The 57,150-nt window shown below is 66.0% G+C and carries 55 protein-coding genes, 4 tRNA genes and 1 pseudogene (2 of these 60 running past the window's edge); 41 read left to right on the forward strand and 19 right to left on the reverse strand.

Annotated elements, in window-relative coordinates; translation table 11 throughout:
* Positions 1-530, forward strand: the 3' portion of a protein-coding gene (locus NS1_RS26765; protein WP_056814356.1) for a polyprenyl synthetase family protein. Its footprint begins 493 nt before the window's first position; only the last 530 of its 1,023 coding nucleotides appear in the window; the start codon falls outside the window, past its left edge; its stop codon occupies positions 528-530.
* Positions 531-591: 61 nt separating this feature from the next.
* Entirely contained in the window at positions 592-1,458 is an 867-nt protein-coding gene (htpX, locus tag NS1_RS26770; protein WP_062988856.1) for a zinc metalloprotease HtpX, read from the forward strand.
* Between the two features lie 119 nt (positions 1,459-1,577).
* On the opposite strand, the gene NS1_RS26775 is transcribed toward htpX, so the two are convergent.
* On the reverse strand, positions 1,578-2,069 hold the full coding sequence (locus NS1_RS26775; protein WP_056814350.1) for a YajQ family cyclic di-GMP-binding protein: 492 nt from the start codon (positions 2,067-2,069) through the stop codon (positions 1,578-1,580).
* A gap of 175 nt (positions 2,070-2,244) precedes the next feature.
* On the opposite strand from NS1_RS26775, the gene NS1_RS26780 reads away from it, so the two are divergent.
* From NS1_RS26780 to rplA, 10 genes are all read left to right on the forward strand, one after another.
* Positions 2,245-2,327: transfer RNA gene (locus tag NS1_RS26780), tRNA-Tyr, on the forward strand.
* A gap of 240 nt (positions 2,328-2,567) precedes the next feature.
* Positions 2,568-2,640, forward strand: a tRNA-Thr gene (locus NS1_RS26785).
* 59 nt (positions 2,641-2,699) lie between these two features.
* Positions 2,700-2,775 (forward strand) — tRNA-Met (locus tag NS1_RS26790).
* A gap of 36 nt (positions 2,776-2,811) precedes the next feature.
* Positions 2,812-2,982 (forward strand): 50S ribosomal protein L33, encoded by a 171-nt coding sequence (gene rpmG / locus NS1_RS26795; RefSeq protein WP_056814348.1) that lies wholly within the window; start codon positions 2,812-2,814, stop codon positions 2,980-2,982.
* Between the two features lie 163 nt (positions 2,983-3,145).
* On the forward strand, positions 3,146-4,216 hold the full coding sequence (locus NS1_RS26800; RefSeq protein ID WP_062988968.1) for a fused (3R)-hydroxyacyl-ACP dehydratase subunits HadA/HadB: 1,071 nt from the start codon (positions 3,146-3,148) through the stop codon (positions 4,214-4,216).
* A 194-nt stretch (positions 4,217-4,410) separates the two neighbouring features.
* Positions 4,411-4,483, forward strand: a tRNA-Trp gene (locus NS1_RS26805).
* A 31-nt stretch (positions 4,484-4,514) separates the two neighbouring features.
* On the forward strand, positions 4,515-4,883 hold the full coding sequence (gene secE, locus NS1_RS26810) for a preprotein translocase subunit SecE (RefSeq protein WP_062988858.1): 369 nt from the start codon (positions 4,515-4,517) through the stop codon (positions 4,881-4,883).
* A gap of 112 nt (positions 4,884-4,995) precedes the next feature.
* Positions 4,996-5,817 (forward strand): transcription termination/antitermination protein NusG, encoded by an 822-nt coding sequence (nusG, locus tag NS1_RS26815; protein WP_062988970.1) that lies wholly within the window; start codon positions 4,996-4,998, stop codon positions 5,815-5,817.
* Between the two features lie 216 nt (positions 5,818-6,033).
* Complete coding sequence (gene rplK / locus NS1_RS26820; protein ID WP_019049397.1) at positions 6,034-6,468, forward strand: 50S ribosomal protein L11; 435 nt, start codon at positions 6,034-6,036, stop codon at positions 6,466-6,468.
* Positions 6,469-6,622: 154 nt separating this feature from the next.
* The gene (gene rplA / locus NS1_RS26825) at positions 6,623-7,336 is read left to right on the forward strand and encodes a 50S ribosomal protein L1 (RefSeq protein WP_056814341.1); all 714 of its coding nucleotides are present in this window, start codon (positions 6,623-6,625) and stop codon (positions 7,334-7,336) included.
* A 75-nt stretch (positions 7,337-7,411) separates the two neighbouring features.
* On the opposite strand, the gene NS1_RS26830 is transcribed toward rplA, so the two are convergent.
* On the reverse strand, positions 7,412-9,022 hold the full coding sequence (locus tag NS1_RS26830; protein WP_062988860.1) for an MFS transporter: 1,611 nt from the start codon (positions 9,020-9,022) through the stop codon (positions 7,412-7,414).
* Positions 9,023-9,438: 416 nt separating this feature from the next.
* Between NS1_RS26830 and rplJ the strand changes: the two genes are divergently transcribed.
* The 5 genes from rplJ (at position 9,439) to NS1_RS26855 (ending at position 19,881) form a co-directional block, all read left to right on the forward strand.
* Positions 9,439-10,002 carry a 50S ribosomal protein L10 gene (gene rplJ / locus NS1_RS26835; protein WP_062988862.1) on the forward strand — a complete coding sequence of 188 codons (564 nt, stop codon included), beginning with the start codon at positions 9,439-9,441 and terminating at the stop codon, positions 10,000-10,002.
* 62 nt (positions 10,003-10,064) lie between these two features.
* Entirely contained in the window at positions 10,065-10,451 is a 387-nt protein-coding gene (gene rplL / locus NS1_RS26840) for a 50S ribosomal protein L7/L12 (RefSeq protein WP_056814330.1), read from the forward strand.
* A 234-nt stretch (positions 10,452-10,685) separates the two neighbouring features.
* Positions 10,686-11,765 (forward strand): ABC transporter ATP-binding protein, encoded by a 1,080-nt coding sequence (locus tag NS1_RS26845; protein WP_062988864.1) that lies wholly within the window; start codon positions 10,686-10,688, stop codon positions 11,763-11,765.
* A 556-nt stretch (positions 11,766-12,321) separates the two neighbouring features.
* Positions 12,322-15,822: a DNA-directed RNA polymerase subunit beta gene (rpoB, locus tag NS1_RS26850; RefSeq protein ID WP_056814323.1), complete on the forward strand. Its 3,501-nt coding sequence runs from the start codon at positions 12,322-12,324 to the stop codon at positions 15,820-15,822.
* 105 nt (positions 15,823-15,927) lie between these two features.
* Positions 15,928-19,881 carry a DNA-directed RNA polymerase subunit beta' gene (locus NS1_RS26855; RefSeq protein ID WP_056814320.1) on the forward strand — a complete coding sequence of 1,318 codons (3,954 nt, stop codon included), beginning with the start codon at positions 15,928-15,930 and terminating at the stop codon, positions 19,879-19,881.
* A 294-nt stretch (positions 19,882-20,175) separates the two neighbouring features.
* Here NS1_RS26855 and NS1_RS26860 read toward each other — a convergent pair whose 3' ends face one another.
* Entirely contained in the window at positions 20,176-21,009 is an 834-nt protein-coding gene (locus NS1_RS26860) for a formate/nitrite transporter family protein (RefSeq protein ID WP_062988866.1), read from the reverse strand.
* 160 nt (positions 21,010-21,169) lie between these two features.
* Between NS1_RS26860 and cynS the strand changes: the two genes are divergently transcribed.
* Positions 21,170-21,619: a cyanase gene (cynS, locus tag NS1_RS26865; protein ID WP_062988868.1), complete on the forward strand. Its 450-nt coding sequence runs from the start codon at positions 21,170-21,172 to the stop codon at positions 21,617-21,619.
* 18 nt (positions 21,620-21,637) lie between these two features.
* Here cynS and NS1_RS26870 read toward each other — a convergent pair whose 3' ends face one another.
* On the reverse strand, positions 21,638-22,639 hold the full coding sequence (locus NS1_RS26870) for an EamA family transporter (RefSeq protein ID WP_062988870.1): 1,002 nt from the start codon (positions 22,637-22,639) through the stop codon (positions 21,638-21,640).
* Between the two features lie 38 nt (positions 22,640-22,677).
* On the opposite strand from NS1_RS26870, the gene NS1_RS26875 reads away from it, so the two are divergent.
* Positions 22,678-23,208, forward strand: a complete 531-nt coding sequence (locus tag NS1_RS26875; RefSeq protein ID WP_062988872.1) for a CGNR zinc finger domain-containing protein — start codon at positions 22,678-22,680, stop codon at positions 23,206-23,208.
* 16 nt (positions 23,209-23,224) lie between these two features.
* Here NS1_RS26875 and NS1_RS39320 read toward each other — a convergent pair whose 3' ends face one another.
* Together NS1_RS39320 and NS1_RS26885 are read right to left on the reverse strand one after the other, a co-directional pair.
* Positions 23,225-23,914, reverse strand: a complete 690-nt coding sequence (locus NS1_RS39320) for a hypothetical protein (protein ID WP_157125393.1) — start codon at positions 23,912-23,914, stop codon at positions 23,225-23,227.
* Between the two features lie 80 nt (positions 23,915-23,994).
* A complete protein-coding gene (locus tag NS1_RS26885; RefSeq protein ID WP_062988876.1) occupies positions 23,995-25,005 on the reverse strand; it encodes an aldo/keto reductase in 1,011 nt (336 codons plus the stop codon).
* Between the two features lie 100 nt (positions 25,006-25,105).
* Between NS1_RS26885 and NS1_RS26890 the strand changes: the two genes are divergently transcribed.
* Positions 25,106-25,948 carry a helix-turn-helix transcriptional regulator gene (locus tag NS1_RS26890; protein WP_062988878.1) on the forward strand — a complete coding sequence of 281 codons (843 nt, stop codon included), beginning with the start codon at positions 25,106-25,108 and terminating at the stop codon, positions 25,946-25,948.
* Between the two features lie 3 nt (positions 25,949-25,951).
* On the opposite strand, the gene NS1_RS41870 is transcribed toward NS1_RS26890, so the two are convergent.
* The gene (locus tag NS1_RS41870; protein WP_255284702.1) at positions 25,952-26,080 is read right to left on the reverse strand and encodes a hypothetical protein; all 129 of its coding nucleotides are present in this window, start codon (positions 26,078-26,080) and stop codon (positions 25,952-25,954) included.
* A gap of 51 nt (positions 26,081-26,131) precedes the next feature.
* A pseudogene (locus NS1_RS26895) lies at positions 26,132-27,387 on the reverse strand (FAD-dependent oxidoreductase).
* Between the two features lie 125 nt (positions 27,388-27,512).
* On the opposite strand from NS1_RS26895, the gene NS1_RS26900 reads away from it, so the two are divergent.
* Together NS1_RS26900 and NS1_RS26905 are read left to right on the forward strand one after the other, a co-directional pair.
* The gene (locus NS1_RS26900; protein ID WP_062988880.1) at positions 27,513-27,845 is read left to right on the forward strand and encodes an ArsR/SmtB family transcription factor; all 333 of its coding nucleotides are present in this window, start codon (positions 27,513-27,515) and stop codon (positions 27,843-27,845) included.
* Positions 27,842-28,330, forward strand: a complete 489-nt coding sequence (locus NS1_RS26905) for an SRPBCC family protein (RefSeq protein ID WP_062988881.1) — start codon at positions 27,842-27,844, stop codon at positions 28,328-28,330. Before NS1_RS26900 ends, NS1_RS26905 begins: the two co-directional genes overlap by 4 nt.
* A 122-nt stretch (positions 28,331-28,452) precedes the next feature.
* On the opposite strand, the gene NS1_RS26910 is transcribed toward NS1_RS26905, so the two are convergent.
* The 5 genes from NS1_RS26910 to NS1_RS26930 all read right to left on the reverse strand — a co-directional run bounded on the left by NS1_RS26910 (position 28,453) and on the right by NS1_RS26930 (position 31,700).
* On the reverse strand, positions 28,453-29,442 hold the full coding sequence (locus NS1_RS26910) for a pirin family protein (protein WP_062988883.1): 990 nt from the start codon (positions 29,440-29,442) through the stop codon (positions 28,453-28,455).
* A complete protein-coding gene (locus tag NS1_RS26915) occupies positions 29,439-29,756 on the reverse strand; it encodes a GNAT family N-acetyltransferase (protein ID WP_062988885.1) in 318 nt (105 codons plus the stop codon). Before NS1_RS26915 ends, NS1_RS26910 begins: the two co-directional genes overlap by 4 nt.
* 10 nt (positions 29,757-29,766) lie before the next feature.
* Positions 29,767-30,783, reverse strand: coding sequence for an aldo/keto reductase (locus NS1_RS26920; protein ID WP_062988888.1), 1,017 nt, complete (start codon positions 30,781-30,783; stop codon positions 29,767-29,769).
* On the reverse strand, positions 30,780-31,244 hold the full coding sequence (locus tag NS1_RS26925; RefSeq protein ID WP_062988890.1) for a MerR family transcriptional regulator: 465 nt from the start codon (positions 31,242-31,244) through the stop codon (positions 30,780-30,782). The genes NS1_RS26920 and NS1_RS26925 overlap by 4 nt, the downstream gene beginning before the upstream one ends.
* Positions 31,245-31,331: 87 nt before the next feature.
* On the reverse strand, positions 31,332-31,700 hold the full coding sequence (locus tag NS1_RS26930) for a VOC family protein (protein ID WP_062988891.1): 369 nt from the start codon (positions 31,698-31,700) through the stop codon (positions 31,332-31,334).
* A gap of 105 nt (positions 31,701-31,805) precedes the next feature.
* Between NS1_RS26930 and NS1_RS26935 the strand changes: the two genes are divergently transcribed.
* A complete protein-coding gene (locus NS1_RS26935; protein ID WP_062988972.1) occupies positions 31,806-32,009 on the forward strand; it encodes a hypothetical protein in 204 nt (67 codons plus the stop codon).
* 16 nt (positions 32,010-32,025) lie between these two features.
* Here NS1_RS26935 and NS1_RS26940 read toward each other — a convergent pair whose 3' ends face one another.
* Positions 32,026-32,517 (reverse strand): SixA phosphatase family protein, encoded by a 492-nt coding sequence (locus NS1_RS26940; RefSeq protein ID WP_056814265.1) that lies wholly within the window; start codon positions 32,515-32,517, stop codon positions 32,026-32,028.
* A 155-nt stretch (positions 32,518-32,672) separates the two neighbouring features.
* On the opposite strand from NS1_RS26940, the gene NS1_RS26945 reads away from it, so the two are divergent.
* Positions 32,673-34,340, forward strand: a complete 1,668-nt coding sequence (locus NS1_RS26945) for an FAD-dependent oxidoreductase (RefSeq protein ID WP_062988893.1) — start codon at positions 32,673-32,675, stop codon at positions 34,338-34,340.
* Positions 34,341-34,523: 183 nt separating this feature from the next.
* Here the strand turns inward: NS1_RS26945 and NS1_RS26950 are convergent, their stop codons facing one another.
* Positions 34,524-35,294 (reverse strand): acyl-[acyl-carrier-protein] thioesterase, encoded by a 771-nt coding sequence (locus NS1_RS26950; RefSeq protein WP_056814260.1) that lies wholly within the window; start codon positions 35,292-35,294, stop codon positions 34,524-34,526.
* A gap of 187 nt (positions 35,295-35,481) precedes the next feature.
* Between NS1_RS26950 and NS1_RS26955 the strand changes: the two genes are divergently transcribed.
* From NS1_RS26955 to NS1_RS26995, 9 genes are all read left to right on the forward strand, one after another.
* Positions 35,482-37,374, forward strand: a complete 1,893-nt coding sequence (locus tag NS1_RS26955; RefSeq protein WP_084504463.1) for a serine/threonine protein kinase — start codon at positions 35,482-35,484, stop codon at positions 37,372-37,374.
* 54 nt (positions 37,375-37,428) lie between these two features.
* Positions 37,429-38,403 carry an NADPH:quinone oxidoreductase family protein gene (locus NS1_RS26960; RefSeq protein ID WP_062988897.1) on the forward strand — a complete coding sequence of 325 codons (975 nt, stop codon included), beginning with the start codon at positions 37,429-37,431 and terminating at the stop codon, positions 38,401-38,403.
* 66 nt (positions 38,404-38,469) lie between these two features.
* Entirely contained in the window at positions 38,470-39,582 is a 1,113-nt protein-coding gene (locus NS1_RS26965) for a winged helix DNA-binding domain-containing protein (protein WP_062988899.1), read from the forward strand.
* Positions 39,583-39,709: 127 nt separating this feature from the next.
* Positions 39,710-41,023: an amidohydrolase family protein gene (locus NS1_RS26970; RefSeq protein ID WP_062988901.1), complete on the forward strand. Its 1,314-nt coding sequence runs from the start codon at positions 39,710-39,712 to the stop codon at positions 41,021-41,023.
* Between the two features lie 112 nt (positions 41,024-41,135).
* Positions 41,136-41,921, forward strand: coding sequence for an ABC transporter ATP-binding protein (locus NS1_RS26975; protein ID WP_062988974.1), 786 nt, complete (start codon positions 41,136-41,138; stop codon positions 41,919-41,921).
* Positions 41,921-42,763: an ABC transporter permease gene (locus NS1_RS26980; RefSeq protein WP_062988903.1), complete on the forward strand. Its 843-nt coding sequence runs from the start codon at positions 41,921-41,923 to the stop codon at positions 42,761-42,763. Before NS1_RS26975 ends, NS1_RS26980 begins: the two co-directional genes overlap by 1 nt.
* Before the next feature lie 15 nt (positions 42,764-42,778).
* Positions 42,779-43,948 carry a substrate-binding domain-containing protein gene (locus tag NS1_RS26985; protein ID WP_062988905.1) on the forward strand — a complete coding sequence of 390 codons (1,170 nt, stop codon included), beginning with the start codon at positions 42,779-42,781 and terminating at the stop codon, positions 43,946-43,948.
* A 12-nt stretch (positions 43,949-43,960) separates the two neighbouring features.
* Positions 43,961-44,953, forward strand: a complete 993-nt coding sequence (locus NS1_RS26990; protein WP_062988908.1) for an isopenicillin N synthase family dioxygenase — start codon at positions 43,961-43,963, stop codon at positions 44,951-44,953.
* A gap of 29 nt (positions 44,954-44,982) precedes the next feature.
* Complete coding sequence (locus tag NS1_RS26995) at positions 44,983-45,621, forward strand: GntR family transcriptional regulator (protein ID WP_062988910.1); 639 nt, start codon at positions 44,983-44,985, stop codon at positions 45,619-45,621.
* Positions 45,622-45,639: 18 nt separating this feature from the next.
* On the opposite strand, the gene NS1_RS27000 is transcribed toward NS1_RS26995, so the two are convergent.
* Positions 45,640-46,155: an Lrp/AsnC family transcriptional regulator gene (locus tag NS1_RS27000; RefSeq protein ID WP_062988912.1), complete on the reverse strand. Its 516-nt coding sequence runs from the start codon at positions 46,153-46,155 to the stop codon at positions 45,640-45,642.
* Between the two features lie 133 nt (positions 46,156-46,288).
* Between NS1_RS27000 and hppD the strand changes: the two genes are divergently transcribed.
* The 7 genes from hppD (at position 46,289) to tuf (ending at position 53,113) form a co-directional block, all read left to right on the forward strand.
* On the forward strand, positions 46,289-47,431 hold the full coding sequence (gene hppD, locus NS1_RS27005) for a 4-hydroxyphenylpyruvate dioxygenase (RefSeq protein ID WP_062988914.1): 1,143 nt from the start codon (positions 46,289-46,291) through the stop codon (positions 47,429-47,431).
* 31 nt (positions 47,432-47,462) lie between these two features.
* Positions 47,463-47,990 (forward strand): DUF3558 domain-containing protein, encoded by a 528-nt coding sequence (locus NS1_RS27010; protein ID WP_062988916.1) that lies wholly within the window; start codon positions 47,463-47,465, stop codon positions 47,988-47,990.
* Positions 47,987-48,532, forward strand: coding sequence for a DUF3558 domain-containing protein (locus tag NS1_RS27015; protein ID WP_062988918.1), 546 nt, complete (start codon positions 47,987-47,989; stop codon positions 48,530-48,532). The genes NS1_RS27010 and NS1_RS27015 overlap by 4 nt, the downstream gene beginning before the upstream one ends.
* Positions 48,533-48,803: 271 nt before the next feature.
* On the forward strand, positions 48,804-49,178 hold the full coding sequence (rpsL, locus tag NS1_RS27020; protein ID WP_056814220.1) for a 30S ribosomal protein S12: 375 nt from the start codon (positions 48,804-48,806) through the stop codon (positions 49,176-49,178).
* Position 49,179: 1 nt separating this feature from the next.
* Positions 49,180-49,650: a 30S ribosomal protein S7 gene (gene rpsG, locus NS1_RS27025; protein ID WP_056814216.1), complete on the forward strand. Its 471-nt coding sequence runs from the start codon at positions 49,180-49,182 to the stop codon at positions 49,648-49,650.
* Between the two features lie 33 nt (positions 49,651-49,683).
* Complete coding sequence (gene fusA / locus NS1_RS27030; RefSeq protein WP_056814212.1) at positions 49,684-51,786, forward strand: elongation factor G; 2,103 nt, start codon at positions 49,684-49,686, stop codon at positions 51,784-51,786.
* Positions 51,787-51,922: 136 nt separating this feature from the next.
* Positions 51,923-53,113, forward strand: coding sequence for an elongation factor Tu (gene tuf / locus NS1_RS27035; RefSeq protein ID WP_056814209.1), 1,191 nt, complete (start codon positions 51,923-51,925; stop codon positions 53,111-53,113).
* Between the two features lie 84 nt (positions 53,114-53,197).
* Here tuf and NS1_RS27040 read toward each other — a convergent pair whose 3' ends face one another.
* Positions 53,198-53,554 carry a nitroreductase/quinone reductase family protein gene (locus NS1_RS27040; RefSeq protein WP_062988920.1) on the reverse strand — a complete coding sequence of 119 codons (357 nt, stop codon included), beginning with the start codon at positions 53,552-53,554 and terminating at the stop codon, positions 53,198-53,200.
* Positions 53,555-53,661: 107 nt separating this feature from the next.
* Positions 53,662-54,093, reverse strand: a complete 432-nt coding sequence (locus tag NS1_RS27045) for a PPOX class F420-dependent oxidoreductase (protein ID WP_062988922.1) — start codon at positions 54,091-54,093, stop codon at positions 53,662-53,664.
* A gap of 270 nt (positions 54,094-54,363) precedes the next feature.
* Here NS1_RS27045 and fusA (NS1_RS27050) point away from each other — a divergent pair, with 270 nt between their 5' ends.
* Positions 54,364-56,442 carry an elongation factor G gene (gene fusA / locus NS1_RS27050; RefSeq protein ID WP_062988924.1) on the forward strand — a complete coding sequence of 693 codons (2,079 nt, stop codon included), beginning with the start codon at positions 54,364-54,366 and terminating at the stop codon, positions 56,440-56,442.
* 54 nt (positions 56,443-56,496) lie between these two features.
* Here the strand turns inward: fusA (NS1_RS27050) and NS1_RS27055 are convergent, their stop codons facing one another.
* Positions 56,497-57,150 carry the 3' portion of a helix-turn-helix transcriptional regulator gene (locus NS1_RS27055; RefSeq protein ID WP_255284703.1) on the reverse strand. 222 nt of this gene lie beyond the right edge of the window, so only the last 654 of its 876 coding nucleotides appear in the window; its start codon lies off the right edge, out of view — the gene reads right to left on this strand; the stop codon is at positions 56,497-56,499.

The raw sequence follows: 57,150 nt of genomic DNA on the forward strand, positions 1-57,150 counted from the left end.
GGGAAACCATGGGCGCCAAGCAGACCCAGGATCCGGTCGAGCACTACCTGCGCGTGGTGTGGGAGAAGACCGGCTCGCTCATCGCCGCCGCCGGCCGCTTCGGAGGCACTTTCTCCGGTGCGGGTCTGGAACATGTCGAACGCCTGGCCCGCCTCGGCGACGCCGTCGGCACCGCCTTCCAGATCTCCGACGACATCATCGACATCTCGTCCTCGGCCGAGCAGTCGGGCAAGACGCCGGGCACCGACCTGCGCGAAGGCGTACACACCCTGCCGGTGCTCTACGCCCTGCGCGAGATCAGCGCCGACGGCGACCGCCTGCGCACGCTGCTGGCCCGCCCGCTGGAAACCGATGCCGAGGTCGACGAGGCACTGGAACTGCTGCGCCGCTCACCCGGCATGGCGCTGGCCAAGGAAAAGCTCGCTGAATACGCCGACCTCGCCGACACCGAACTCGCGGCCTTGCCGGCAGGCCCCGCCAACGACGCCCTCACCCGGCTGGTCCGCTACACCATCGAACGCGTGGGCTGAGACGGAAGGTCGAGGCGTCTTCTCCTCGGAACTTTCGGCTCTCGATTCGCGTTGCTCATTCATGCCCAATGGGATCAAAACCTTCGGTTTGATGGTTGGGATGTCGGCGCTGATCGTCGCCATCGGGGCGATGTTCCGCAGCCCGACGATCCTCGTCATCTCGATCGTGCTGGCCGTCGGCATGAACGCCTACGCCTACTTCAACAGCGACAAGCTGGCGTTGAAGGCGATGCACGCGCAACCGGTGAGCGAACTCGAGGCGCCGGTCATGTACCGCATCGTGCGCGAACTCGCCACGACCGCGCGCCAGCCGATGCCCCGGCTCTACATCAGCCCGACCAGCGCCCCCAACGCGTTCGCGACCGGCCGCAACCCGCGGCACGCCGCGGTCTGCTGTACCAGCGGCATTCTGCAACTGCTCGATGAACGGGAACTGCGGGCGGTGCTCGGGCACGAGCTGTCCCACGTCTACAACCGCGACATCCTGATCTCGTCGGTGGCGGGCGCGATGGCCTCGGTTATCACCGGCTTGGCGAACATGGCGTTCTTCGCGAGCTCGTTCGGCAGCAGAGACGGAAACGGCCCGAACATCGTCGGGGTGCTGCTGGTCTCGTTGCTCGGCCCGATCGCGGCGGGCCTGATCAAGATGGCGGTCTCACGATCGCGGGAATACCAGGCCGATCAGTCCGGGGCCGAACTCACCGGCGACCCACTGGCCCTGGCCTCGGCCCTGCGCAAGATCGAACGCGGCGTGCAGGCGGCCCCGCTGCCGCCGGACCCGAAGATCACCAGCGAATCGCACCTGATGATCGCCAACCCGTTCCGCGCGGGCGACCGCGTCGCCCGCTGGTACTCCACCCACCCCCCGATGGACGAACGAATCAAGCGCCTCGAAGACCTGGCCAGGGGCGATACCCATCAGCACTGACCGCCACGGTTCGCGGCCCGCCTCGCGGTCGAGGGCCGAGACGGAACGCCGCAGGCGCAGTATCGGTCCTCGACCGTGAGGCACACGGGGGCCGCGAACCCGCGGCACCAGCCGCTGAATTATCTGTAGTTGACGAACTGCAGGGCGATGCCGAAATCCTCGCCCTTGAGCAGCGAGATCACTTCCTGCAGATCATCACGCTTCTTGCTGCTTACTCGCAGCTCCTCGCCCTGGATCTGCGCCTTCACGCCCTTGGGGCCCTCGTCGCGGATCTTCTTCGAGATCTTCTTGGCCTTCTCGGTGTCGATACCCTGCACCAGCGTGCCGGTGATCTTGAACACCTTGCCCGAGGGCTGCGCCTCGCCGGCGTCGAACGCCTTGAGCGAGATATCGCGACGGATCAGCTTCTCCTTGAAGACGTCGAGCGCCGCCTGCACCCGCTCCTCGGCATTGGCGGTCAGCACAATGGCTTCCTCGCCCGACCACGCGATGGACGCATCGGTGCCTTTGAAGTCATAGCGCGAGTTCAGCTCCTTCTCCGCCTGATGCAGAGCGTTGTCGACCTCCTGGCGATCGACCTTGCTCACGACGTCGAATGACGAATCAGCCACACTGCGCTCCTGTCCTGTGAAGGTCCGGCGAACTCCGGCCGGGGTTCTACCGGCCACCGAGACAGTTGTACCCGCATAGGCGGCCAACCGGTGCTCGCAGGGGGTCTGTGCAGGCGTTTTGATAGTCCGGGTGGGTACGTTGTAAGCTGCTCAGCGCACCGGAAACGGCGCACACGGCAGATTGCCCGAGCGGCCAATGGGAGCGGACTGTAAATCCGTCGGCTTATGCCTACGTAGGTTCGAATCCTACATCTGCCACCTCGAACCCCGTCGATCATGAAGATCGGCGGGGTTCTTTGGTTCGAGGGGGTCGCCCGGCACACAACCGAGGTAGCCTCGTGAGGAACCACGTGCCAGACCGGTTTCGATGCCGTGAAAACGGGCCTTGAGCTGCCGATTTGGTGGTGTCGGGTGCGAGTGTGTAATCTCGTTCAGGACGCCGGAGCACGGGGTCACGCTGATCGGCTTGCCGATACAGACTCTGTGCCACGTTGTCATGCCCCCTTAGCTCAGTCGGTAGAGCGTTTCCATGGTAAGGAAAAGGTCAACGGTTCGATTCCGTTAGGGGGCTCGCCGGATTGCCGGTGGTGAGCGGCTAACCGCGGCATCATCGGGATATTAGTCCGCCGTGGCGGTGTAGCTCAGTTGGTAGAGCAAACGACTCATAATCGTTGTGTCGCCGGTTCAAGTCCGGCCATCGCTACCAATTTCAACTCAGCCCAGACCGGAAAGAAGGCAAATCGTGGCCGCGAAGTCCACCGATGTCCGGCCAAAGATCACCTTGGCCTGCGACGAGTGCAAGCACCGCAACTACATCACCAAGAAGAACCGGCGTAACGACCCGGATCGCCTCGAGCTCAAGAAGTTCTGCCCGAACTGCGGAACCCACCGGGCGCACCGCGAGTCGCGCTAGTTTTCAACAGCATCTGCCGAAGGCCGGACGAGAGTCCGGCCTTTGTGCTTTTCCCGGTAAGTTCATGCGAAGTTCGGGGCCGATACACTACTCGGACAGGTCACGTTTTGCACCGGTCGACTTCGGTGCTGTCTTACAGGTGAGTAAGGTCCACGTTGTGACAGTGAACACCGGAACTCACGAAGCGGTCCCTGCCGCAGCCGCCGAATTCGATCCCGCCGCCCACGCGGCGTCGATGGTCGGCCACCACTATCGCGTCGACGACTACTACGAGGTCGGCCGCGAGAAGGTGCGCGAATACGCCCGTGCGGTGCAGGACTACCACCCGGTGCACTGGGAAGAGGACATCGCGCGCGAGTACGGCCACCAGGGCCTGGTCGCCCCGCTCACCTTCATCTCGCTGGTCGGCATCCTCGCCCAGCGCAAACTGTTCGAACAGATCGTGACCGGGTACGACCTGAGTCAGATCATGCAGACCGACCAGATCCTGGAGTTTCACCGCCCGATCAGGGTCGGCGACCAGTTGACCTGCGATGTGTATCTGCATTCTTTCCGCCAGGCTTTCGGCGGCGACATCATCGTGACCAAGAACATCGTCACCGCCCAGGACGACGAGTTGGTGCTCACCACCTACACCACCCTGATCGGCCGCAGCGGTGGTGACATCGACCCACGGATGTCGGACGCGGTGCGCAATGTGCTCATGCACGGCCTCGGCGAGGAGGAGCCCACCCACCACGCACCGTCCGAGCTTTCCGTCGGCAGCGCCGTCGACCCGGTCACCAAGCAGCCGGAGCCGACGGTCAGCGTGCACGCCCTGTCCTTCGACAGCGTGTCGGTCGGCGACGAACTGCCCGCGCGCGTGGCGCGACTCACCCGTGGCGACCTCGTCAACTACGCGGGCGTGTCCGGCGACGCCAACCCGATCCACTGGAGCGACGAGGTCGTGAAGCTGGTCGGCCTGGACAATGTGGTCGCGCACGGCATGCTCACGATGGGCCTCGGCGGCGGTTTCGTCACCTCGTGGCTGGGCGATCCCGGTGCGGTGAAGGAATACAACGTCCGCTTCACCAGCCCGGTCTATGTCGGTTCCGACGTCCCGGCCGAGGTCGAATACACCGGCAAGGTGAAATCGGTCGACCCGCAGACCCGCACCGCCGTGGTCGCCATCACGGCGAAATCGGCGGGCAAAAAGATCTTCGGTCGCGCCACGGCAACCGTTCAGCTGTCCTGACCTGGTCGAGTGTCCCGGATTGGCGATAACCGCGCGCGGTGACGTATAGTCGGGTCTCTGGGGTCATGAGGTGCTGCGCGCTGATCTTCCCGAGGGGTTAACCCCTCATGGAAGCGGCGCGCGTGTTGTGTGACACTGGAGACAACCGAATATCGAATGTGGTTGGGCACTACAGCTCAGGCTGGTCCAACCGAAGGGGCGTAGCTCAATTGGCAGAGCAGCGGTCTCCAAAACCGCAGGTTGCAGGTTCAAGTCCTGTCGCCCCTGCCCTGAATGCCAGCGACGAGAGAGGATCGACGTGAGCGACGAGCGGGATACTCGCGAAGACGGCGAGGACACCGCCGCTGCCACTCGACCGAGTGGCAAGCGGTCTGCTCGTCGTGTGCGCGCGTCGGATGCTCCGGCAGACAACGGCTCGGTGGCCACGCTCGATCGGCCGTCGGCATCGCGGAAGGCAGACAAGTCTGCCGGCACGGGCAACCCGTTCAAGCGGCTGCTCAAGTTCCTGCGAGAGGTCATCGCGGAACTGCGCAAGGTGATCTGGCCCAACCGGAAGCAGATGGTCACCTATACGACCGTCGTTCTGGTGTTCGTGGTCTTCATGGTCGCGTTCATCGCCGGGATCGACGTAGCGTTCGTCAAGGGTGTCGACTGGCTGTTCGGCTGATCGCCGACACCCACGCCGGTAGCCGATCGCGGGCCGGAACGGCGGAGTGTGCCTCCGCGCGCCCGACCCGGCCCAGAGGATGTACGTGACGACACAGGAAGCGAGTGCCTCAGTGAGCACCCCGGAGAACGACACCAACGACGAGTTCCCGGTTGACGACACTGTCGTGGCGGAAAACGCCACCGACGAGGTCGAGGCCGCCGAGCTCGCCGACACCGACGAAGCCGCTGCCGAAGAGGCTGTCGTCGACGAAACCGTGATCGAAGAAGTCGCCACCGAGGACGACCCCGAGGCCGACCCGATCGAGTCGATGAAGACCAAGCTGCGCCGCGTGCCCGGCGACTGGTACGTCGTGCACTCCTACGCGGGCTACGAGAACAAGGTCAAGACCAATCTCGAGACCCGTGTGCAGAACCTCGGCCTCGAGGACTACATCTTCCAGGTCGAGGTGCCGACCGAAGAGGTCACCGAGATCAAGAACGGCCAGAAGAAGAACGTCAACCGTAAGGTGCTGCCGGGCTACATCCTGGTCCGGATGGAACTGAACAACGAGTCGTGGGGCGCGGTTCGCAACACCCCCGGCGTCACCGGCTTCGTCGGCATGACCGGCGGTGGCCCCGGCGCCAAGCCGACCCCGCTGACCATCAACGAGGTCGTGAAGTTCCTGGTCCCAGCCGGTGCGCAGGCGCAGAAGAAGGCCGCCGCGGCCGCCGCCGGTGGTTCGGATGCCGGTAGCTCGGCTTCGGGCAAGCCCACCATCGAGGTCGACTTCGAGGTCGGCGAGTCGGTCACCGTCATGGACGGCCCGTTCGCGACCCTGCCCGCGTCGATCTCCGAGGTCAACGCCGAGCAGCAGAAGCTCAAGGTGCTCGTGTCGATCTTCGGTCGCGAGACCCCGGTCGAGCTGAACTTCACCCAGGTCTCCAAGATCTGAGTTTCACCGCTTTCGCGAAACGGCACCGCTCACCGGCGGTGCCGTTTCACGTTTGTGCTGGTCGCCACCCGATTGCTAGGTCATGACCTATGTCAAGTAGAGTGTGATGGTTCGTGTTCTGACTTCCCCGCAGTACCTGTCGGGGCCTAGTCGTGCGCGGATACGAGGCTTACGGCAACCGTAAGGAACCGAACCCCAGAAAGCCAAGGAAGAAAGATGCCCCCCAAGAAGAAGAAGCTCGCCGGGATCATCAAGCTGCAGATCCAGGCCGGCGCAGCCAACCCGGCACCGCCGGTCGGCCCCGCGCTCGGTCAGCACGGCGTCAACATCATGGAGTTCTGCAAGGCGTACAACGCCGCGACCGAGTCGCAGCGTGGCAACGTCATTCCGGTCGAGATCTCGGTGTACGAGGACCGGACGTTCGACTTCAAGCTGAAGACCCCGCCTGCCGCTCGTCTGCTGCTCAAGGCCGCCGGTGTGCAGAAGGGCTCCGCTGAGCCGCACAAGACCAAGGTCGCCAAGGTCACCATGGACCAGGTCCGGGAGATCGCCAAGACCAAGGCCGAGGATCTCAACGCCACTGATCTCGATCAGGCCGCGAAGATCATCGCCGGTACCGCGCGTTCGATGGGTATCACCGTCGAAGGCTGAGCGTCAGCGCCGGAGGCGGCAGCGCAGCGTAACCACGCAGGCGTAGCGAAGCCTTCGATCAGGCACTGCAGGCTGAGCGAATCTCGCTCCATGTGGGAGGGCCGGCCAGGCCCGACAACCACATCTGAACTCGAAACTCTAAGGACAGAAAATCATGGCAAAACGAAGCAAGGCGTACCTCGCCGCTGCTGAGAAGGTCGATCGCGACAACCTGTACTCCCCGCTGGCCGCCACGCGCCTGGCGAAGGAGACCGCGACCACCAAGACCGACGCGACCGTCGAGGTCGCCGTCCGTCTCGGCGTGGATCCCCGCAAGGCCGACCAGATGGTCCGTGGCACCGTCAACCTGCCGCACGGCACCGGTAAGACGGCTCGCGTCATCGTGTTCGCCGCGGGCGAGAAGGCTTCCGAGGCCGAGGCCGCGGGCGCCGACGCCGTGGGCGCCGAGGACCTGATCGAGCGGATCCAGGGCGGCTGGCTCGACTTCGACGCCGCGATCGCCACCCCGGATCAGATGGCCAAGGTCGGCCGCATCGCGCGTGTCCTCGGCCCGCGTGGTCTGATGCCGAACCCGAAGACGGGCACCGTCACCAACGATGTGACCAAGGCCGTCAACGAGATCAAGGGCGGCAAGATCAACTTCCGCGTCGACAAGCAGGCCAATCTGCACTTCGTCATCGGCAAGGCGTCCTTCGACGACGCCAAGCTGGTGGAGAACTACGGCGCCGCGCTGGACGAGATCCTGCGTGTGAAGCCGTCGACCGCCAAGGGTCGCTACGTCAAGAAGATCACGGTTTCGACGAACACCGGACCGGGCATCCCGGTGGACCCGAACCGCACCCGCAACCTCCTCGACGAGGATGCGTGAGCTTCGGCTGACCGCTAGCTCCTAGAGCAACCGCGAGGGTGGGAACGCACTGCGTTCCCACCCTCGCGGCGTTTGTCAGGACTGTTCGGGAGTCTTGTCCCGCCAGCCGAGCAGCACCGACTCACCGCTCTGCGGCTTCCACGGCAGGAAGACGGCCACGATCACCGCGCACACCAGCACCGCGCCGGTAGCGACCAGCGAGGCAGTATGCGCGCCCTGCAGCGTCGCGGTCTTCATGGCGACGATCAAGTTCTCGCGTTGTGTCTCGAAGAACGGCGCGAGCTCGCGCTTACGCAGTTCCAGCACGCTGAGTGGACTGGCCTTGACCAGGCTCTTCTCGTTGTCGTTCATGATGCCCATCGGGATCGCGTCGATGCGGGCGCCGATCCGGCTGGTGTAGTACGAGGCCACGATCGACCCGAGCACCGCGACGCCGAGGGTGCCGCCGATCTCGCGGGTCGTGTCGTTGACGGCCGAGCCCGCGCCCGCCTCGTCCAGTGGCAACGAGGACATGATCGACTCGGTGGCCGGTCCCTGCACGATGCCGAGGCCCAACGCCATCAGCACCATCGAGGGCAGCACGCCGATCAGGTAACTGCTGTCGACGGTCACCTGTCCGCCCAGGTAGAGACCCGCGCCGATGAGCAGCAGGCCGAGCACCAGTACCGCGGTGGTGCCGACCCGTTGCGCGAGCAGCGTCGCGACCGGTGCGCCGATCGCGACCGAGACGGCGAACGGCAGTGAGGCGATACCGAATTCGAGTGGGGTGTATTCGCGCACGCCCTGGAAATACTGGGTGATCAGGAACAGGAATCCGAACATCGAGAAGTAGCCGATCGCGATGGCCAAGGCGGGCAACGAGAATCGGCGATTGCGGAACAGTCGCATATCGAGAATCGGTGCGGCGGTGCGCAATTCCCACGTGACGAAGCCGGCGAGCATGGTGGCGCCGAGGGTGGCGGTGCCGAGCGTGGTGAGGGAGAGCCAGCCGTTGTGCGGTGCCTCGATGATCGCCCACACCACCAGCGTGATGCCCGCGATCGAGAGACCGATGCCGACCAGGTCGATCTTGCCGACCTGCGCCGCGCGCGATTCCGGCACCCAGATCAGGGTCGCGATCAGGGCGATCAGTGCCACCGGCACATTGATCCAGAACACCGAGTGCCAGCTGAAGTGTTCGAGTAGCCAGCCGCCGGAGATGGGCCCGATCGCGATGGCGAAGCCCGCCATGGCTGTCCAGGCGGCGATGGCGAGTGCGCGTTCGCGCCGGTCGGTGAAGATGTTGATGATCAGGGCGAGGGTGGCGGGGAAGACGGCCGCGGCGAAGATGCCCATCGCGGCGCGGGCGGCGATGACCTGGGTCATCGAATCGGCGAGTGCGCCGCCGACCGACATCACCGCGATGCCGACGAGGCCGACGATCATGATGCGACGGCGCCCGTAGCGGTCGCCGAGGTTGCCCGCGGCGAGTAGTAGTCCGGCGAAGGTCAGGGTGTAGGCGTCGACGATCCATTGCAGGCCGGAGACGCCGGTGGCGAGTTGGACGCCGATAGACGGCAGCGCCACGTTGACGATGGTGTTGTCGAGTACTACCAGCAGTTCTGCCAGGCAGATGACGACTAGCGCGATGAATCGCTGCGGGCGTCGGCCCAGCAGCACTGGTGGAGCGACTATGGAGGTTGCCATAGCATTGGAGTGAACCAGGTTACTGTCACCGCGCGTAACACCTTTACCCTGGGATTCCGGCCACATTCGACTGTCGAATGTGAGCTGGGACACATGAATTCGGCCCGATTCGAGCGTTTCCGACCCGTTTTGGCAGATGGAGGTAGGTGCAGGTACAGTGGTCAACGGTCATGCGGGATGTGCATACATCCTCGAAGGCCACACCCATTCGTTCTACCGAAGACCGTTGGTCGTTGACACCGAATTTCACGGTGTCGATCGAAGGTCCGGCGACATTGCCGGCGACCCACGCAGGGAGAGCTGAGGCCGAAGTTATTTTGCGCCCCGGTACGCCTTGCGTCCGGGGCGTTCGTTTTGTCGCCGGCCCCTGATTCGGTAGTGCACCAACGAAACCGACATCAGAGAGGAGGCGAAGTATGGCGAAACCTGAAAAGGTCACCGCTGTCGCGGAGATCGCGGAGCAGTTCAAGAACTCCACGGCCACTGTTGTCACGGAATACCGTGGCCTGTCGGTCGGCAAGCTCACCGAGCTGCGTCGTGCGCTCGGCGCCGACGCCACGTACTCCGTCGCCAAGAACACCCTGGTCAAGATCGCTGCCGGCGAAGCCGGTGTGGCGGGTCTCGACGAGCTGTTCGTCGGCCCGACCGCTATCACCTTCATCCAGGGTGAGCCGGTCGATGCCGCCAAGGCGCTCAAGCAGTTCGCCAAGGACAACAAGTCCCTGGTCATCAAGGGCGGATACATGGACGGCCGCGCGCTGTCCGTGTCCGAGGTCGAGCGCATCGCTGACCTCGATTCGCGTGAGGTGCTGCTGGCCAAGCTGGCCGGTGCGTTCAAGGCCAAGCCTTCGCAGGCTGCCGCCCTGTTCGCCGCTCCCGCTTCGCAGGTCGCCCGGCTCGCCCAGGCGCTGCTCGAGAAGCGCACGAGTGCCGAAGGCGCTCCTGCTGCCGAAGAAGCACCCGCGGCTGACGCCGAATAAGACATCTATTACCCGCCTCGGGGTGCGTATGCGCTACGAGGTACACCACGAAAGGAACCACCATGGCAAAGCTGAGCACCGAAGAACTGATTGGCGCCTTCAAGGAGCTGACCCTGCTCGAGCTCGCTGAGTTCGTCAAGGTCTTCGAAGAGACCTTCGACGTCACCGCCGCTGCCCCCGTCGCGGTCGCCGCCGCCGGTGGCGCTGCTGCGCCGGCCGACGCCGCCGAAGAGCAGGACGAGTTCGACGTCATCCTCGAGGGTGCCGGCGACAAGAAGATCCAGGTCATCAAGGTGGTCCGTGAGATCGTCTCGGGCCTGGGCCTGAAGGAAGCCAAGGACCTGGTCGAGGGCGCCCCGAAGCCGATCCTGGAGAAGGTCGCCAAGGATGCCGCCGAGGCCGCCAAGGCGAAGCTCGAAGAGGCCGGCGCCAAGGTTTCCGTCAAGTAATTCGGAACCAGTGCTGTTGTTGTGAACGGGCGGTCCTTTCCGGGCCGCCCGTTTGCTATTTGTCCGGACATGCGAAAGTGATCCGGGTCGTAGGAACCGCGCCAGGTTACTCTTCAGTCATGTAGGGGTGTGCCCCGTCTCACTGATGGGTTACAGTGACCGGACCCACAGAGTCGTAGCGCACCGCCGTGATGTGAGCGCGCGGGAACGCCGGTGGGGTGCTCGCAGGGATCAATGGAGGTAGCAGTGGGCGTCGAGGTCAGGACCGAGGGTGTAACAAAATCCTTCGGTTCACAGCGAATTTGGCAGGACGTGTCGATCACGCTCCCTTCGGGTGAGGTCAGTGCGTTGCTCGGCCCTTCGGGTACGGGTAAGTCGGTGTTCCTGAAGTCGCTCATCGGTCTGCTACGACCCGAGCGCGGGTCCATCTTCATCGATGGCACCGACATCATGACCTGCTCCAACAAGGAGCTCTACGAGATCCGCAAACTGTTCGGCGTCCTTTTCCAGGACGGCGCGCTGTTCGGCTCGATGAATTTGTACGACAACATCGCGTTCCCGCTTCGTGAGCACACGAAGAAGTCGGAATCCGACATCCGCCGTGTCGTCATGGAGAAGCTCGAGCTGACCGGTCTGCTCGGCGCCGAGGGCAAGCTCCCCGGCGAGATCTCCGGCGGTATGCGCAAGCGCGCCGGTCTGGCCCGCGCGCTGGTCCTCGACCCGCAGATCATCCTCGTCGACGAGCCCGACTCGGGTCTGGACCCGGTGCGTACCTCGTACCTGGCGCAGCTGCTGCTCAACATCAACGCGCAGATCGACGCCACGATCCTGATCGTGACCCACAACATCAACCTGGCCCGTACCGTGCCGGACAACATCGGCATGCTCTTCCGCCGCAACCTGGTGATGTTCGGCCCCCGCGAGGTGCTGCTCACCAGCGAGGAGCCGGTGGTCAAGCAGTTCCTCAACGGCCGCATGATCGGTCCGATCGGTATGTCGGAGGAGAAGGACGAGGCGCAGATGGCGCGCGAGCAGGCGCTCGTCGACGCCGGTCACCACCACGGTGGCGCCGAGGAGATCGACGGCATCATCCCGCAGATGAAGGCCGAGCCCGGTATGCCCGCCCGCCAGGCCGTGTTCCGTCGGCAGGCACGCGTACGCGAGATCATCCACACCCTGCCGCACGCGGCACAGGTGGCGATCCGCGAGTCGCTGGATTCCTCCGACGACACTCAGGTGATGGCGGCCTACGGCGGCAACGACCAGCCCACCGAGACGTTCAAGGCCGTTCCGCACGGCCAGATCAACAGCTGAGCGACTTTCACGTCCTGAATGAGCCCCGGCCCACGGCCGGGGCTCATTTGCGTTACGGGCCGGAAAACAGCCGCTGACCGGCCGCCCCGCCGGTTGGCGCACACGGCGTGTCGCGGGTAAAATAGCCGCGGTTCGAGGCCGGGGAAGTCCAGCGGCCCAGGCGATCTCACTTCGCGAACAGACCGTCCCGCGGCACTTGACGAGGCGCGCGGGAACCGTCACCCTATCTACAGCAGTACAAGCTGTTAAGGGGCACCAGCGGCCAGCTGATAGTTGGCCCGGCGCCGAGGGAACCCGACGCGGCCAGCGTTCCGGGGCTTCGGCGCGTTATCCGTGCGAGCGGTCACACGGATGGTATGTTGACACTCCCTTGTCTAGGGGTGTAAGTTTGGACGTTGCGCTGGCTGCCTCCTGTCCACACCTTGATTCGCACTCGAAAGTTCCACCCTTCCGGTGTTACTTCCGCTGCTGCTTGTTCTGGTTTCGTTCGGGCTGTAACCAGCGGAATTCGTAGCAGACAAGCGACGGTCGCGGACCACCACGCGACGCGCGTGAGGTGCTGGAAGGACGCATCTTGGCAGTCTCCACCCAGACCAAGGCTGGTATCCCCGGAGCCCCGTTGAGGGTTTCGTTCGCGAAGATCCGAGAGCCCTTGGAGGTGCCCGGACTTCTCGACCTACAAACGGACTCGTTCGCCTGGTTGGTCGGTACTCCCGACTGGCGCGAGAAGGCAGCCGCTCGCGGCGACGTCGGTCTCGCAGGCGGCCTCGAGGAGGTGCTCGAAGAGCTCTCTCCGATCGAGGACTTCTCCGGGTCCATGTCCCTGTCGTTCTCTGATCCGCGCTTCGAAGAGGTCAAGGCCTCCATCGACGAGTGCAAAGAGAAGGACATGACCTACGCGGCGCCGTTGTTCGTCACCGCGGAGTTCATCAACAACAACACCGGCGAGATCAAGAGCCAGACGGTGTTCATGGGCGATTTCCCCATGATGACCGACAAGGGCACCTTCATCATCAACGGCACCGAGCGTGTCGTCGTCTCGCAGCTGGTCCGTTCCCCGGGCGTCTACTTCGATCACAACATCGACAAGACCACCGAGAAGGACCTGCACAGCGTGCGCGTGATTCCGTCGCGCGGCGCGTGGCTGGAGTTCGACGTCGACAAGCGCGACACCGTCGGTGTCCGTATCGACCGCAAGCGTCGTCAGCCGGTTACCGTGCTGCTCAAGGCGCTGGGTTGGACGACCGAGGAGATCGTCGAGCGTTTCGGCTTCTCCGAGATCATGATGTCCACCCTGGAGAAGGACAGCACGCCCGGCCAGGACGAGGCGCTGCTCGACATCTACCGCAAGCTGCGTCCGGGCGAGCCGCCGACCAAGGAGTCCGCGCAGACTCTGCTGGAGAACCTGTTCTTCAAGGAGAAGCGCTACGACCTGGCCCGCGTCGGTCGTTACAAGATCAACAAGAAGCTCGGCATCCACGTGCACGAGCCGGTGACCTCCTCGGTTCTCACCAAGGAAGACATCGTCGACACCATCGAGTACCTGGTGCGTCTGCACGCCGGTGACCGCACGATGACCGCCCCCGGCGGTGAAGAGGTCCCCGTCGAGATCGACGACATCGACCACTTCGGTAACCGTCGTCTGCGCACCGTCGGTGAGCTCATCCAGAACCAGATCCGCGTGGGCCTGTCCCGCATGGAGCGTGTCGTTCGTGAGCGGATGACGACTCAGGACGTCGAGGCGATCACGCCGCAGACCCTGATCAACATCCGTCCGGTCGTCGCGGCGATCAAGGAGTTCTTCGGAACTTCGCAGCTGTCGCAGTTCATGGACCAGAACAACCCGCTGTCGGGCCTGACCCACAAGCGCCGCCTGTCGGCGCTCGGCCCCGGTGGTCTGTCCCGTGAGCGTGCCGGTCTGGAAGTTCGTGACGTCCACCCGTCGCACTACGGCCGCATGTGCCCGATCGAGACCCCGGAAGGCCCGAACATCGGCCTGATCGGTTCGCTGTCGGTGTACGCGCGGGTCAACCCGTTCGGCTTCATCGAGACGCCGTACCAGAAGGTTGTCGACGGCAAGGTCACCGACGAGGTCAAGTACCTGACCGCCGACGAGGAAGACCGCTACGTTCGCGCGCAGGCCAACTCCCCGGTCGACGCCGAAGGTCGCTTCCTCGAGGAGAAGGTCCTCGTCCGACGTGCGGGCGAAGAGGTCGAGTTCGTGACGCCGGCTCAGGTCGACTTCATGGACATCTCGCCGCGCCAGATGGTGTCGGTCGCGACGGCCATGATCCCGTTCCTCGAGCACGACGATGCCAACCGTGCCCTCATGGGCGCGAACATGCAGCGTCAGGCCGTGCCGCTGATCCGTTCCGAGTCCCCGATCGTGGGTACCGGCATGGAGCTGCGCGCAGCCGTCGACGCCGGTGACGTCGTCGTGAACGAGAAGCCCGGCGTGGTCGAAGAGGTCTCGGCCGATTACGTCACCGTGATGGCCGACGACGGCAGCCGCAAGTCCTACCGGATGCGCAAGTTCAACCGGTCGAACCAGGGCACCTGCTCGAACCAGCGTCCGATCGTGGACGAGGGCGATCGGGTGGAGAAGGGGCAGGTCCTCGCGGACGGCCCCTGCACCGAGAACGGTGAGATGGCGCTGGGCAAGAACTTGCTCGTCGCGATCATGCCGTGGGAAGGCCACAACTACGAGGACGCGATCATCCTGTCGCAGCGCCTCGTGGAAGAGGACGTTCTCACCTCGATCCACATCGAAGAGCACGAGATCGATGCCCGCGACACCAAGCTCGGTGCCGAGGAGATCACTCGGGATATCCCGAACGTCTCCGACGAGGTCCTCGCCGACCTCGACGAGCGCGGCATCATCCGCATCGGTGCCGAGGTTCGCGACGGCGACATCCTGGTCGGCAAGGTCACGCCCAAGGGCGAGACCGAGCTCACCCCGGAAGAGCGTCTGCTGCGTGCCATCTTCGGTGAGAAGGCCCGCGAAGTGCGCGACACCTCGCTGAAGGTGCCCCACGGTGAGTCCGGCAAGGTCATCGGCATTCGCGTGTTCTCACGCGAGGACGACGACGATCTGCCTCCCGGTGTCAACGAGCTGGTCCGCGTCTACGTGGCCCAGAAGCGCAAGATCCAGGACGGCGACAAGCTCGCCGGTCGCCACGGCAACAAGGGCGTCATCGGCAAGATCCTCCCCATCGAGGACATGCCGTTCATGCCCGACGGCACGCCGGTCGACATCATCCTGAACACCCACGGTGTGCCCCGTCGTATGAACATCGGCCAGATCCTGGAAACCCATCTCGGGTGGATCGGTAAGGCCGGCTGGAATATCGACGTGGCCACGGACGGTACTCGTCCCGATTGGGCGGCCACGCTGCCCGAGGAGATGCTGGCCGCGCCTGCCGACTCGAACATCGCCACGCCCGTCTTCGACGGTGCCAAGGATGACGAGCTGACCGGTCTGCTCGCGTCGACGCTGCCCAACCGTGACGGCGAGCGCATGGTCGACGAGAACGGCAAGTCGACCCTGTTCGACGGTCGCTCCGGCGAGCCGTTCCCGTACCCGGTCGCAGTCGGCTACATGTACATCCTGAAGCTGCACCACCTGGTCGACGACAAGATCCACGCCCGTTCGACCGGTCCGTACTCGATGATCACGCAGCAGCCGCTGGGTGGTAAGGCGCAGTTCGGTGGTCAGCGATTCGGTGAGATGGAGTGCTGGGCCATGCAGGCCTACGGCGCGGCGTACACGCTGCAGGAACTCCTGACCATCAAGTCCGACGACGTGGTCGGTCGCGTGAAGGTCTACGAGGCCATCGTCAAGGGCGAGAACATTCCGGAGCCGGGCATTCCGGAGTCGTTCAAGGTGCTCCTCAAGGAACTCCAGTCGCTGTGCCTCAACGTCGAGGTGCTGTCTTCGGACGGCGCCGCGATCGAGATGGGTGGCGGCGAGGACGAGGATCTGGAGCGCGCTGCGGCGAACCTGGGCATCAACCTGTCCAGGAACGAAGCGGCAACCATCGACGATCTGGCGAACTAGGTGGTTAGCGGTGCGGTCGCTGTGGAAGCGACCGCACCGCGCACCGCGCTCGACAACTAGTGAACTTTTGCTCGAATTCGACCCGAATAGGGGAAAGGAAGTTACGTGCTAGACGTCAACTTCTTCGATGAACTCCGGATCGGCCTTGCCTCCGCCGATGACATCCGCCAGTGGTCTTTCGGCGAGGTGAAGAAGCCGGAGACCATCAACTACCGCACGCTCAAGCCGGAGAAGGACGGGCTCTTCTGCGAGAAGATCTTCGGTCCCACCCGGGACTGGGAGTGCTACTGCGGCAAGTACAAGCGTGTCCGCTTCAAGGGCATCATCTGTGAGCGCTGTGGCGTCGAGGTAACTCGCGCCAAGGTGCGTCGTGAGCGGATGGGCCACATCGAGCTGGCTGCTCCCGTTACTCATATCTGGTACTTCAAGGGCGTTCCGTCGCGCTTGGGTTACCTGCTCGACCTGGCGCCGAAGGATCTCGAGAAGATCATCTACTTCGCCGCCTACGTCATCGTCGGTGTCGACGAGGAGCTGCGTCACAACGAGCTCTCCACGCTCGAAGCCGAGATGGAGGTCGAGAAGAAGTCGGTCGCCGATCAGCGCGACGCCGACCTGGAGGCTCGTGCGCAGAAGCTCGAGGCCGACTTGGCCGAGCTGGAAGCCGAGGGTGCCAAGTCCGACGTGCGTCGCAAGGTCAAGGACGGCGGCGAGCGCGAGATGCGTCAGCTGCGCGACCGCTCGCAGCGTGAGCTGGATCGTCTCGACGAGATCTGGACCACCTTCACCAAGCTGTCGGTTCAGCAGCTCATCGTCGACGAGGTGCTCTACCGCGAGCTCGTCGACCGCTACGGCGAGTACTTCACCGGCGCCATGGGTGCGGAGTCCATCCAGAAGCTGATGGAGAACTTCGACATCAACGCCGAGGCCGAGAAGCTGCGCGAGACCATTCGCTCGGGCAAGGGCCAGAAGAAGCTGCGTGCGCTCAAGCGTCTGAAGGTCGTCGCGGCCTTCCAGACCAACGGCAACTCGCCCATGGGCATGGTGCTCGACGCTGTCCCGGTGATCCCGCCGGAGCTGCGTCCGATGGTTCAGCTCGACGGTGGCCGTTTCGCCACCTCCGACCTGAACGACCTGTACCGCCGCGTGATCAACCGCAACAACCGCCTCAAGCGACTGATCGATCTGGGTGCGCCCGAGATCATCGTCAACAACGAGAAGCGGATGCTGCAGGAGTCGGTCGACGCACTGTTCGACAACGGCCGTCGTGGCCGTCCGGTCACCGGACCGGGTAACCGCCCGCTGAAGTCGCTGAGCGATCTGCTCAAGGGCAAGCAGGGTCGTTTCCGTCAGAACCTGCTCGGCAAGCGCGTCGACTACTCGGGCCGTTCGGTCATCGTCGTCGGTCCTCAGCTGAAGCTGCACCAGTGTGGTCTGCCGAAGCTGATGGCGCTCGAGCTGTTCAAGCCGTTCGTCATGAAGCGTCTGGTCGATCTCAACCACGCGCAGAACATCAAGTCCGCCAAGCGGATGGTCGAGCGTCAGCGTGCCCAGGTGTGGGATGTCCTCGAAGAGGTCATCGCCGAGCACCCGGTGATGCTGAACCGCGCGCCCACCCTGCACCGCCTCGGCATCCAGGCCTTCGAGCCCCAGCTGGTCGAAGGCAAGGCCATCCAGCTGCACCCGCTCGTCTGTGAGGCGTTCAACGCCGACTTCGACGGTGACCAGATGGCCGTGCACCTTCCGCTGTCCGCGGAGGCGCAGGCCGAGGCACGCATCCTGATGCTGTCGTCGAACAACATCCTGTCCCCGGCGTCGGGTCGCCCACTGGCGATGCCGCGTCTGGACATGGTGACGGGCCTGTTCTACCTGACCCGTCTCGACGAGGACGGTGCGGGCACCTACCGTGCCGCGGCCACCGACGAGCCGGAGTACGGCGTGTACTCCTCGCCCGCCGAGGCCCAGATGGCCGTCGATCGTGGCGAGCTGACCGTGCGGTCCACCATCAAGGTGCGGCTGACCGAGCAGCGCCCGCCACGCGATGTCGAGACCGAGCTGTTCCCGGACGGCTGGAAGCGCGGCGAGGCCTGGCTGGCCGAGACCACGCTGGGTCGCGTGATCTTCAACGATCTGCTTCCGGCGGACTACGCGTTCATCAACGAGCCGATGCCGAAGAAGCGTCAGGCCACGATCATCAACGATCTGGCCGAGCGCTACCCGATGATCGTCGTCGCGCAGACCGTCGACAAGCTCAAGGACGCCGGCTTCTACTGGGCCACGCGTTCGGGTGTCACCGTCTCCATGTCGGACGTGCTCGTTCCGCCGGAGAAGCCCGAGATCATGGAACGCTATGAGGCCATGGCGGACCTGATCGAGAAGAAGTACCAGCGTGGTGCGCTCGATCACGCCGAGCGCAACAACGCTCTGGTCAAGATCTGGCAGGAAGCCACCGAGGAAGTGGGCGCCGCGCTGCGGACCCACTACCCGCCGGACAACCCGATCATCACGATCGTCGACTCCGGCGCCACGGGTAACTTCACCCAGACTCGTACCCTCGCGGGTATGAAGGGCCTGGTGACGAACCCGAAGGGTGAGTTCATCCCGCGCCCGATCAAGTCCTCGTTCCGTGAGGGCCTGACCGTGCTCGAGTACTTCATCAACACCCACGGTGCTCGTAAGGGTCTGGCCGACACGGCGCTTCGTACCGCCGACTCGGGTTACCTGACCCGTCGTCTGGTCGACGTGTCGCAGGACGTCATCGTCCGCGAAGAGGACTGTGGCACCGAGCGCGGCATCCTGGTGCCGATCGCGGAGAAGCTGGCCGACGGCACGATCATCCGTGACGCGCACGTCGAGACCTCGACCTTCGCTCGGACCCTGGCGTCCGACGCGGTCGATGCCAAGGGCAACGTCATCGTGGCGAAGGGCGCCGACCTCGGCGACCCCGCGCTGGAGGCGCTGCTCGAGGCCGGTATCACCGAGGTGAAGGTCCGCTCCGTGCTGACCTGCACCACCGGCACCGGCGTCTGCGCCACCTGCTACGGCCGTTCGATGGCCACCGGCAAGCTGGTCGATATCGGCGAGGCCGTCGGCATCGTCGCGGCCCAGTCCATCGGTGAGCCCGGTACCCAGCTGACCATGCGTACCTTCCACCAGGGTGGCGTCGCGGGCGACGACATCACCGGTGGTCTGCCGCGTGTTCAGGAGCTCTTCGAGGCCCGTGTCCCCAAGGGCAAGGCGCCGATCGCGGAGGTCTCGGGCCGGGTGCGTCTCGAGGACGACGACCGCTTCTACAAGATCACGATCATCCCTGATGACGGGTCCGAGGAAGTTGTCTACGACAAGCTCTCGAAGCGTCAGCGTCTGCGGGTATTCAAGCACGACGACGGCTCCGAGCGTCTGCTGGCCGACGGTGACCACGTGGAGGTGGGTCAGCAGCTGCTCGAGGGCGCTGCCGATCCGCACGAGGTGCTGCGCGTGATGGGTCCCCGTCAGGTGCAGGTCCACCTGGTCCACGAGGTCCAGGAGGTCTACCGCTCGCAGGGTGTGTCGATCCACGACAAGCACATCGAGGTCATCGTTCGCCAGATGCTGCGTCGTGTGACGATCATCGATTCGGGTGCGACCGAGTTCCTGCCCGGCTCGCTCACCGAGCGCGCCGAGTTCGAGAACTCGAACCGTCGTGTGGTGGCCGAAGGCCGCGAGCCGGCCTCGGGCCGTCCCGTGCTGATGGGTATCACCAAGGCGTCGCTGGCCACCGATTCGTGGCTGTCGGCGGCTTCCTTCCAGGAGACCACCCGAGTGCTGACGGATGCGGCCATCAACTGCCGCTCCGACAAGCTGATCGGCCTGAAGGAGAACGTGATCATCGGTAAGCTCATCCCGGCCGGTACCGGTATCAACCGTTACCGCAACATCCAGGTGCAGCCGACCGAAGAAGCCCGTGCCGCGGCGTACGCGGTGCCGTCCTACGACGACACCTACTACTCCCCGGACAGCTTCGGCTCCTCCACCGGCGCAGCGGTGCCGCTGGACGACTACGGTTTCAGCGACTACCGCTAGCCCGTAGGTAGGCAATAGATTTCGGCCCCCGCCCATCAGGGCGGGGGCCGTTTTCCTGTGTGGTTCCCTCGCAGTCTGCGTACAGTCGCCGTGTGAAGTATCAGATCCACGTCGGCCCCCTTCACCCAACCGTGGCTTGATCTACAGCGTCCCTATCCGGCCCACGACGCGCATGTCACCTGGGCGGCCGATACGGCCCTGCTGACGATCGAGATGCCCGGCACCGCACTCACGATCGAGGCCGCGGAATACATCGACACTCGATAGCTCTGCGGGCAGGAATCGCACAGGCGGTCAGACCTCTGCTTCGGCAGTTTCGGGTCGAGGCCGGGAGGGAGCGGTTCGGGCGTGGGTGGCGTAGAGGGTGAGCCCGACGAACGTGAGCCCGCCTACGAGATTGCCTACGACGGTGGGGATTTCGTTCCAGATCAGGTAGTCGCCGATCGAGAAGTCGCCGCCGAGGAGCAGGCCGGAGGGGAACAGGAACATGTTCACGATGGAGTGTTCGAAGCCCATGTAGAAGAACAGCATGATTGGCATCCACATCGCGATCACCTTGCCCGACACCGAGGTCGACATCATCGCGGCGACCACGCCGGTGGAGACCATCCAGTTGCACAGCACAGCGCGGATGAACAAGGTGAGCATGCCCGCGGCGCCGTGTTCGGCGTAGCCGAGGGTTCTGGATTCGCCGATCTCGCCGAGCTTTTCGCCGACAACGCTGGGGTCGACGGAGAAGCCCATGGTGAGGATGATCGCCATCATCACTGCCACGGTGAACGCGCCGGCGAAGTTGCCGACGAACACCAGCCCCCAGTTTCGCAACATCGAGCCCACGGTGACGCCGCGCCGTTTGTCGATCAACGCCAGCGGTACCAGCGTGAAAACGCCGGTGAGCAAATCGAATCCGAGCAGGTAGAGCATGCAGAACCCGACCGGGAAGAGCACGGCTCCGAGCAGTGGTTCGCCGGTGTTCACGGTGATCGTCACCGCGAAGGCGGCGGCGAGGGCGAGGATCGCGCCCGCCATGTAGGCGCGGATCACGGTGTCGCGGGTGGACATGAACGCTTTGGCTTCGCCGGCGTCGATCATCTTCTCGACGAAGTCCGCCGGTTTGAGATAGGACATGAAAAACCCCTTCGTAGTGGTTCTGGCGCAGGAGTTTTCGCTGTCGACATTGCCTCGTGATCACTCGAGGTTGCGCCCGCGTAAATAGTGGTATTCCACTATGGCGAGTGAGCGGCTCCGAATGGCAGGCTAGCGGCGACCCACCGACCTAGGAGCCCGTATGGAACCGATCCTGAGCAAGTCCGCCGCCGCCGACCTCGTCGTCGCCGCCCGTATTCGCAAAGGCCTCACGTGGGCTGGCATCGCGGAATCGATCGGCGCGCCGCTGGTCTGGACGACAGCGGCGCTGCTCGGCCAGCATCCGATGACCGAGGAGCAGGCCGCCGCCGTCTGCGCCCTGCTCGACCTGGACGACACCGTCGCCGAAAGCCTGCGCCTACAGCCCTCCCGTGGCGCCGACCCGGCACAACTGGCCGACCCCACCGTCTACCGCCTCGTCGAGGCCGTCTCGGTCTACGGCCCCGCCCTCAAAGAACTCATCCACGAGGAATTCGGCGACGGCATCATGAGCGCCATCAACTTCAACATCGACATAGCCCGCCGCCCCCACCCCGACGGCGACCGCGTCGTCATCACCCTGGACGGCAAATTCCTCGACTATCGCTGGTGAGCCACACCCTGTCGTCGGTCAGGATCCTGGCTCGGACCGAGCAGCTGGGATCTCCGTCGGGGTGTCTGCCGGTGTCTCGGGGTCGCCGAGGGCGGAGGCTGTCGGTTCGCCGAGGCGGACGGCGACGACTCCGATGAGGATCAATGCGCCGCCGAGTAATTGGATGGGGCGGGGGGCTTCGCCCAGGAGGGCCCAGGCGAAGATCAGGGCGGCGAGGACCTCGGTGAGGGCTACGAAGGAGGCCAGGCGGGAGCCCAGGCGGCGGGTGGCGGCGATGCCGGTGACGTAGGCGATGGCGGCGGTGACTATGCCGATGAGGAGGATCGGGATCCACCAGGGGGTAGTGAAGTCGGCGAAGACGACCTGGTGGGTGGTGGCGTGCAGGGGGACGATGCCGATGGTGCCCGCCAGGATCAGGATGAGGCCGCCGATCAGGAGACCGCCGCAGGCCAGGACGGTGCCGGGGAGGTCGCCGCCCTGGGCGGAGAGGACGAAATAGGCCGCGGCGCCGACCATCGCGGTCAGCGCCCAGGCGATGCCGATCGGGTCGGTCGACAGGCCGGAGGCCACATCGAGGACGAGCAGTAATCCGGTGATGCCGAGAACCGCGCCGGCGATCGTGGCCGCGCCGGGCTGTTGCCGGTGGCGCACCCACAACCAGCCCACCACCGCGATCGGTGCGGTGTATTCGATCAGCAGTGCGGCACCGACTTCCATGTGCGCGACAGCGTTGAAGTAGGCGAGCTGAGTGCCAGCCACGGCGACCAGCCCGTACGCGCCGATGAGACTCGCGTTGGCGCGCAGTAGCTTCCAGTTTCCGCGCAGGTGGGGCACTGCGAGCGGCAAGAGAACCACTCCGGCCAGCAGAACGCGCGCGGCGACAACGGCGGCGGCACTCCACCCCGCGTTCATCAACCCGCGCGCGAGCGGACCGGACAGCCCGAACGAGGTGGCCGACGCCAGCGCGAACAGCAGCCCGGATCGCATCCGGATCGCACTGTCATGAGTCAAAGTTGCCATGACTAATGACGGTAAGCAGCCTGCGGTAATATGTCAATGTGGTTTTTGCTCATGACACCGAGGCGGCCCTGCTGGCGGCGGTCGAACTGGTCAATTCCGCCGAAGATCCCGACACCTTGACTGAGACGGCCCAGCTCGCCGAGTTCTTCGACCGACACGTCTACACAGGCGTGCACACCGGCGACCTTGCCGAACTGGCCGCCGTCCGGGCCCTGCGCGCGCCGCTACGGGCGATGCTCACCAGCGACCGCGATGCCGCCGTCACGCTCGTGAACGAGACCCTCGCCGAGCATCGCGCCGTGCCACAGTTGGTCCGCCACGGCGACGTCGACTACCACGTGCACGCGGTCCCGCCGCAAGCCCCGCTCCCGGTCCGCATCGCCGTCGAAACCGCGATGGCGATGATCGACCTGATCCGCGCGGACGACCTGAGCCGCCTCTCGATCTGCGCCGACGCGGACTGCGCTGGGCTGGTGCTCGACCTGTCCCGCAATCGTTCCCGCCGCTATTGCAGTACGGCATGCGGTAATCGCAACGCCGTCGCGGCCTATCGCGCGCGTCAACGCTGAGGGTCGGCTGGTCGTTTCAGCCCAGCGTGCGCACCTTCGGGCACTTCTTACCCGCCAGATGGCACTTGTCCTCGAATCCGGCGGGCAGCCAGGTCCCGGTCTTCAGCAGCGGATGATGCGGAAAATGCCGTAGGGCGGCCGTGACGAAAAGCAATGCTGCCCAAGTGGTTTGGACCTGTATCTGCTGTAACTTACCGTCCCGGTCGGGGAATCGGCAGCCGACGCGATCCGGTGCGGTGAGGTCGATGGACTCGAGCGCCGACCAGTACAGCGAGAACGACCGCTCGGGGTTGGTCAGGTGCAGCCGCCGGTCCGAGATCATCACCGACCCTGCCCGTTCCGCCACCCAGCGCGGTTGCGCGGCGGCCGCTGCCTGCGTGCGCCGGGTCCGGTTCACGACGGCATTACCCAGCTGCGCGGCCACGACAACCGGGTTCGGGCCGACGACGGTGCTGCGGCTGCGAGGCAAGCTGCCGTCGCCTGTCGCCCGCCACGTGTACCAGTTGACCGGCCCCTCGGCCAGACCGACCTCACCGGGCTCGATCCGCACCCGCGTCGCGGTGTGCGGGATCAGCGCCACCTCCCCGCGTGCCAGTAGATCGGCCACCCCGCACGTGTACAGCAGGTAGTCGTCGAACCACGTCCACCCGGCCTGTTCGGCCAGGGCGCGTTCGATATCGGCCAGCGGGTCGAACACCACTCTCATCACCACCCACCCGTGCGGACTTACTGCCGTCAACGGTAGCGGAGACCGGCGGCAACGCGCGTCGGGTGATCCGGCGAAAGTCAGCGTTCGCTGTCCAGCATCGCCATCTGCTCGGCCGCGTACCGCTCGCCTGCGACAGCCTCGGCGGGAGCCGCTGCTTCGATCACAGCCGACTCGTCGGGCGTAAGCGAGATCGCAAGCGCCCCGACCGTCTCGTCGAGTCGCGTCCGGGTTCGCGCACCGATCACCGGCACGATGTCCGTGCCACGGCTCAGCGCCCAGGCGATCGCCAGCTGGGCGACCGAAACCTGTTTCGTGGCAGCGATATCGGCCAACGCCTCCACCAAGCGCAAGTTCCGAGTGAGGTTTTCGCCCTGGAAACGGGGGCTGTGGGCGCGGAAGTCGCCTGCCGACGAGGGACCGCCAGTGCGGAAAGTATCGCTGAGAAGCCCTCGCGAGAGCACGCCGTAGGCCGTGATGTCGGTGCCGAGTTGTCTTGCGACCGGGAGAATTTCCTTCTCGATGCCGCGGGAGATGAGCGAGTACTCGATCTGCAGATCGGTGATCGGATGCACGGCAGCGGCCCGTCGCAACGTATCGGCGCCGATCTCGGAGAGTCCGATATGGCGCACGTATCCCGCCTCGACGAGTTCGCCGATGGCGCCGACGGTGTCCTCGATCGGCACCTCGGGATCCAGGCGCGCGGGCCGGTAGATGTCGATGTGGTCGACACCGAGTCGAGTCAGTGTGTAGGTGAGGAAGTTGCGCAGTGCGGCCGGACGCCCATCGAAGCCGCCCCAGGTTCCGCCCGGCCCGCGCAGCGCTCCGAACTTCACGCTGAGCACCACGTCCTCGCGGGCGCGTTCGGCGATGGCCTTGCCGATCAGCATTTCGTTGTGGCCGGCGCCGTAGAAGTCGCCGGTGTCGATGAGATTGATGCCCGCGTCGACAGCGGCGTGGACGGTCGCGATCGATTCACGGTCGTCGGAAGCGCCGTACATCCCGGACATGCCCATGGCGCCGAGGCCGATGCGGCTGACGCGGGGGCCGGTGTCGCCGAGGACGACGGTGGGGATCTGTGAGTTCGTCATACTTCGAGCCTGCGCCGCGAGCGCCGGTCGCGGCAGAGATCGTTCATCGGGGGATCGGCAGTCCCTGGCTGGGCGTCGGCGCGAAGCGCACCATGGAGGAATGGACCGATCCGAGCTGGCCGATTTCCTGCGCCGCCACCGGGAACTGCTCACTCCCGCCGACGTGGGCCTGCCGCCCGGCGTGCGCCGACGCACCCCCGGCCTGCGCCGCGACGAGGTGGCCCTGCTCACCGGCATGTCGACCGACTACTACACCCGCCTCGAGCAGGCGCGCGGTCCGCGCCCGTCCACCCAGGTCCTCGCCGCCCTGGCCCGTGCGCTGCGTCTGAGTGCCGACGAGCGTGACCACCTGTTCCATCTGTGCGGCCACCAATCCCCGGACCGCGGGCTACGCGACAAGCACGTCGGCCCCGGCCTGCTGCACATGCTGGACAAACTCGACGACATCCCCGCGGTCGTGATCACCGACCTCGGCGAGGTCCTCGTCCAGAACCGCATGCACAGCCTGCTGGCCGGCGACCACAGCACCCGCCGCGGCCTCGATCGCTTCTATTCCTGGCGCTGGTTCACCGACCCATCGGCCAGAACGCTTTTCCCCGAATCGGATTGGTCCCGCATGAGCCGCAGCCATGTGGCCGATCTCCGCGCCACCGCGGCGCGCCGAGCCGATGACGCCGAAGTCGTCGACTTCATCAGCCGATTGCGCGCCAGCAGCGCGGAATTCGAACAGCTGTGGAACGAACACGAAGTGGCCGTACGGATCTCCGACACCAAGCAGTTCCTGCATCCGGAGATCGGTCTGATCGACACGATCTGCGAAACCCTGCTCACCCCGAACGCGGCCCAGCGACTGCTCGTCTATCTGCCTCGCCCAGGCACCGACGCGGCGGAGAAGATGGCGCTGCTGCGCGTGATCGGCACCCAACTCCTCAGTCCGACATAGTAATCAGGGTGCCCCGGTGGCATAAGCCAGCGCGGTGTCGATCACGGCCCCGATGACGGCACCTTCGATGATCTTCGGTCGCAGGCGTTGGGTTTCGGCGAAGAAGCGTTCCAGCGCGCTGATGTCGCGCACCGGTGCGGTGGATTCGCTGATCGGCGTGAGCGACTGGAGCGAGAGGGCGGATCAGCGCGTCGCGTTCGACGGCGTGACGCCGGACTGTGGACGTCGCGCGAACTCCGGTGCATGCTCGGGGCGCAGGCCGATGCCGCCGAGATAGGCGGTGAGTCCGGCCAGCGCGGGCACGGCGTCGACGACGCGCAGTGGCAGGGGCGCGGTGTGCAGGGTTCCCCGCAGCGCGGGCGCGATGAGCATGTCGTGCTCGCCACGCTGGGACCGCTGGGTGAAGCTGGCTGGCAGCATCCGCCTGCGCTGCACCTTTCCAGATCGGCGGTCCGCACGGTGCCGTCGAGCAGTGGCTGCGCCAGGATGCGCGCGGCAGCCACGGCGTCCTGCACCGCGAGGTTGACTCCGACCCCGCCGACCGGTGACATCGTGTGCGCGGCATCGCCGATGCACAGCAGGCCGGGCACATACCACCGGTCGAGCATGCCCACCGTGACCTCCAGCAGCTTGACGTCGTCCCAGGTCCGGATCGCCGCCGTGGCCTCGGTGGACCAGCCGAAGAGTTCGGTGACGCGATCGCGGAGCCATCGCACGTCGTGGGTGGCGCGAAGCTCTGCGTCGCAGCCCTTCTCGATGATGTAGCCGGTCTGGTAGTAGTCGCCGCGGTCGATGGCCACCGCGGAATTGCCGCTGGTGAAGCGGGCCTGCACGGCCCCGCCGTCGATGTCGTCGCGCGCTTTGGGGATGCGGAAGAACCACATGTCCATCGGCACGTCCTCCATCCGCTGGCGCAGGCCCGCGGCCTCGCGCGCGACGGAATCGCGTCCGTCGCAAGCGATCACGAGATCGGCGCGCAAGGCATGTTCGACGCCGTCGGCATCGAGGTAGCGCACGCCGGCCACCTGGTCCGCCTCGTGGATCAGCCCGATCGCGGTCGAGCGCATACGCAACGTGAAGGACGGTTCCTCGGCGGCGGCGCTGGTGAGCAGGTCGAGGAAGTCCCATTGCGGCACCATGGCGATGTGCCGGTACCGGCCGGGAATCCGGGTGAGATCGGCGGCGACCACCATGCGGTCGCCCGCGTACATGCACATCCGAGTGAGCTCGGAGCGAGGCAACCTGGCGAACTCGGCGCCGAGCCCCAGTTCGTCGATCAGCCGCACCGTCGACGGGTGCACTGTGTCGCCACGGAAATCCCGGAGGAAGTCGGCATGTTTTTCCAGCACGGTGACTTCGACACCGGCTCTTGCGAGTAGCAGACCGGCCATGGTGCCCGCGGGGCCGCCGCCGACGACGCAACACGTGGTCGTGTCCATGAGTGTTCCCCCTCGATGATTCCCGCCAGGGTTCTACGACAAAGCGTAGTAGTAAATCCGCTGGGCCGTCCAGGGTTTTTCGAAAGGGGTTGACCGGATGGGGGCGGCGCGCAATACTGAACTAGATGGTTCACTATGACTTCCTGGACGCCTCGTTCGGGGCGCTCGCGGACCCCACACGGCGGGGCATCCTCGAGCAACTCGGGCGTGGGCCCGCGAGTATCAGCGAGTTGGCCGAGCGGTTCGAGATGACCTTGACCGGCATCAAGAAGCACATCGGGCTGCTCGAGGAGGCGGGCATGGTGGTCACCGAGAAGCGTGGACGGGTGCGGTACTGCCGGATCTCCGAGCACGTCTTCGATCGTGAGGTGGCCTGGATGCAGGGTTATCGGCAGATGCTCGAAGCCCGGATGGACCGTCTCGGTGAATTCCTGCAACGAACGGAGCCAGAGCAATGAGCACAACCACCAACTCCACCGCCAACGCCGTCATCACCTCGACCTCGGACCGCGAAGTCCACATCGAACGCGATTTCGACGCGCCGCTGGACCGGGTGTGGGACGCCTACAGCCGCATCGAGCAGCTCTCGCGCTGGTGGGGTCGCGGCCACGTGGTCGACGTCGAGCGCTGGGAGTTCCGCAAGGGCGGGCACTGGCGTTTCGTCGAACACGACGGTGACGCGTCGCACGGGTTCGAAGGCCGCTTCCGTGAGATCACCCCGAAGGAACGCATTGTGCAGTCCTTCGAATGGGACGGCATGCCCGCCCACATCTCCATCGACGACACCACTTTCGTCGACCTCGGCGACGGCCGCACCAGGGTCGTCACCGACAGCGTCTTCCATACGGCCGAGGAATGCGCGGGCATGCTGGCCTCTGGTATGGAGGGCGGTCTCAACGACAGCTACCGCGCCCTCGACGCCCTACTCGCCGACGGTCGCTGATCGCGTGCACCCGGTGCGGCGTCGGGAGAGCCGCATCGGGTGCACGCGCGGACTGATCCGGTTCTGCCGATTCGGCTCGCGCGCAGGCTGATTCGGGGCTGCGATTCGACCTCGGTGTCGAGTCAGCGGTGATTGCAGCCGGTCGCTCTTTTGCGTGGCTTCAAGCGCAACGGCGGTAGCGGAGGGGCAGGTATGCGCTCGTCGGGGATGTGACCGACGACCGTGGGAAAGCGGCTGATGTCGCGGGCTTCCCACGCCTCGCGGGCATCGACGATCTCGTCGTGACTGCGGGCGACGAAGTTCCACCACATCACCAGCTCCTCGGCGAAGGGTTCGCCGCCGATCAGCGCGAAATGCGCACCGTCGGTACTGGACAGCCGCAATTCGTCGCGGTCGGTACCCAGGTACAACAGCGGTCCAGGGGCGAGATCGGTGCCGTCGACGGTCACTGTGCCCGCGATCACCAGCACCGCGTGCTCGAACGCGCGCTCCAGCGGCAGCCGCACCTCGGCGCCGGGATCGAGCAGGATGTCGGCCCCGACGATCGGTGTGTACGCCTTCGCCGGTGAGATGACTCCACCCAGCGCGCCGATCAGCACGGTGGCGCGCAGGCCCGGTGCCGCGTAGATCGGCAGTTCACGATGCTGCTCGAAATGCGGATCGACGCCCGTCGCGGTGCCGGGCAACGCGATCCACAGCTGGAGGCCGTTGGCCGACTCGGCGCCGGGCACACCGAACTCCGAGTGCGCGATGCCGCGACCGGAAGTCATCAGGTTCAGCTGACCCGGTTCGATCACCACGTCGGAGCCGACCGAATCGCGATGCCGGATGCGGCCGTCGAGCGGCCAGGTCACCGTCTGCAAGCCGATGTGCGGGTGCGGCAGGATGTCGGGGGAGGCGCCGGCCTCGGTCGCCGACGCCGAACCGAACCGGTCGAGGAAACACCACGCGCCCACGGTCGGCAGATCCCGTTGCGGCAGTGTGCGTTCCACGTACACCCCGCGTACGCCGCCGAGCGGCACCTCCCTGGCTGGGTACGACTCGGTGATCGAACCCGGCCGAGGCGAGGGCTCACACAGCGCCTCGTCCGGGTCGATCTCCAAGTCGCTCATTGCGCGATGCCCTTGCCCACCACATGCGCGTCGTACTCGGGGTGCTTGTCCAGCCAGCCGCGAATGAACGAGCAGTGCGCGGTGACGGTACGTCCGCGCGCGATCACATCCTCGACGGCCTGGCGGGCGAGGACCCCGCCGAGCCCTTTGCCCGCGAACGCGTCGTCGATCTCGGTGTGGATGAAGTCGGTGTCGTTGTCGCGCTCGATGTACTCGGTGAAACCGGCGAGTTCATCGTCGAAGAACACGTCGTAGCGGTTCTTCTCGACATTGCGCACGACACGGCGCTGCGGATCGGCGGTGGCATCGGTCATGGTGGCGATCCTATTCGCGACCGGCCGAGGTGAACGACATATCCGCGTACCGGCTGCCCGCCACCTGCCCGGCGATCGGTTCCAGCGTCGCCAGTTCGTCCGAGGACAGACGCACCGACGCCGCGGCGACGTTATCGGCCAGCCTGGTCCGCTTGCGGGTACCGGGGATCGGCACCACCGACAGATTGTGCACCCCCGCCCTGGCATGCACCCACGCGAGCGCGGCTTGGGCCTGGGTGATGTCGTGCGCCGCGGCGATCGCGGCCAACGGCGCGAGCAATTCGGCGTTGTGCTGGGCATTGTCGCCAGTGAAGCGAGGCTGGAATCGACGGAAGTCCTTGTCGCTCAGATCTTTCGCCGAGGTGAACGCACCGGTGAGGAAACCGCGACCCAGCGGCGAGTACGGCACGAACGCCACCCCGAGTTCGGCCGCGGCGGGCACCGCGGTGTGCTCCACGTCGCGCGAGAACAGCGACCACTCCGACTGCAGCGCCGCGATCGGGTGCACCGCGTGCGCGGCGCGCAACTCGTCGCCGGTCACCTCGGACAGCCCGAGCGCCCGCACCTTGCCCGCCGCGACGAGTTCGGCCATCGTCGCGACGGTCTCCTCGATCGGCACCGCGGGATCACGCCGGTGCATGTAGTACAGGTCGATGGTGTCGACGCCGAGCCTGCGCAGGCTGGCATCGACCGACGCGCGGATGTAGGCGGGGGAGTTGTCGAACCCGCGGAAGGACGGGTCGTCGGCCTTGCGCACGATGCCGAACTTCGTGGCGATCAGCAGGTTCTCGCGGTTGGCCCGGACGAAATCGGCCAGGAATTCCTCGTTGTGGCCGGAGCCGTACACATCGGCGGTGTCGAACAGGGTGACCCCGAGTTCGAGCGCGTGGTCGAGAGTGGCCCGCGATTCGGCCGCGTCGGTGTCGCCGTAGAACTCGCTGATGCCCATGCAGCCGAGGCCCTGGGTGCCGATCAGCGGTCCGTCGGCGCCGAGAGTGGTGGTCGGCAGTGTCGCGGTGGTGCTCATGTGTCGCTTCCTTCGCTCGTGTGCACGGTGATCGTGGCGGGACGCGACACATCGGATCGGCCTTCGTAGACGCCGATCTTGTAGTCGAGAACGGCCACGGTCTGCTGCAGCTCCGCGATCTTGTCGAGCACATCGGATCTGGTCTGCCGGAACATCTCCAGCCGATCGGGGTAGGTCTGTTCACCCGCCCGGACCAGTTCGGCGTAGCGGATCATGTCGGCCACCGGCATGCCGGTGAGCCGCAGCCGCCCGATCAGCGCCAGCCACTCCAGGTCGCGGTCGCTGAACCGGCGGTTGCCGGTGTGATCGCGACCGATGTAGCCCATCAGCCCGATCCGCTCGTACCAGCGCAGCGTGTCGCGGCTCAGGCCCGATCGTTGCGCCACCTGGCCGATCGAATACCTCGGGCGCCCGTGCTCGTCGTCGCCGCTGTCGTCGCGAAGCGCCGCGTCCTGATCCATCGTGCTCGTCCCTTCCCGTGGAACTTCCTAGAAGCTATCCACCTGGAGTGCGCTCCAAGCAAGACTTATTCTCACGGGCGGACGAATTCAGCTGTAGGTCGGCAGCTCCTGGATAGCCCATTTGTTGCCGTCGGGGTCGGCGAAGAAGGTGAACCGGCCCCAGCCCATGTCCTCGACGGGGGTGGCCGCCACGCCTGCTTCGATCAGCTGTTCATAGGCCTTGTCGGCGCTGGCCACGACCATCTGCATGCCCTCGACGCTGCCCGGCGCGGCACTGGTGAGACCGCGCCCGATACAGATCGAACAGCCCGATCCCGGCGGAGTGAGCTGCACGAAACGGATCTCCGGAGTCGGGGTGTGGTCGTGATCGGCGTTGAAGCCGATGCTGGTGTAGAAATCCTTGGCCCGGTCGACATCGGTGACCGGAATCGCAACGAGTTCGATTTTCCAATCCATGTGGTCAAGCATCGTTGCGAGGTCGGACAGAAACAAGATGTGGATCACATGTGGGTGCGTGCGAGCCTGTGTACCGGGGTCCGGCGGAAACGTAGTGTGGATCACATGGCTGGTAAGGACATCGACCGCGTCAGGGCCCGCTCGGCTTGGGAAACGGTCAAGGAGAGCCCGGTGATCACCGCTATCGCGGTGGCGCCGGTGGTACTCGTGCTAGGCGTGGTCTGGGCGCTGACGAACGGATTCGTCGCGTTCGTGCTCCTCGCGCTGCTGGGGGTGGGCATCGTCGTCGGCGGCAAGTTGCTCAAATGAGCCGCACCGAATGATCTCAGCGCGGGACGTGGAACGTCGTGAGCTCGCCCGTGCCGGGGCCGAGTTGTGCCCACGGCAGGTCGAATTCGAGCACCGCCAGGGCCGAGGTGGGGAATTTACGGCTGAGTTCGGTCGCCTGATCGGATTCACGGTTGCTCGCCAGTTCCCACGCGGTCCACGGAATCCCGGGCACATGGCCGACGATGAGCAGTGTCGAGATCGTGTCGTCGGTGAGCCCGATCAGCTCCATGAGAGCGTGCGGGTTCGCGTCGTAGATGTCGTCGGTGTATTCGACCGGCGCCGTGATGCCGGTGGCGGCCAGCGTCTGTCTGGTGCGCTCAGCCGTCGAGCAGCGCACGGCGTCGATGGGCGGCTGGGCGGCGCGCAGCCAGTCACCGGCCAGGGCCGCTTCGCGTTCGCCACGCGGCGCGAGCGGGCGCGCGTGGTCGTCGACATTGTCGGGATAGGCCGATTTTCCGTGCCGCATCAGGATCAGGGTCGCCGCCATGAGACCACCGTAATGCCGGGCAGCGGGGAGGTGGCAGTCACACTCGAGGCACACTGAAAGCTGCGTCACCATCGATGGGTTCGTGGTTCACCCGCCACGGGCCCTGATCGGGGGCGTCTCGAGCCACCGACCACACATTTCGAGGATCTGCACCTATGGCCTACGTCATCACGCAGCGTTGTTGCAACGACGCCAGCTGCGTCACCGAATGCCCGGTCGACTGCATCCGCCCGACTCCGGATCAACCGGAGTTCGCCACGGCGGAGATGCTGTACATCGACCCGGACACCTGCATCGACTGCGGTGCCTGCGTCGACGCGTGCCCGGTGGACGCGATCTTCTCCGAGGACGACCTGCTCGCCTCGCTGGCCAGGTATCGCGATATCAACGCCGCCTACTTCCAGCGCCACCCGCTCGAGTCGAACTTCGACCCGTTGAGCACCCCGGCCCGCCCGCCCAAGACTCTGGGCACGCTGCGCGTCGCGATCGTCGGCGCGGGCCCTGCGGCCTGCTACGCCGCCGACGAACTACTGCGGCGCAGTGATGTCGAGATCGAGATGTTCGACCGGCTGCCGACCCCCTGGGGGCTGGTGCGCGCGGGCGTGGCCCCCGATCACGCGGGCACCAAGGGCGTCGCCGAGATGTTCGAGTCGGCGTTCCGCCGCGACACGCTGCAGTACTACCTCAATGTCGAGGTCGGCGAGCACATCAGTCACCAGGAGCTCCTCGACCACCACCACGCGGTGATCTACGCCGTCGGTGCCTCGAGCGACCGCTCGCTCGACATCCCCGGCGAAGACCTGCCCGGCAGCCACTCGGCCACCGAGTTCGTGGCCTGGTACAACGGCCACCCCGACTTCGCCGACCGCGAGTTCGACCTGTCCGGTGAGCGCGCGGTGATCGTCGGCAACGGCAACGTCGCCCTCGATGTGGCGCGCGTGCTCACCGCCGACCCGGACGAGCTGGCCAAGACCGACATCGCCGATCACACGCTCGACGCCCTGCGTCGCAGCAACATACGCGAGGTCGTGATCCTCGGTCGGCGCGGTCCGCTGCAGGCCGCCTACTCCTCACCGGAGTTCCTGGCGCTCACCCATCGCCACGGCGTCGATGTGATCATCGACCCCGCCGATATCGAACTCGACCCGCACAGCCGCGCGGTGCTCGACGATCCGAACATCGAACCCTCGTTGCGCCTGAAGTACGAACTCGCGCAGGAGTATTCGACGGCGCAGCCGGACCTGTCGAACAAGCGGATCGTCTTCCGCTATCTCGCCACGCCCACCGCCGTGCACGGCACCGACGCGGTCACCGGGATCGAGTTCGCGCACAACGAGTTGACCGAGGAGAACGGGCAATTGGTGGCCACCGCCACCGACCGCACCGAGACCATCGAGACCGGCCTGGTGCTGCGCGCGATCGGCTACCGCGGCGAACCCATCGCCGACCTGCCCTTCGACGAGCGCCGCGGCACCGTGCCGAGTGAGCACGGCCGGGTCATCGACGCCGCCGAGCCCGTCCCCGGCGTCTACGTCTCCGGCTGGATCAAGCGCGGCCCGCGCGGAGTGATCGGCTCCAACCGGGTCGACGCGGAGGAAACCGTCGAAGCGGTGATCGCCGACTTCATCGCGGGCAAACTCACCACGCCGACCGGCGATCGGGCCGCACTGCGCGCGCTGCTCGCACAGCGCCAGCCCGATCTGGTCGACCGCAAGGGCTGGAAGACCATCGACCAGGCCGAGAAGACCGCGGGCAAGGCGGCAGGCAGGCCACGGGTCAAGTTCACCACCCGCGCCGACCTGCTCAAGGCAGCAAAGGGCTAGACGTAGAGCCGGCACGGGGGCCCGCGGCGCCGGGTTCCCGTGTTGGCTGCCATAGGAACGGCCGACGGCCGGTTCTCGGCGCGCCTCCGCCGATGGACTGACCGAAGGGTGCGACGAAGGAGTGCCCGTAGGGAGGGAAGAGGTGGAGTCAAGCGCCGAGAACACGCGGCGCCAGCCGCCGAATTACGGCAGGGGCATGATTCGGACGACGGTGGTGGTGACGCCGCCGACCACGAACCACAGTCGCAGCACCATCTGCCCGGTCCGGTCACCCGGTTCGTGGCGGGCGCGCACGGTGATGTGCTCGCGGGCCAGCACCGGCGCCACGTACTCGATCACGGCGCGGTGCGGTCCGGCGACCAGCTTCGGGAAGTCGACGAGGAACTGTTCGACGGCCTGCCAGTAGCACGCGTTGTTGACGTGGTTGTACTGGTCGATATCGGTCGCCCGCACCGGGAACGGTAGGTCGTTGTCGGACTCGCGCGGCGCCGGATCGGTGAGATAGGGCCGCCAGCGCAGGCGGTGCTCGTCGGTGGATCGGGCCAGGTAGGCGAGGCCGTCGTCGCTGATCCGGGCGGGCAGATTGCTCGATTCGCTGAGGTTGATCCAGAAACCCTCGGTCTCGATCAGCCCGCCGCGCTCACTGGTGATGCGCGTGCGCATATTCGTCCACCGGGTGGACATCGACGAACACCAGCGCTCGAGGTGCACGTGATCGGGCCACACGATCGGGCGGACCACGTCGATGACGGTGCGGCGCACGATCCAGGTGGGATCGGTGAGATGCAGAGCCGTCTGATTCAGCTCGTCCCAGGCGATGTCGGACAGATAGCGCGCCACGGCATCGAGGCGCAGTCGTTGATAAGGATCCACGTCGCCGGCCCGGACGGGCCACGCCGTGGCGAAACCCGTGCCCTCCTCGGGAAGCGGGGCCAGTGGCTGATCGAGTGACACGTGTGCTCCTTGCACGACACACCAGTGCGTCGCGACTTCTTGCGTAGTTCTGTAGACGACTTTACGGGTCGCAGATCACACCCTCACGCCGAGTCGGGACTAGGGGTACCAGGTGTCGGTCACCAAGGGGGTAGCGGCGCGGTTGTCCTACATGACAGACCTATCCGCGCCCAGGTAGCCTGCTGTAATGGCCGGCGGAGCAATGGCGGGCTCGATGTTCGGGCGCTATGAAATTCGCAGACTTCTGGGAGTCGGCGGCATGGGGGAGGTCTACGAGGCCTACGACACCTCCAAGAATCGTGTTGTCGCGCTCAAGATGCTCAATCGCGAACTCGCTACTGATCCCACCTTCGTGCAGCGCTTCCGCCGCGAATCGCACGCGATGGCGAGCGTGCAGGAACCGCACGTCATCCCGGTGCACGACTGGGGCGAGGTCGACGGTGTCCTCTACATCGATATGCGCCTGGTCAAGGGCGTCGATCTCAAGGAGCGGTTGCAGCAGTACGGCAGGCTCACGCCCGTCGAGGCGGTGCAGGTGGTCGAGCAGATCGCGTTCGCGCTCGACGCCGCGCACGAGATCGGCCTGGTCCACCGCGATGTGAAACCGGGCAATATCCTGCTCACCGGCAACCTGTTCGCCTACCTGGTCGACTTCGGCATCGCCCACTCCGCTACCGACCCGCAGCTCACCAGCGCGGGCAGCGCGGTGGGCTCGATGGCCTACATGGCGCCGGAGCGGTTCGAGAGTGTGCCGATGTCGCCGTCGGTGGACACCTACGCGCTCACCTGTGTGCTCTACGAATGCCTGGTCGGCCGGGTGCCGTTCCCGGTGAACAGCCTCGCGGGCGCGATCGGCTCGCATCAGATGGCGCCCGCGCCGCGCCCCAGCGCCGCCGACTCCACGCTGGCTACCTTCGACCCGGTCGTCGAGCGGGGCATGGCCAAGCGCCCCGACCAGCGTTACGCCACCCCCGTCGAGCTGGCCCGCGCGGCCAGGGCTGCGTTGATCCAGGCCGAACGCTCCACTCCCGCGACGGTATCCGGCCCCAGAATCGAGATCACCGGCCCGCAGACGCCGCCGAACCGGTCCGACGACCTTCCTTCCCCGCCGACAACCCGTGGCTCGGCGGTGGTCCCGGCCGACTCGCAAGCCCCACCGACTCGGGACTCCGCGGCCTTCTCGCCCGACGCGCACTCGCCCCCGACTCGGGCTTCCGGGGCGCTGTCGCCCGACCCGCGTTCACCCGCTACTCGGGATTCCGCTGCGCTGTCGCGTGATTCGCAGTCGCCCCCGACGGTCCGCGGCTCGGTCGCCTATCCCGGCGAACCGCATGCGACGCGCCGCGTGACCGGCCCACAATCCGCCGGACCGCAGCCGACGCGCCGCGTGACCGGACCTCAACCCGCTGGCGCGTATCGGGCAGCGGGACACGAGCCCACTGTTCTTCGCGCGTCCCCCAGCGTGGGTGGGCCCGGTCAGGGAAGTGGTTATACCCATCCGTCGGCGCCGATACCGATTCCCCCGCAGCGCAATTCGGCGACTCCGATCCTGGCCGGTGCGCTGGGTTCGCTGATCGTGTTGGCGGCGGTCGGTATCGGGGTGTGGTTCATGATGAACGCCGACGACCGCCGCAATGTGGCCGTCCCGCCGCCGCCCGCGTCCGGTGTCGTCGATCCCACCGTGATCGAGACCGGCAGCCAGACGGGCTACACCACAGCGCCGGCCACGACCACCGTCCCTCCACTGCAATCGAGTGTCTCCGGCGCCGATGGTCGAGGCTTCCTCACCGCGGGCCCTCGGTGCAATGACAACGACGCCGCGATGTCCATCGCCCGCACCACCAGATCGCGCGTCGTCATCTGCCATACCGGCGACCAGCGGTACTACTACAAGGGCGTACGAGCCAGCGACGGAGCCGGGATCGAACTCGACGATCCGGTACCGAACGGTGATGGCGCGTACACCGTGACCAACCCGACCGACGGTACCCAGTACCAGCTCAACGCATCCGGTCTGACGATCATCAAGGCCGGTTCGGTGCTCGCCAGCGAGCCGGTGATCGAGTTCGCCCATCGTTGATCCCGTCGCCGGGTTATGTTCGCTGGCGAATGTCATAGAGAGAGGTGTCGAAAAATGCGCGCAGCCCAGGTCGGCAAGTTGGATGGACCGTCGGCGATCGAGATCGTCGATCTGCCCGAGCCGGTGGCCTATCCGGGCGGCGTGCTGATCGACGTGCACGCCGCGGGCATCGCCTTCCCCGATGTGCTGATGACGCGCGGTCTCTACCAGATGAAGCCGGGTCTGCCCTTCGTCGTCGGCGGCGAGGTGGCCGGGGTGGTGCGCGAGGCGCCGGAGGGTTCGTCGCTGCGCCCCGGCGACCGGGTCGCGGCGCTGACCATGCTCGGCAACGGTGTCGCCGAGGTGGCCGTGTCCCCCGAGCATGCCGTGTTCGTGCTGCCCGACAACGTCTCCCTCGAAGCGGGCGCGGGCGTGCTGTTCAACGACCTCACCGTCCATTTCTGCCTGACCAAGCGCGGCAGGCTGGCCGAGGGTGAGACGGTCCTGGTGCACGGCGCGGCAGGCGGCATCGGCACCTCCACGCTGCGCATGGCCAAGGCGCTCGGCGCGGGCCGGGTGATCGCCGTGGTCAGCACCGACGAGAAAGCCCAAGTGGCCAAGGCCAATGGCGCCACCGATGTGGTGCTCACCGATGGCTGGCTCGCCGCGGTGAAGGACCTGACCGAAGGCCGCGGCGTCGATATCGTCCTCGACCCGGTCGGCGGCGACCGCTTCACCGACAGCGTTCGTTCCCTGGCGGGCGGCGGCCGACTGCTGGTCGTCGGCTTCACGGCGGGTGAGATCCCGACGGTGAAGGTGAACCGCCTGCTGCTCAAGAACGTCGAGGTCATCGGCGCGGCCTGGGGCGAATGGGTGATGTCGCACCCCACCTACCTCGCCGAACAGTGGGCCGAGATCGCGCCGCTGCTGGCCTCCGGTGCGATCTCCGCTCCCGATCCGGTGCTCTACCCGCTCGACAAGACCGCCGATGCCGTTGCGGCACTGGATAACCGGACCGCCACCGGCAAGGTGGTCGTGCAGCTGCGCTGACCGCGCCGACTGTCACAGGTCGGCGGTAATGTCGGCGGATCATCGCGGGTCGACAAAGGAAGCCGAATGCAGCTGTCGAACAGAACGCTCAACCGGACGTTGCTGGCCCGCCAGCATCTACTGGAGCGCTCGACGCTGACCACCGACCAGATGTGTGAGCACCTGGTCGGCTTGCAGGCCCAGGACGTACCGCCGCCGTTCATCGGCTTGTGGAGTCGGATAGCCGATTTCGATCCCGCGACGGTATCGAAGGGTCTCGACGACCGGTCGCTCGTGCGGATCACTCTGATGCGCGGCACGATTCATCTCGTCACGCCGCCGGATGCGTTGCGGATCGCGCCGCACATTCAGCCCGAGCTCGAGAAAGCCCCGTTCCGTCAGGGTTTCAACTACGGCGCGATGGTCGGGCTCGACCCCGACGAGGTGCGCGCGCACGGGGAGGCGGCGCTCGGTGACGAGCCGAAGTCGGCGGCTGACCTGCGCGCCGAAGCCGCCCGTCGCTACCCCGACCGCGACGCCGGTGCGGTCCTGCAGACGTGGCTGTATCAGCTCCCCGTCCTGCAGACGCCGCCGCGTGGTCGCTGGGGCGACAACAGCCGCCCGGTCTGGTCGAGGGTTCAGCCATGGCTCGGCGCACCACTCGACCCGACCTACCCGGTGGCGGAGTTGATCCTGCGCTATCTGCGGGCGTTCGGTCCGGCGAGCACGATGGACATGCAGGCATGGTCACGCCTACCCGCCATGAAGAAGGCCGTAGCCGAACTCGGCGACCGGGTGCGCACCTACACCGACGCCCGGGGCCGCACCCTCTACGACGCGGCCGACCTCGAACTCGCCGATCCCGACCTGCCCGCCCCGGTCCGGCTGCTCGGCTGGTACGACAACGCGCTGCTGTCGCATCAAGACCGCGCGCGGATCACCGGCGACGACAACCCGCCGACCCTGCGCGCGTTCGCTACCAATGTCTCGCCGATCCTGATCGACGGCTTCGCGGCCGGGGTGTACAAGATCTTCGTCAAATCCGGGACCGCTCGCCTGCGGATCAGTCCGGCCCGTCCGTGGACGAAAACCGAAGCGGCGCAGGTGGAAGCGGAAGCGGGGGCCTTGCTCGCCTTCCTCGAGGCCGAATCCGAACCCGTCGTCGAGATCCTCGAGCCCGGCGCCGACCTTCGCCTGTGACATCGCTTTAACGTCGGGGCAACAACCGCTTCCTAGGGTCGTCCCCACGACGTTCATGGCTGCAACGGACGACGTGCTCCGCTGAATCCGGCGAGCGAACCAGCCGCATCCCGAAAGAGGTGCGCGCATGGAATCCGTCGCGTCCGTAGTCATCACCGATGTCACCGTCTACACCGAGCAGGGCTGGACGCCCGGCGAGGTCGTGGTCGAAGACGGCATGGTCATCGCCATGGGAGCCGCGGCCGAGCACGCGGACCTGCCCCGTTTCGACGGCGGTGGCGGCTACCTGCTCCCCGGCTTCGTCAACACGCACACTCACCTGCAGCAGGCGGTCCTGCGGGGAGTCGGCGAGGGCCTGCCGCTGCTGGAATGGCTGCGCTGCGTCGGCGAACACACCGTGGCCGCCACCCCGGAACAGACCTACCTCTCGGCGCTGGCGGGTGGCCTGGAACTGCTGCGCAGCGGCGTCACGACGGTCGTCGAACACATGTGGCCCAGCCCGTCCGACGAGGTCCATCAGGCGATGATCCGCGCGCTGCGGGAACTCGGCATCCGCGTGGTCCTCGGGCGCGGCATCGCCGACCGTGCCGACATCACCCGTAAATGGGGCCTCGACCCGCGCCTGATGCAACCACTCGGCGAGGCCCTTGCCCACGTCGACGAACTCGACAAGCAACTGGTCGGCACCCGCATCACCACCGCGCTCGCCGTGCCCAACCCGCGCTGCCTCACCCCCGACGGCATGGCGACCACGCGCGAGTACGCGCAGGCCACCGGCAAAACGGTGTCGATACATGTTCTCGAGACCACCACCGACGACGATATGTGCCGATTGCATGCAGGCGTCGCGGCCGTCGACTACCTCGACGCGAGCGGTTTCCTCTGGGACCGCACCCTCGCCGTGCACTGCGTCAACCTCGACGACCACGGCCGCAAGGTCTTCGCCGAGCGCGGTGTCGCCGTGTCCTACAACCCGGTCTCGAACATGCGGCTCGGCAGCGGCGTCGCCCCCGTTCCGCAGATGCTGGCCGCGGGCATCGATGTCACCCTCGGGGTCGACGGCGCCGCGAGCAACGACACCCAGGACATGTTGCTGGCCCTGCGTATCGGCGCGTATCTGCAGCGTGCGGCCCACAAGAAGGCCGACCTGCTCGGTTTCGACCAGATGGTGCGGATGGCGACCGGCGCCGCGGGCCGTGTACTCGGCCGCCCGTCGCACACCGGCATCGCGATCGGCGACCGCGCCGACCTCACGCTCGTGCGCTTCGACCGCGACTTCGCCTGCCTGCCGGTGCTCGACCCCGGCGCCACCCTGCTCACCGCCGCGTCGCCGCGCGTGATCGACACCGTGTGGGTCGACGGCGAGGCCGTGATCCGCGACGGCGCCAGCACCCGTGTCGATCATCGGGATCTCGCGCGTCGCCTGATCCGCATGCGATGACTGTTAATAAGTCCGAAACGAACAACGCATTGCATGTAATCCAGTTAGTTCAAACTGGATCCACCCACAAGTTGCACGCAACACCGATATACCGCAGGAGAAGGTGATCACGGTGACGCTCTACGACACGGTGAACGACGCCGACGCGAGGACGCTGCTGTCGGGCATGGAGGTTTCCTTCGCCGACGTGAGCAAGCGCTTCGGCGGCGACGAGGGCACGCTCGCCCTGACCGACATCGACCTCGACATCCGCGAAGGCGAATTCGTGGCGGTGGTCGGCCCGTCCGGCTGCGGCAAGTCCACGCTGCTGCGCCTGGCCGCCGGTCTGGAGCCGGTGAGCTCGGGAGCCGTTGCGGTGCGCACGAATTCGATCGGCTTCATCTTCCAGGAAGCCACGCTGCTGCCGTGGCGCAAGGTGCGCCGCAATGTCGAACTCTCGGCCGAACTGGCCGGTGTCGACCGCAAGACGCGCCGCGAACGGGTCGAGCGGGCGATCGAAGCCGTCGGCCTCGCGGAGTTCGCGAACAAGCTGCCCAGTCAACTCTCCGGCGGCATGCGCATGCGCGTCTCGCTGGCCAGGGCGCTGACGCTGGAACCGCGCCTGATGCTGCTGGACGAACCGTTCGGCGCGCTCGACGAGATGACCAGGCTGAACATGCAGGAGGAGCTGCTGCGCCTCTACCGCGACAACGCCTTCACCGCCCTGTTCATCACGCACTCGGTCTCCGAAGCCGTGTTCCTCGCTTCGCGCGTGGTGGTGATGTCGGCCAGACCGGGCCGCATCCACGAGGTGATCGACGTCGACCTGCCCTACCCGCGGGACCGCGAACTGCGCTTCGAACCCGCCTTCACCGAACTCGTTTCGCGCATCTCGCGCTCGTTGAAAGAGGCTGCCTGATGGTGAGTATCGCGGCCCGTGTCCCTGCCACGGCGAAGGTGCAACTGCCGACTACGCAATTGCGCAAATTCGGCAGTGCCCTGGTGGCGCCTGTTGTTTCGATCACCCTGGCACTGGCCACCTGGTACGCGGTGTCGATGCTGATTCTCAGTGAGGGCCGCCGCTTCCTGCTGCCCGCGCCGCATGTGGTGTTCAGTGAATCGCTCGCCGACCCGAAGAAGCTCGAGGTGATGCTCGAGGCGCTGGCCGTTACCGCCAGGGTCGCGATCACCGGCCTGCTGATCTCGGCGGTGCTCGGGGTGGCGATCGCGGTGCTGATGAGCCAGGCCAAGCCGATCGAGAACGTCGTCTACCCGTACGCGGTGGTCTTGCAGGCGATTCCGGTGCTCGCCGTGGTCCCGCTGATCGGCTTGTGGCTCGGCTACGGCTTCGCCGCCCGCACCACCGTGTGCGTGCTCATCGCGATCCACCCGATCATCGCGATGACCCTGTTCGGCATCAAATCCGTCGACGGCAATCTCCAGGAACTGTTCACCCTCGGCCGAGCGGGCCGACTGCGCCGCCTCTGGTCGCTGCAACTGCCCGCCGCTCTGCCCTCGACGCTGACCGGATTACGCACCGCGGCAGGTCTTTCGGTCACCGGCGCGATCATCGGCGACATGTTCTTCGCCCAGGGCAAACCCGGCATCGGCACCCTGCTCGACACCTACCGCGCCCGTCTGCAATCCGAGGACCTGATCGGTGCGCTGCTGCTGGCCGCCCTGTTCGGCGTGCTCGTGTTCACCGTGTTCACGGTCATCCAGAAGGTCAGCGTCGGCCGCTGGCACAACTCCGCCCAATAGCTTGTAAGGACAACCATGAAGACACTTCCGCTGCGCCGCATAGGTTTCGCCGCGCTGGCCGTGCTGCTGGCCGGTACCGCGTCCGCCTGTTCCGACGACACCACCGACGCACCCGCCGTCGCGCTCGAACCCGCCCCGGCCGAGCAGCAACTCGCCGGTACTTGCCCCGCCACCGTGGTCGTCCAGCTCCAGTGGGCGCCCGAGACCGACTCCGGCCCGATCTTCGGCCTGCTCGGGCCCGGCTACACCGTCGACGCCGACAACAACAAGATCACCGGCCCGCTGGTCGCCGACGGCAAGGACACCGGCGTGAAGCTGGAGATCCGCGCGGGCGGTCCGGCCATCGGCTTCCAGACCGTGCCGTCGCAGATGTATGTCGACCAGAGCATCACCCTCGGCCTCGCCCACTCCGAGCACGCCATCGCCGCCGCCGGTCAGCAGCCGATCGTCGCCGTCACCACCCTGCTGCGCAACAGCCCACAGATGCTGATGTGGGACCCGAAGACCAATCCCGACTGGCAGGGCATCGCCGATATCGGCAGGTCCGGCAAGCCGGTCGTGGTGTCCAAGGGCCAGCTCTACCCGGACTGGCTCGTCGCCCGTGGACTGGTGAACAAGGATCAGATCGACGCCTCCTACGACAATTCGCCCTCGCGCTTCGTCACCGATCCGTCCTTCGCCCAGCAGGGCTTCGCCAACGCCGAACCCTTCACCTACGAGCACGAAGTGCGGGCCTGGAACAAGCCGGTGGGCTACCAGCTGCTCAAAGACGTCGGCTATGAGGGCTATGCCCGCACTGTGAATGTGCGCGCCGACAAGCTCGCCGAGCTGCGCCCGTGCCTGCGAAAGCTGGTGCCGATGATCCAGCAGGCCACCGCGTCGTTCAAAGCTGATCCCGGTCACGTCAACGATGTCGTCGTCGACGTGGTCGAACAGAACCCCAAGCTCAGCCCCTACAGCGCCGAACTGGCCGAATTCGGATCCAAGGCCCTCATCGACGGCGGCTTGATCGGCAACGACACCGACGGCGTGCTCGGCAGTTTCGACGAGGCCCGCGTGCAGCGCATCATCGACGAATTCGGACCCATCCTGCGAGCCGGCGGCGCGAACGTGCCCACCGGCCTGACCGCGAAGGACCTGGTCACCAAGGAATTCCTCGACCCCGCCATTTCCGTCACCGGCTAAGGAGACACCCCCATGACCACCAGCTACGACCTGTCCGAAGTCTCGCGCGAGAAGCAGATGGGCGGCCTCGGCAAGGAGACCGCCGACCGCGAGATCCGCGTCATCGACCTCGCCGACTTCGAGAACCGTCGCGCCGAGATCACCGAGGAACTGTGGGCCGCCGCCACCGAGATCGGCTTCTTCCAGCTCTCCGGCCACGGCATCCCGCAGGATCTGATCGACGAAATGTTCGGCGCCACCGCCGATTTCTTCGCCCTTCCCGAAGAGGTCAAGGGTCAGTACCCCTTGGTCAAGAAGAACAACGCGGGCTGGGAGAGCCTGAGTCAGGTGCGCCCGTCCATCGGCGTGCCCGATCAGAAGGAGTCTTACCAGATCACTCGTCCGCACATGGACGAGCTGTGGCCCAGTGAGACCGAACTGGCCGGATTCCGTTCCCGCGTGCTCGATTTCGAGCGCCGGGCCTGGGAAGTGGCGATGCGGGTGCTGTCGTGCTTCGCCGACCGTCTCGGCTTCGAACGTGAACACTTCACCGCCGCACACGATCCCAGCTCCGAGAGCTACCAGAGCGCCCTGCGGTTGCTGCACTACTTCGCCGTCCCCGAGGAACTGCGCGGCGTTCCCGGGCGCTGGCGGGCCGGCGCCCATACCGACTTCGACTGCCTCACACTGCTTTTCCAGCGTGACGGTCAGGGTGGGTTGCAGGTGTGTCCCGGCAAGGAGATGGCGGAACAGGAGTGGACCTCCATCACCGCGTCGTCGAGCCTGATCACCTGCAATATCGGCGACATGCTCACCCGCTGGAGCGACGACCTGCTGCCGTCGAACTTCCACCGCGTGCGCAGCCCCGGCGAGGGCGAGTACCAGGGCGAGCGCTACAGCATCGCCTACTTCGCCCAGGCCGACCGCGACGCCGTCATCCAGGGGCCCGCGGGCAAGTACCCGCCCGTCACCGCGGCGGACTTCCTGACTCAGCGGGTGCAGGCGAACTACCGGCCGCAGGGATAATTGCCGCAATCAACGGAAAGGGCACTGCGATGACCGAAGCCTCGCTGCTCGGCCAGTCTGTCCATCGGCAGATCCGGCAGATGGTCCTCTCCGGCGAGCTGACCCCGGGTCAATCGCTCAGCGTGCCGGCGCTGGCGACCGAACTCGGGGTCAGCCGCAGCCCGGTTCGCGAAGCGGTGCAGCAGCTGATCTACGAGGGTCTCGCCGTGAGCGCACCGCACGCGGGCGCGAAGGTGGCCGCCGTCGACGACGACCGCATCCGCGACGTGCTCGCGGTCCGCGCCGCCCTCGACGGCCTCGCCGCCGCCGCGGCCGCTACCCGACTCACCGAGGCCGACCTCGACAAGCTCACCGGCATCATCAGTGCCCAGCAAGCGCACCTCGACGATCCGACCGACCCCGCGCGCGACGCCCAGCTCGACCTGGAATTCCACACCTTCATCCGCGACGCCTCCGGCAACGCGTGCGTCGTCGACGAACTGGCCCGCCTGGAAGCCCAGGCTCACCTCTACCGCGGCGACCTGTGGTGCTCGGCCCGCAACCGCCGCGTCGCCCTGCGCGAACACCGCCGCATCGTCGAAGCCCTCGAGTCCGGTCACCCCGAGTCCGCCCGCGCCGCCGCGGAGGCGCACGTACAGGGGCTGCTGACCCGCCTCGCCAGGCAATAACGCCTCCGGCAGGAATCCTCAGCGTTGATCCCGGTACGCGGGCGCCTTCGCGGTGCCCGCCGGGGTCAGCGTGTGCAGCAGCGGCATCGTGCGGTGCGCGACCACCGTCGACAACACGACCACGCTGTGCGACCGCACCACCGAACCCGTCCGGTCGATGCTCAACAACACCGCTTGCAATCCCGCGTGTGAATCGGCCCCGATCCGGCACAACACATCGGCGGAGCCCGTCGTCGCGTACGCCTCGATCACCCCCGGAATCGCGGTGAGCTCCGAACTCACCTGATCGAGCGCCCCCTGCGCGATCTCCAAGGTCACGAACGCCTGCACATCGAAACCCGCTGCGGTGACATCGATCTGCGGATCGTAGGACGCGATCACACCGGATTCCTCCATCCGGTTGATCCGCGCCTGCACCGTCGCCCGCGCGACTTTCGTCCGCCTCGACAGCTCGAGAATTCCGGCCCGCTGGAATTCGTGCATCGCGGTGAGGATCGCCAGATCGAGCTCATCCAATTTCGCGGGCGTGCGCATACGAAGACCTCCCTGTGCGGTTGCTATTCAAATTGTCCACCATTTGCGCGCATTCGGTGGCTTCTCGAGCCAGCCTGTTCAGGCAAATATGGAGTAGTTGCCCACCTGCGGCACGACGCGATTTCCTAAGGTCATGACCATTGAGCAGCAGCTCGTCGGGCTGATCGAGCACGACGACAGTGTCGATCCGTTTCCGGTGATCGGGTGGGACGCCCTCGTCTGGGCTGTCGGCAATGCGACCCAGAGCGCCCACTTCCTGCAGTCCGCGTTCGGCATGCGACTGGAGGCGTACTCGGGCCCCGAGACCGGCAATCGCGACCACAAGTCGTTCGTGCTGCGCAGTGGGGGAGCGCGGTTCGTGATTACCGGCGCGGTCGACCCCGACAGCCCCCTCGTCGCCCACCACGACCGCCACGGCGACGGCATCGTCGACATCGCCCTCGAGGTCGCCGATGTGGATCGCTGCGTCGCCAGGGCCCGCGAACACGGCGCGACGATCCTCACCGAACCCCATGACGAGACCGACGAATTCGGTACCGTCAGGTCCGCCGCACTGGCCACCTACGGCGATACCCGACACACTCTCGTCGATCGCTCCGGCTACGTCGGCCCCTATCTCCCCGGCTATATCGCCCGCACCTCCACCCGCGCGCCGGGCAAGCGCGTGTTCCAGGCGATCGACCACGTAGTGGGCAATGTCGAGCTGGGCATGATGGACCGCTGGGTCGACTTCTACCGCGGCGTCATGGGATTCACGAACATGGCCGAATTCGTCGGCGACGACATCGCCACCGAGTACTCCGCGCTGATGAGCAAGGTCGTCGCCAACGGCAACCACCGCGTGAAGTTTCCCCTCAACGAACCGGCACTGGGCCGCAAGCGTTCTCAGATCGACGAGTACCTCGAGTTCTATCGCGGCCCCGGCGTACAACACATCGCGCTGGCCACCGGCGACATCCTCGACACCGTCGATGCCCTACGCGCCGAGGGCGTCGAGTTCCTCGCCACCCCCGACGCCTATTACGAGGACCCGGAATTGCGCGCCCGCATCGGGGCTGTGCGCGTACCGGTCGACGAACTCCAGCGCCGAGGCATCCTGGTCGACCGCGACGAAGACGGCTACCTCCTGCAGATCTTCACCCGTCCCCTCACCGATCGCCCCACCGTCTTCTTCGAACTCATCGAGCGACACGGCTCACTCGGTTTCGGAAAGGGCAACTTCAAGGCCCTTTTTCAGGCCATCGAACGAGAGCAGGAGGCTCGCGGCAACCTGTGACCGGGTCCGCGGACCTACTACAGTTCATGCCATGCGGATCCCCTCGGCGATCATCACCGGCATGACCTTGGTAGTCATGCTGACGTCGTGCGGATCGGGGGGCGACTCCGATACGCCGACAGGGCCCAACCGACCACCACCGAAGGTCGCCTCACTCGGCCCCTTCGTGGGCGAATGCGGCCATGTCACCGACGACGAAGTGCGTACTCTCGCGGGCCTCGGCCAGATCGCTCGGGTCTACAAGAACGCGACCGGCTGCAATTGGCAATCTGCCGGATTGTCCTCGCCCAGCGTCACTTTCGCCTCGTACCGGGGCAGTCCGATCGAACGTGAGAAGGCGTGGGTGTCCAACGTGGGCCGTGCACCGGAGACCATCGACGTGGGCGGGCATTCCGGCTTCATGGCGCTCGACCCGCAGGGCACTGTCTGTGACCTCGCCGTGCAACTCGACGACGACTTCTTCGAGTGGTCGATGTCCACCGGCATCTTCGCCACCGGCGGCAACCCGTGCGACCGCACCAGGAAACTGGCCGAGCTGACCGTGGGACGGCTGCGGTGAGCGCCGGCAAGGTCGCCGCCGCGGCACTGATGCTCACCCTCGTGTTGGCAGGCTGTGGCCAGAAGATCGAGGGCAGTGCCCAGCCGCTGGGAAAGGGTGGCGGCGGTGAGTCGATCAACACCGACTTCGACAAGCTGCTGCGCGAGTGCGAGGTGGTGGCCGCGGACAAGATCGGCGAGATCATCGGCAAGGCCAAGAGCGTGAGCGCCTCGTTCAGCGGTGCCGTCTGCATGTGGGACATCGAGGACGCACCCGGTGGGGGAGCCATGGCCAGCCTCAACTGGTACGAGATGGGTACGCTGAACAACGAGAAGGCCACCAACGACAAGTTGGGCTACCTCTCCGGCGACATCACCGTGCAGGGCCGCAGGGCGCTGCAGGTGCGCCGACCGGGCGACAACGACTCCTGCGGCGTCACCGCGCCGGCCGCCGATGTCGGCGTCGTCGGCTGGTGGATCAACTACCGGCCCGGCTCGGCTCATCCCGATCCGTGCGCGGGCGCCCAGAAATTGGTCGAGCTCACCTTGGATCTCGCCCGGTAGAAGGCTTGACGCGGCCCCCCGCTTTGACCCCCCATCAGGCACGCGGGTATCGTAGATCCCTGTGCCCGGATTGCTACGGGCAAGTTCGTGTGTGAACGTAGGCCAGCGAAAGCGGCCGATACGTTCCAGCGTGCCTTGAAAAGGGCACTGAGCGCCACGGCGACACGCCCGACCACGGGTTAACGGAAACGTGGTCTGACGTGCGAGTGAAAGCTCGATGAACTGCAAGACACTGCACACCAAGCGAATTACCAATAAGGAAAGCCGGTCTATGCCAACCATCAACCAGCTGGTCCGCAAGGGTCGCCGCGACAAGGTCACCAAGACCAAGACTGCGGCCCTGAAGGGGAGCCCGCAGCGTCGTGGCGTGTGCACTCGCGTGTACACCACCACCCCCAAGAAGCCGAACTCCGCGCTCCGTAAGGTCGCGCGTGTTCGCCTGACCAGCGCGATCGAGGTCACGGCGTACATCCCCGGTGAAGGCCACAACCTGCAGGAGCACTCGATGGTGCTCGTCCGCGGCGGTCGTGTGAAGGACCTTCCCGGTGTCCGTTACAAGATCATCCGTGGCTCGCTCGACACCCAGGGCGTGAAGAACCGCAAGCAGGCGCGCAGCCGCTACGGCGCCAAGAAGGAGAAGAGCTGATATGCCACGCAAGGGCCCCGCACCCAAGCGTCCGCTGATCAACGACCCGGTCTACGGGTCCCCGCTGGTCACTCAGCTGGTCAACAAGATCCTCATGGACGGCAAGAAGTCCACCGCCGAGCGCATCGTCTACGGCGCACTCGAGCAGGCGCGTGAGAAGACCGGCACCGATCCGGTCGTCACCCTCAAGCGCGCGCTGGACAACGTCAAGCCCGCCCTCGAGGTGAAGCCCCGTCGTGTCGGTGGCGCCACCTACCAGGTGCCGGTCGAGGTCCGTCCGGGCCGCGCCAACACCCTCGCGCTGCGCTGGCTGGTCAGCTACTCCCGCGCCCGTCGCGAGAAGACCATGGTCGAGCGTCTCGCCAACGAGCTCCTCGATGCCAGCAACGGCCTCGGTGCCGCCGTGAAGCGTCGCGAGGACACCCACAAGATGGCCGAGTCGAACCGGGCCTTCGCGCACTACCGCTGGTGATTGCCCGGCCCGTCACTTAAAAGGGAGAATTTCGTGGCACAGGACGTGCTCACCGACCTGAACAAGGTCCGCAACATCGGCATCATGGCCCACATCGATGCGGGCAAGACCACCACGACCGAACGCATCCTGTTCTACACCGGTATCACGTACAAGATCGGTGAAGTTCACGATGGCGCGGCCACGATGGACTGGATGGAGCAGGAGCAGGAGCGTGGTATCACCATCACCTCCGCGGCTACCACTTGCTTCTGGAAAGACAACCAGATCAACATCATCGACACCCCCGGGCACGTCGACTTCACCGTCGAGGTGGAGCGTTCGCTCCGCGTGCTCGATGGTGCGGTCGCGGTGTTCGACGGCAAAGAGGGTGTCGAGCCCCAGTCCGAGCAGGTGTGGCGTCAGGCCGACAAGTACGACGTGCCGCGTATCTGCTTCGTGAACAAGATGGACAAGCTCGGTGCGGATTTCTACTTCACCGTGCAGACCATCAAGGACCGTCTCGGCGCTCGCCCGCTCGTGATCCAGCTGCCGATCGGCGCTGAGAACGACTTCGAGGGCATCGTCGACCTGGTCGAGAACAATGCCAAGGTCTGGAAGGGCGAGACCAAGCTCGGCGAAGAGTACGAAGTCGTCGAGATCCCGGCCGACCTCAAGGAGAAGGCCGAGCAGTACCGTCAGGAACTGCTCGAGACCGTCGCCGAGTCCGACGAGGCACTGCTCGAGAAGTTCTTCGGTGGCGAGGATCTCACCATCGAGGAGATCAAGGGCGCCATCCGCAAGATGACGGTCAACTCCGAGCTGTACCCGGTGCTGTGTGGTTCCGCGTTCAAGAACAAGGGCGTTCAGCCCATGCTCGACGCGGTCATCGATTACCTCCCTTCCCCGCTGGACGTCGAGGCCACCACCGGCCACGTGCCCAACAAAGAAGAAGAGCTGATCACCCGCAAGCCCAACGTCGACGAGCCGTTCGCGGCCCTGGCGTTCAAGATCGCGGTGCACCCGTTCTTCGGTGAGCTCACCTACGTGCGCGTGTACTCGGGTCAGGTCGCCTCCGGCGCCCAGGTCGTGAACTCGACCAAGGGCAAGAAGGAGCGTCTGGGCAAGCTGTTCCAGATGCACTCCAACAAGGAGATGCCGGTCGCGACGGCTTCGGCCGGCCACATCTACGCGGTCATCGGCCTGAAGGACACCACCACCGGTGACACCCTGTCCGACGCGCAGAACCAGGTCGTCCTCGAGTCGATGACCTTCCCGGATCCGGTCATCGAGGTCTCGATCGAGCCCAAGACCAAGTCCGACCAGGAGAAGCTCGGCACCGCGATCCAGAAGCTGGCGCGCGAAGACCCGACGTTCTCGGTCAAGCTCGACCAGGAGACCGGCCAGACCGTCATCGGCGGCATGGGCGAGCTCCACCTCGACATCCTCGTCGACCGTATGCGTCGCGAGTTCAAGGTCGAGGCCAACGTCGGCAAGCCGCAGGTGGCCTACCGCGAGACCATCACCAAGAAGGTCGAAAAGCACGAGTTCACCCACAAGAAGCAGACGGGTGGCTCCGGCCAGTTCGCGAAGGTCATCATCGCCCTCGAGCCGTTCGTCGGCGAAGACGGCGCGACCTACGAGTTCGAGAACAAGGTCTCCGGCGGTCGCGTGCCCCGTGAGTACATCCCGTCGGTCGACGCGGGCGCCCAGGATGCCATGCAGTACGGCGTGCTCGCCGGCTACCCGCTGGTGAACCTGAAGGTCAGCCTGCTCGACGGCGCGTACCACGACGTCGACTCCTCGGAAATGGCGTTCAAGATCGCGGGTTCGCAGGCCCTCAAGGAAGCGGCCCGTAAGGCCGGTCCGGTGATCCTCGAGCCGCTCATGGCGGTCGAGGTCATCACGCCCGAGGAATACATGGGCGACGTGATCGGCGACCTCAACTCCCGCCGTGGCCAGATTCAGGCCATGGAGGAACGCAGTGGTGCCCGTGTCGTCAAGGCGCTGGTTCCGCTCTCGGAGATGTTCGGTTACATCGGTGACCTGCGGTCCAAGACCCAGGGTCGCGCGAACTACTCCATGGTGTTCGCCCAGTACGCAGAGGTTCCGGCCAATGTGTCCAAGGAGATCATCGCCAAGGCGACCGGCGAATAAAACCCTCTTGCGGTCCAGTGGCACACTGGACCGCAAGTGCCGGGCGTCAAGTAATACCCCCGATCCCCGCCTCCAGCGGGGATGACACACGCACTGCTGCAAATGCACGCACCAACAAGTCCAGGAGGACCCAAAAGTGGCGAAGGCGAAGTTCGAGCGGACGAAGCCGCACGTCAACATCGGCACCATCGGTCACGTCGACCACGGCAAGACCACGCTGACTGCAGCGATCACCAAGGTGCTGGCTGACAAGTTCCCGACCCTGAACGACGCGTTTGCGTTCGATCAGATCGACAAGGCGCCGGAGGAGAAGGCTCGTGGTATCACGATCAACATCTCCCACGTCGAGTACCAGACCGAGAAGCGCCACTACGCGCACGTCGACGCCCCGGGTCACGCGGACTACATCAAGAACATGATCACCGGTGCGGCGCAGATGGACGGCGCCATCCTGGTGGTCGCGGCCACCGATGGCCCGATGCCGCAGACTCGCGAGCACGTGCTGCTCGCCCGTCAGGTCGGCGTGCCTTACATCCTGGTCGCGCTGAACAAGTCGGACATGGTCGATGACGAGGAAATCCTCGAGCTCGTCGAGATGGAGGTCCGCGAACTGCTGGCCTCGCAGGAATTCGACGAGGACGCGCCGGTCGTGCGCGTCTCCGGCCTGAAGGCCCTCGAGGGCGACGAGAAGTGGGCCGAGGCCATCGTCGAGCTCATGCAGGCTGTCGACGACTCGATCCCGGACCCGGTCCGCGAGACCGAGCTCCCGTTCCTGATGCCCGTTGAGGACGTCTTCACGATCACCGGTCGTGGCACCGTCGTCACCGGTCGTGTCGAGCGCGGCATCGTCAACGTGAACGAGGAGGTGGAAATCGTCGGCATCAAGGAGAAGTCGACCAAGACCACCGTCACCGGCATCGAGATGTTCCGCAAGCTGCTCGACCAGGGCCAGGCGGGCGACAACGTCGGTCTGCTGGTTCGTGGCATCAAGCGCGAAGATGTCGAGCGTGGCCAGGTTGTCGTCAAGCCGGGCACCACGACTCCCCACACGGAGTTCGAGGGCCAGGCGTACATCCTGTCGAAGGACGAGGGCGGCCGCCACACCCCGTTCTTCAACAACTACCGCCCGCAGTTCTACTTCCGTACCACGGACGTGACCGGCGTCGTTACCCTCCCCGAGGGCACCGAGATGGTCATGCCCGGCGACAACACCGAGATGCTGGTCAAGCTGATCCAGCCGGTCGCCATGGACGAAGGCCTGCGCTTCGCGATCCGCGAAGGTGGCCGCACCGTTGGTGCCGGTCGCGTCACGAAGATCATCAAGTGAGTCTGTAGACCCACTGACACCGCAACGGCGTCACCCCTTCCGGGGTGGCGCCGTTCGGCGTTTCCGGGCTGCGAGTGATGGGTGTCAGGCGGAGGCGTCGAGGTGTACGCGGACCGTGACCCGACCCTTGGGATCGCGTTGGGCGACGGCGTGGCCGGAGCGGTCGACGCCATCGATGCGGAGGCTGACAGGGCCGCCCGCACCGAGAAAGTTGCGCCACCACTGCTTCTTGTCGGGCATCGCCACGCCGATGAGGTATTCGTCGCCGGAGCGGCGGTAGTTGACGGGGGTGCTGAATGTGCGGCCGGAGCGGCGGCCGGTGTAGGTGATCTGGGTGAAGGCTTTGCCGAGTAACTTGCCGATGACGGGGGCATTGGTCAGTGCGACCACGCCGGTGTTGAATGCGCCGACACCGCGACGCAACAGCGATTCTTGTCCCATCGGATTCTCCTGTAGTCGACGAACCGCCAGCCTACCGACGTCGGATGAAGCACGCGGTAGCCCTGCAACTCGCCGCCGACCATCCCACGGCCGTGCGACAGGATGACTCAGCGAATCTTGGCCCCGTAAACGTGCTCGACGGACAACGCCATGAGTACCCGCCGGTCCGAGACCATGACTTCGCGGTACTCGTTCCAGTCGGGGTGCTCGCCCGCGGCCGCACGGTAGTAGTCGACCAATGCCTCGACTGCCGGTCCGTTCGGGTCGGTTCCGGGACCGGTCAATGTCGCGGTGCCCTCGGCGGTGGCCCACGACCAGCCGTCGGCGCTGGTGACCTCGAGGGCGGCCCGGGGATCGCGTCGGAGGTTGACCGTTTTGGCGCGGCCCTCGGTCATCGAGACGTAGATGATGCCCGCCGCGCGGTCGTAGTACGGGGTGACGGGGGAGAGCTGGGGGCGGCCGTCGGACTTGATGGTGGCCAGGATGCCGATGCGGGAGTCAGCGATGAGAGCGTGCAGGTCGAGTGGGGTTTCGGGCATCGTTCGGCTCCTAGGGGTGGCGGGGCTGGTCGTTGTGACGAACCGCCGTGCTCGGCTGTTTATGCCCGGGCGGCGGAAATCCCGTCGACAGCGCGCGATCGGGCGCGTAGAACTTGTCGCATGGTTACAGCACGTCCGCAGTCGCGGTTCTAGCTCGCATCGGGTCCTTCGGCGCCGGTGTGGCGCCGCGTGATCCGACGCCCGTGCCGTCCCAGGAACGCACAACTGGCGAGCGTCGATTCATCGACCGAACCAGCCTGGGGGATTCTCATGACCAGATTCGATCTCGCCCGAATACGCAATATCGGCATCGCCGCCCACATCGACGCGGGTAAGACCACGACCACCGAGCGGGTGCTGTTCTACACCGGCGTCACCCGGACTCTCGGCGAGGTGCACGACGGGACCGCGGTGATGGATCGCATGGTCCAGGAGCGCGAGCACGGCATCACGATCGCGGCGGCGGCGACCACCTGCTGGTGGAACGAGCACCAGATCACCATCCTCGACACCCCCGGCCACGTCGACTTCACCGTCGAGGTGGAGCGTTCGCTGCGGGTACTCGACGGTGCGATCGCGGTGTTCGATGCCAAGGAGGGCGTGGAACCGCAGTCCGAGCAGGTGTGGCGCCAAGCCGACAAGTACGGCGTTCCACGGATCTGCTTCGTGAACAAGATGGACAAGCTCGGCGCCGATTTCGCGTTCACCGTGCGGACCATCGCGGAGCGACTCGGCGTGCGTCCGCTGGTGATCCAGCTGCCGATCGGCGCGGAGCGCGAGTTCGACGGCATCATCGACCTGGTCGAGATGACCGCGAAGGTGTGGCGTGGCGACACCGATCGCGGCACCCATTTCGAGACGATCGAGATCCCGGAAGACCTGCGCGCCAAAGCCTTCCAGCATCGTGACGCACTGGAGGCGGCGGTCGCCGAAGCCGATGAGGAAGTGCTCGAGCGCTACCTCGCCGGTCGGCCGATCACCGTCGAGATCATGAAAGCCGCCATCCGGCGGATGACGATCGACGCACAGGCCTACCCGGTCCTGTGTGGTTCGGCGTTGGCGAACATCGGTGTGCAACCGCTGTTGGACGCCGTCGTCGACTACCTGCCGTCGCCGCTGGATGTTGTCGCTGTGCACGGATTCTCGCCGGAGGGCGAGCACATCCACCGCGCGCCCGATGTCGCCGAGCCGTTCGCGGCCCTGGCGTTCAAGGTCGCGCTGCACCCGTTCTTCGGCAAGCTCGTGTACCTGCGGGTGTACTCCGGTACCGCCGAACCCGGTGCGACCGTACTGAATTCGACCACTGGGCGAAAGGAGCGCCTCGGCAAACTGTTCCAGATGCACTCGAGCACCGAGATCGCCGTCGAGCGGGTGCGGGCCGGTCAGATCTGTGCCGTGATCGGCCTGAAGGCAACGGGAACCGGCGACACCCTGTGTGATCGGGAAGCCCCGGTCGTCCTGGAGTCGATGACCTTCCCCGACCCGGTACTCGCCGTCTCGATCGAACCGAGGACCCGCGCCGACCAGGACAAGCTGGGCACCGCCCTGGCTCGCCTGGCCGACGAGGACCCGACGTTCACCGTGCACGTCGACGCCGAAACCGGCCAGACGGTCATCGGCGGCATGGGCGAACTGCACCTGGAGATCCTGGTCGACCGGATGAAGCGGGAGTTCCGCGTCGACGCCGACATCGGCGCCCCCCGCGTGGCCTACCGCGAAACCATCACCGCCGCGGTCGATCTGTTCGAATACACCCACCGCAAGCAACAGGGTGGGCACGGACAGTTCGCCAAGGTGGTGATCGCGCTGGAACCACACGTGGCCGATGACGACGCGATCTACGAATTCGAGAGCCGGGTCACCGGCGGGCGGGTACCGCGGGAGTACATCCCCGCGGTCGACGCGGGCGCGCAGGACGCGCTGCGCGTCGGCACACTCGCCGGCTTTCCCCTGGTGAACGTGAAAGTGACGCTGCTCGACGGCGCCGCTCACGTGCAGGATTCCTCGGAGCCGGCGTTCCGTCTCGCGGGCGCGGCCGCGGTGCGTGCCGCGATCGCGAGGGCGAAGCCGATACTGCTCGAACCGATGATGGCCGTCGAGGTCGTGACTCCGGAGGAGTACGTCGGCGAGGTGATCGGTGATCTCAACGCCCGCCGTGGCCGGGTCACCGAACTCACGGAACGGGGCGGCGCGCACGTGGTGCGGGCCCTGACCCCGCTCCAGGAGATGTTCGGCTACATCGGGGACCTACGCTCGAAAACCCGTGGCCGAGCGAACTACTCGATGGTGTTCGACTCCTACGCCCCGGTCCCACCGGGCGTGGCGGCGTCGATCATCGCGGGCGGCTGATCGACACCGGTGGCGTCGCAGTGCGTGCGGCGTCACCGGTTCGTCGTCGACGCCTCAGGTAGGGGTGCCGTCGGATGTCTCGGAGTCGACCATCGCCGGAAGCTGTTGTCTCCCAGCAGATCCGGCAGTCAGCAGGCGCAGCGCATCGGCTGAACTCTCATCGCGCGCAGTGTAGATCTCGAGCCGGTGGTCGGGACTGTCGGGCTGCAACCACACCTGGTAGTCGACATCGACGCGCCCGATCGTCGGATGACGCAGATCCATCGGTCCCACGGTGCAATCGGCGACTTCCGACGCGGCCCACAGCGTCGCGAAAGTCGTACTGCGCATGGCGAGTTCGCCGATCAGTTCGGCCAGGCGCGCGTCGGTGGGATAGCGTCCCGCGGTCAACCGCAGATAGCCGACGTGGATGCGGGCGAGTTCGTCCCAGTTTCGGTACAGGTCCCTGGCGAGGGGATCGAGGAAGAACAGCCGCGGAATCGACGGGCGTCGCGCGGGGTCGTCGGGGGCGGTGACATCGAGGTGCTCGCCGACGAGCGCGTGCCCGGCGCGATTCCAGGCGAGTACATCGCCTCGGCGCCCGAGAACGATGGCGGGCATGGTGTCACCGAGCGAGGTGAGCAGCGCGAGCACCCGAGGGTGAGGTTGCTCCGGTTCGTCTCTGACCAGGCGCGGGACGGCCGGTTGGCCTGCGAGATTGTGCAGGTG

This window comes from Nocardia salmonicida NBRC 13393 (assembly GCF_001613085.1).
Lineage (GTDB): Bacteria > Actinomycetota > Actinomycetes > Mycobacteriales > Mycobacteriaceae > Nocardia > Nocardia salmonicida.

Coding starts and splice junctions, on each gene's coding strand:
- htpX (WP_062988856.1), top strand. CDS start 592: ATGCCCAATGGGATCAAAACCTTCGGTTTGATGGTTGGGATGTCGGCG.
- rplK (WP_019049397.1), top strand. CDS start 6,034: ATGCCCCCCAAGAAGAAGAAGCTCGCCGGGATCATCAAGCTGCAGATC.
- rplA (WP_056814341.1), top strand. CDS start 6,623: ATGGCAAAACGAAGCAAGGCGTACCTCGCCGCTGCTGAGAAGGTCGAT.
- NS1_RS26830 (WP_062988860.1), bottom strand. CDS start 9,022: ATGGCAACCTCCATAGTCGCTCCACCAGTGCTGCTGGGCCGACGCCCG.
- rplJ (WP_062988862.1), top strand. CDS start 9,439: ATGGCGAAACCTGAAAAGGTCACCGCTGTCGCGGAGATCGCGGAGCAG.
- rplL (WP_056814330.1), top strand. CDS start 10,065: ATGGCAAAGCTGAGCACCGAAGAACTGATTGGCGCCTTCAAGGAGCTG.
- NS1_RS26845 (WP_062988864.1), top strand. CDS start 10,686: ATGGAGGTAGCAGTGGGCGTCGAGGTCAGGACCGAGGGTGTAACAAAA.
- NS1_RS26860 (WP_062988866.1), bottom strand. CDS start 21,009: ATGTCCTATCTCAAACCGGCGGACTTCGTCGAGAAGATGATCGACGCC.
- cynS (WP_062988868.1), top strand. CDS start 21,170: ATGGAACCGATCCTGAGCAAGTCCGCCGCCGCCGACCTCGTCGTCGCC.
- NS1_RS26870 (WP_062988870.1), bottom strand. CDS start 22,639: ATGGCAACTTTGACTCATGACAGTGCGATCCGGATGCGATCCGGGCTG.
- NS1_RS39320 (WP_157125393.1), bottom strand. CDS start 23,914: ATGAGAGTGGTGTTCGACCCGCTGGCCGATATCGAACGCGCCCTGGCC.
- NS1_RS26885 (WP_062988876.1), bottom strand. CDS start 25,005: ATGACGAACTCACAGATCCCCACCGTCGTCCTCGGCGACACCGGCCCC.
- NS1_RS26890 (WP_062988878.1), top strand. CDS start 25,106: ATGGACCGATCCGAGCTGGCCGATTTCCTGCGCCGCCACCGGGAACTG.
- NS1_RS26900 (WP_062988880.1), top strand. CDS start 27,513: ATGGTTCACTATGACTTCCTGGACGCCTCGTTCGGGGCGCTCGCGGAC.
- NS1_RS26905 (WP_062988881.1), top strand. CDS start 27,842: ATGAGCACAACCACCAACTCCACCGCCAACGCCGTCATCACCTCGACC.
- NS1_RS26910 (WP_062988883.1), bottom strand. CDS start 29,442: ATGAGCGACTTGGAGATCGACCCGGACGAGGCGCTGTGTGAGCCCTCG.
- NS1_RS26915 (WP_062988885.1), bottom strand. CDS start 29,756: ATGACCGATGCCACCGCCGATCCGCAGCGCCGTGTCGTGCGCAATGTC.
- NS1_RS26920 (WP_062988888.1), bottom strand. CDS start 30,783: ATGAGCACCACCGCGACACTGCCGACCACCACTCTCGGCGCCGACGGA.
- NS1_RS26925 (WP_062988890.1), bottom strand. CDS start 31,244: ATGGATCAGGACGCGGCGCTTCGCGACGACAGCGGCGACGACGAGCAC.
- NS1_RS26930 (WP_062988891.1), bottom strand. CDS start 31,700: ATGGATTGGAAAATCGAACTCGTTGCGATTCCGGTCACCGATGTCGAC.
- NS1_RS26935 (WP_062988972.1), top strand. CDS start 31,806: ATGGCTGGTAAGGACATCGACCGCGTCAGGGCCCGCTCGGCTTGGGAA.
- NS1_RS26940 (WP_056814265.1), bottom strand. CDS start 32,517: ATGGCGGCGACCCTGATCCTGATGCGGCACGGAAAATCGGCCTATCCC.
- NS1_RS26945 (WP_062988893.1), top strand. CDS start 32,673: ATGGCCTACGTCATCACGCAGCGTTGTTGCAACGACGCCAGCTGCGTC.
- NS1_RS26955 (WP_084504463.1), top strand. CDS start 35,482: ATGGCCGGCGGAGCAATGGCGGGCTCGATGTTCGGGCGCTATGAAATT.
- NS1_RS26960 (WP_062988897.1), top strand. CDS start 37,429: ATGCGCGCAGCCCAGGTCGGCAAGTTGGATGGACCGTCGGCGATCGAG.
- NS1_RS26965 (WP_062988899.1), top strand. CDS start 38,470: ATGCAGCTGTCGAACAGAACGCTCAACCGGACGTTGCTGGCCCGCCAG.
- NS1_RS26970 (WP_062988901.1), top strand. CDS start 39,710: ATGGAATCCGTCGCGTCCGTAGTCATCACCGATGTCACCGTCTACACC.
- NS1_RS26980 (WP_062988903.1), top strand. CDS start 41,921: ATGGTGAGTATCGCGGCCCGTGTCCCTGCCACGGCGAAGGTGCAACTG.
- NS1_RS26985 (WP_062988905.1), top strand. CDS start 42,779: ATGAAGACACTTCCGCTGCGCCGCATAGGTTTCGCCGCGCTGGCCGTG.
- NS1_RS26990 (WP_062988908.1), top strand. CDS start 43,961: ATGACCACCAGCTACGACCTGTCCGAAGTCTCGCGCGAGAAGCAGATG.
- NS1_RS26995 (WP_062988910.1), top strand. CDS start 44,983: ATGACCGAAGCCTCGCTGCTCGGCCAGTCTGTCCATCGGCAGATCCGG.
- NS1_RS27000 (WP_062988912.1), bottom strand. CDS start 46,155: ATGCGCACGCCCGCGAAATTGGATGAGCTCGATCTGGCGATCCTCACC.
- hppD (WP_062988914.1), top strand. CDS start 46,289: ATGACCATTGAGCAGCAGCTCGTCGGGCTGATCGAGCACGACGACAGT.
- NS1_RS27010 (WP_062988916.1), top strand. CDS start 47,463: ATGCGGATCCCCTCGGCGATCATCACCGGCATGACCTTGGTAGTCATG.
- rpsL (WP_056814220.1), top strand. CDS start 48,804: ATGCCAACCATCAACCAGCTGGTCCGCAAGGGTCGCCGCGACAAGGTC.
- rpsG (WP_056814216.1), top strand. CDS start 49,180: ATGCCACGCAAGGGCCCCGCACCCAAGCGTCCGCTGATCAACGACCCG.
- NS1_RS27040 (WP_062988920.1), bottom strand. CDS start 53,554: ATGGGACAAGAATCGCTGTTGCGTCGCGGTGTCGGCGCATTCAACACC.
- NS1_RS27045 (WP_062988922.1), bottom strand. CDS start 54,093: ATGCCCGAAACCCCACTCGACCTGCACGCTCTCATCGCTGACTCCCGC.
- fusA (WP_062988924.1), top strand. CDS start 54,364: ATGACCAGATTCGATCTCGCCCGAATACGCAATATCGGCATCGCCGCC.